This is a genomic window from Streptomyces sp. NPDC059373 (assembly GCF_042751495.1).
GTDB lineage: Bacteria > Actinomycetota > Actinomycetes > Streptomycetales > Streptomycetaceae > Actinacidiphila.
The window spans coordinates 1-57,671 of sequence record NZ_JBHYXC010000034.1; the positions used below are offsets into that span (position 1 = coordinate 1).

Annotated in this window: 37 protein-coding genes (1 of these 37 running past the window's edge); 8 read left to right on the forward strand and 29 right to left on the reverse strand. The window is 70.9% G+C overall.

The window, feature by feature from the left end:
* Positions 1 to 327: 327 nt before the first annotated feature.
* The 3 genes from ACFXJ5_RS31770 to thyX all read right to left on the reverse strand — a co-directional run bounded on the left by ACFXJ5_RS31770 (position 328) and on the right by thyX (position 3,937).
* A complete protein-coding gene (locus ACFXJ5_RS31770) occupies positions 328 to 2,013 on the reverse strand; it encodes a ribonuclease J (protein ID WP_384638728.1) in 1,686 nt (561 codons plus the stop codon).
* A 114-nt stretch (positions 2,014 to 2,127) separates the two neighbouring features.
* The gene (gene dapA / locus ACFXJ5_RS31775; RefSeq protein WP_384638731.1) at positions 2,128 to 3,027 is read right to left on the reverse strand and encodes a 4-hydroxy-tetrahydrodipicolinate synthase; all 900 of its coding nucleotides are present in this window, start codon (positions 3,025 to 3,027) and stop codon (positions 2,128 to 2,130) included.
* A 172-nt stretch (positions 3,028 to 3,199) separates the two neighbouring features.
* Positions 3,200 to 3,937 (reverse strand): FAD-dependent thymidylate synthase, encoded by a 738-nt coding sequence (gene thyX, locus ACFXJ5_RS31780; RefSeq protein ID WP_384638734.1) that lies wholly within the window; start codon positions 3,935 to 3,937, stop codon positions 3,200 to 3,202.
* 170 nt (positions 3,938 to 4,107) lie between these two features.
* On the opposite strand from thyX, the gene ACFXJ5_RS31785 reads away from it, so the two are divergent.
* Entirely contained in the window at positions 4,108 to 4,638 is a 531-nt protein-coding gene (locus ACFXJ5_RS31785; RefSeq protein WP_384638737.1) for a hypothetical protein, read from the forward strand.
* 71 nt (positions 4,639 to 4,709) lie between these two features.
* Here the strand turns inward: ACFXJ5_RS31785 and ACFXJ5_RS31790 are convergent, their stop codons facing one another.
* The 6 genes from ACFXJ5_RS31790 to eccD all read right to left on the reverse strand — a co-directional run bounded on the left by ACFXJ5_RS31790 (position 4,710) and on the right by eccD (position 11,964).
* Positions 4,710 to 5,162 carry a hypothetical protein gene (locus ACFXJ5_RS31790; protein WP_384638740.1) on the reverse strand — a complete coding sequence of 151 codons (453 nt, stop codon included), beginning with the start codon at positions 5,160 to 5,162 and terminating at the stop codon, positions 4,710 to 4,712.
* 4 nt (positions 5,163 to 5,166) lie between these two features.
* On the reverse strand, positions 5,167 to 5,919 hold the full coding sequence (gene dapB, locus ACFXJ5_RS31795; RefSeq protein WP_384638743.1) for a 4-hydroxy-tetrahydrodipicolinate reductase: 753 nt from the start codon (positions 5,917 to 5,919) through the stop codon (positions 5,167 to 5,169).
* 15 nt (positions 5,920 to 5,934) lie between these two features.
* Positions 5,935 to 7,314: a M16 family metallopeptidase gene (locus tag ACFXJ5_RS31800; RefSeq protein ID WP_384638746.1), complete on the reverse strand. Its 1,380-nt coding sequence runs from the start codon at positions 7,312 to 7,314 to the stop codon at positions 5,935 to 5,937.
* Positions 7,311 to 9,521, reverse strand: a complete 2,211-nt coding sequence (locus ACFXJ5_RS31805; RefSeq protein WP_384638749.1) for a polyribonucleotide nucleotidyltransferase — start codon at positions 9,519 to 9,521, stop codon at positions 7,311 to 7,313. The genes ACFXJ5_RS31800 and ACFXJ5_RS31805 overlap by 4 nt, the downstream gene beginning before the upstream one ends.
* Before the next feature lie 320 nt (positions 9,522 to 9,841).
* The gene (gene rpsO / locus ACFXJ5_RS31810; protein ID WP_384638752.1) at positions 9,842 to 10,129 is read right to left on the reverse strand and encodes a 30S ribosomal protein S15; all 288 of its coding nucleotides are present in this window, start codon (positions 10,127 to 10,129) and stop codon (positions 9,842 to 9,844) included.
* A gap of 365 nt (positions 10,130 to 10,494) precedes the next feature.
* Positions 10,495 to 11,964: a type VII secretion integral membrane protein EccD gene (gene eccD, locus ACFXJ5_RS31815; RefSeq protein ID WP_384638755.1), complete on the reverse strand. Its 1,470-nt coding sequence runs from the start codon at positions 11,962 to 11,964 to the stop codon at positions 10,495 to 10,497.
* A gap of 268 nt (positions 11,965 to 12,232) precedes the next feature.
* On the opposite strand from eccD, the gene eccCa reads away from it, so the two are divergent.
* Complete coding sequence (eccCa, locus tag ACFXJ5_RS31820) at positions 12,233 to 16,177, forward strand: type VII secretion protein EccCa (protein WP_384638757.1); 3,945 nt, start codon at positions 12,233 to 12,235, stop codon at positions 16,175 to 16,177.
* A gap of 167 nt (positions 16,178 to 16,344) precedes the next feature.
* Here the strand turns inward: eccCa and ACFXJ5_RS31825 are convergent, their stop codons facing one another.
* The 5 genes from ACFXJ5_RS31825 to ACFXJ5_RS31845 all read right to left on the reverse strand — a co-directional run bounded on the left by ACFXJ5_RS31825 (position 16,345) and on the right by ACFXJ5_RS31845 (position 25,274).
* Complete coding sequence (locus ACFXJ5_RS31825; RefSeq protein ID WP_384638760.1) at positions 16,345 to 17,640, reverse strand: TerD family protein; 1,296 nt, start codon at positions 17,638 to 17,640, stop codon at positions 16,345 to 16,347.
* Positions 17,641 to 17,797: 157 nt separating this feature from the next.
* Entirely contained in the window at positions 17,798 to 20,005 is a 2,208-nt protein-coding gene (locus tag ACFXJ5_RS31830; RefSeq protein WP_384638763.1) for an SUKH-4 family immunity protein, read from the reverse strand.
* 11 nt (positions 20,006 to 20,016) lie between these two features.
* Positions 20,017 to 24,303: a toxin glutamine deamidase domain-containing protein gene (locus ACFXJ5_RS31835; protein WP_384638873.1), complete on the reverse strand. Its 4,287-nt coding sequence runs from the start codon at positions 24,301 to 24,303 to the stop codon at positions 20,017 to 20,019.
* 59 nt (positions 24,304 to 24,362) lie between these two features.
* The gene (locus ACFXJ5_RS31840) at positions 24,363 to 24,749 is read right to left on the reverse strand and encodes a hypothetical protein (protein ID WP_384638766.1); all 387 of its coding nucleotides are present in this window, start codon (positions 24,747 to 24,749) and stop codon (positions 24,363 to 24,365) included.
* A 126-nt stretch (positions 24,750 to 24,875) separates the two neighbouring features.
* A complete protein-coding gene (locus ACFXJ5_RS31845) occupies positions 24,876 to 25,274 on the reverse strand; it encodes a hypothetical protein (protein ID WP_384638767.1) in 399 nt (132 codons plus the stop codon).
* Positions 25,275 to 25,402: 128 nt separating this feature from the next.
* Here ACFXJ5_RS31845 and ACFXJ5_RS31850 point away from each other — a divergent pair, with 128 nt between their 5' ends.
* The 3 genes from ACFXJ5_RS31850 to ACFXJ5_RS31860 are packed head-to-tail and all read left to right on the forward strand — an operon-like array spanning position 25,403 to position 29,093.
* Positions 25,403 to 27,313 carry an ATP-binding protein gene (locus tag ACFXJ5_RS31850; RefSeq protein ID WP_384638770.1) on the forward strand — a complete coding sequence of 637 codons (1,911 nt, stop codon included), beginning with the start codon at positions 25,403 to 25,405 and terminating at the stop codon, positions 27,311 to 27,313.
* Between the two features lie 59 nt (positions 27,314 to 27,372).
* Positions 27,373 to 28,683 carry an SUKH-4 family immunity protein gene (locus ACFXJ5_RS31855; RefSeq protein ID WP_384638773.1) on the forward strand — a complete coding sequence of 437 codons (1,311 nt, stop codon included), beginning with the start codon at positions 27,373 to 27,375 and terminating at the stop codon, positions 28,681 to 28,683.
* Positions 28,684 to 28,712: 29 nt separating this feature from the next.
* Entirely contained in the window at positions 28,713 to 29,093 is a 381-nt protein-coding gene (locus tag ACFXJ5_RS31860; protein WP_384638776.1) for a hypothetical protein, read from the forward strand.
* Positions 29,094 to 29,327: 234 nt separating this feature from the next.
* On the opposite strand, the gene mycP (ACFXJ5_RS31865) is transcribed toward ACFXJ5_RS31860, so the two are convergent.
* From mycP (ACFXJ5_RS31865) to eccB, 7 genes are all read right to left on the reverse strand, one after another.
* A complete protein-coding gene (gene mycP, locus ACFXJ5_RS31865) occupies positions 29,328 to 30,707 on the reverse strand; it encodes a type VII secretion-associated serine protease mycosin (protein ID WP_384638779.1) in 1,380 nt (459 codons plus the stop codon).
* Positions 30,708 to 30,800: 93 nt separating this feature from the next.
* Positions 30,801 to 32,393 (reverse strand): hypothetical protein, encoded by a 1,593-nt coding sequence (locus ACFXJ5_RS31870; protein WP_384638782.1) that lies wholly within the window; start codon positions 32,391 to 32,393, stop codon positions 30,801 to 30,803.
* Positions 32,394 to 32,458: 65 nt separating this feature from the next.
* A complete protein-coding gene (locus ACFXJ5_RS31875; RefSeq protein WP_384638785.1) occupies positions 32,459 to 32,779 on the reverse strand; it encodes a hypothetical protein in 321 nt (106 codons plus the stop codon).
* Positions 32,780 to 34,036, reverse strand: a complete 1,257-nt coding sequence (mycP, locus tag ACFXJ5_RS31880) for a type VII secretion-associated serine protease mycosin (protein ID WP_384638788.1) — start codon at positions 34,034 to 34,036, stop codon at positions 32,780 to 32,782.
* 103 nt (positions 34,037 to 34,139) lie between these two features.
* The gene (locus ACFXJ5_RS31885) at positions 34,140 to 34,433 is read right to left on the reverse strand and encodes a WXG100 family type VII secretion target (protein WP_384638791.1); all 294 of its coding nucleotides are present in this window, start codon (positions 34,431 to 34,433) and stop codon (positions 34,140 to 34,142) included.
* A 78-nt stretch (positions 34,434 to 34,511) separates the two neighbouring features.
* Positions 34,512 to 34,835: a WXG100 family type VII secretion target gene (locus ACFXJ5_RS31890; protein WP_384638793.1), complete on the reverse strand. Its 324-nt coding sequence runs from the start codon at positions 34,833 to 34,835 to the stop codon at positions 34,512 to 34,514.
* 162 nt (positions 34,836 to 34,997) lie between these two features.
* Positions 34,998 to 36,563: a type VII secretion protein EccB gene (eccB, locus tag ACFXJ5_RS31895; RefSeq protein ID WP_384638796.1), complete on the reverse strand. Its 1,566-nt coding sequence runs from the start codon at positions 36,561 to 36,563 to the stop codon at positions 34,998 to 35,000.
* Positions 36,564 to 36,799: 236 nt separating this feature from the next.
* Here eccB and eccE point away from each other — a divergent pair, with 236 nt between their 5' ends.
* The 3 genes from eccE (at position 36,800) to ACFXJ5_RS31910 (ending at position 41,719) form a co-directional block, all read left to right on the forward strand.
* Positions 36,800 to 38,128 carry a type VII secretion protein EccE gene (gene eccE / locus ACFXJ5_RS31900; RefSeq protein WP_384638799.1) on the forward strand — a complete coding sequence of 443 codons (1,329 nt, stop codon included), beginning with the start codon at positions 36,800 to 36,802 and terminating at the stop codon, positions 38,126 to 38,128.
* Positions 38,128 to 38,982 (forward strand): hypothetical protein, encoded by an 855-nt coding sequence (locus ACFXJ5_RS31905; protein WP_384638802.1) that lies wholly within the window; start codon positions 38,128 to 38,130, stop codon positions 38,980 to 38,982. The genes eccE and ACFXJ5_RS31905 overlap by 1 nt, the downstream gene beginning before the upstream one ends.
* Before the next feature lie 220 nt (positions 38,983 to 39,202).
* Positions 39,203 to 41,719: an SCO5717 family growth-regulating ATPase gene (locus ACFXJ5_RS31910; RefSeq protein ID WP_384638804.1), complete on the forward strand. Its 2,517-nt coding sequence runs from the start codon at positions 39,203 to 39,205 to the stop codon at positions 41,717 to 41,719.
* 67 nt (positions 41,720 to 41,786) lie between these two features.
* Here ACFXJ5_RS31910 and ACFXJ5_RS31915 read toward each other — a convergent pair whose 3' ends face one another.
* The 8 genes from ACFXJ5_RS31915 to infB form a co-directional block, all read right to left on the reverse strand.
* Positions 41,787 to 42,740, reverse strand: coding sequence for a bifunctional riboflavin kinase/FAD synthetase (locus ACFXJ5_RS31915; RefSeq protein WP_384638807.1), 954 nt, complete (start codon positions 42,738 to 42,740; stop codon positions 41,787 to 41,789).
* Positions 42,741 to 42,825: 85 nt separating this feature from the next.
* Positions 42,826 to 46,464, reverse strand: a complete 3,639-nt coding sequence (locus ACFXJ5_RS31920; RefSeq protein ID WP_384638810.1) for a trypsin-like peptidase domain-containing protein — start codon at positions 46,462 to 46,464, stop codon at positions 42,826 to 42,828.
* A 253-nt stretch (positions 46,465 to 46,717) separates the two neighbouring features.
* The gene (locus tag ACFXJ5_RS31925) at positions 46,718 to 47,410 is read right to left on the reverse strand and encodes an SMI1/KNR4 family protein (protein WP_384638813.1); all 693 of its coding nucleotides are present in this window, start codon (positions 47,408 to 47,410) and stop codon (positions 46,718 to 46,720) included.
* Positions 47,407 to 53,757 (reverse strand): RHS repeat-associated core domain-containing protein, encoded by a 6,351-nt coding sequence (locus ACFXJ5_RS31930; protein WP_384638816.1) that lies wholly within the window; start codon positions 53,755 to 53,757, stop codon positions 47,407 to 47,409. The genes ACFXJ5_RS31925 and ACFXJ5_RS31930 overlap by 4 nt, the downstream gene beginning before the upstream one ends.
* A 124-nt stretch (positions 53,758 to 53,881) precedes the next feature.
* Positions 53,882 to 54,751: a tRNA pseudouridine(55) synthase TruB gene (truB, locus tag ACFXJ5_RS31935; protein WP_384638819.1), complete on the reverse strand. Its 870-nt coding sequence runs from the start codon at positions 54,749 to 54,751 to the stop codon at positions 53,882 to 53,884.
* A complete protein-coding gene (gene rbfA, locus ACFXJ5_RS31940; protein ID WP_384638822.1) occupies positions 54,748 to 55,206 on the reverse strand; it encodes a 30S ribosome-binding factor RbfA in 459 nt (152 codons plus the stop codon). The genes truB and rbfA overlap by 4 nt, the downstream gene beginning before the upstream one ends.
* 25 nt (positions 55,207 to 55,231) lie before the next feature.
* Positions 55,232 to 55,525, reverse strand: a complete 294-nt coding sequence (locus ACFXJ5_RS31945) for a DUF503 domain-containing protein (RefSeq protein ID WP_127354767.1) — start codon at positions 55,523 to 55,525, stop codon at positions 55,232 to 55,234.
* 135 nt (positions 55,526 to 55,660) lie between these two features.
* Positions 55,661 to 57,671, reverse strand: partial view of a translation initiation factor IF-2 gene (gene infB / locus ACFXJ5_RS31950; RefSeq protein ID WP_384638825.1) — the 3' portion only. It continues 1,163 nt past the right edge of the window; the window shows 2,011 of its 3,174 coding nt (coding positions 1,164-3,174); its start codon lies beyond the right edge, outside the window — the gene reads right to left on this strand; its stop codon occupies positions 55,661 to 55,663.

Consider the following 57,671-nt stretch of genomic DNA (forward strand, 5'->3'; position numbering starts at 1 on the left):
ACTTTTGGCACGCTGTTGAGTTCTCAAGGAACGGAAGCTTCCTTTGTGGCCGTTTCACGGGCCCCTCCGGGCTTTCCCTTCGTGTCTCCAGCTTATCAGACCCTTTCGGTTCCGATTCCCGCCGGCGGGATTCTGCTTTAGCGTTTCTGCCTTTCGGCTTTCACGCTCTCCGACTTTAGCAGAAGCTTTCTGTCGGATTTTCCACCCGCTTCGCGAGGGCGCACGTCTGCGACGCCTTCGTTCCCGGGGGTTGTGCCAACGTACTGGAGCGGGGGACCCGGATGCAAATCCGGGTGCCCCGCTCCAGGTACGGCGTCAGACGGACCGTCAGACCTCGACGACCACAGGGAGGATCATCGGGCGCCGGCGGTAGGTGTCGGAGACCCACTTGCCGATGGCGCGGCGGATCAGCTGCTGGAGCTGACGCACTTCGGCCACGCCGTCCGAGGCCGCTCTGGCCAGGGATTCCTCGATCTTCGGGAGAACGGCGGCGAAGGCCTCGTCCTCGATGCCGGAGCCGCGGGCGTGGATGAAGGGGCCGCCGACGAGCTTGCCGGAACTGCTGTCGACGACGACGGTGACGGAGACGATGCCCTCTTCGCCGAGGATCCGGCGGTCCTTGAGGGAGGTCTCGGTGACGTCGCCGACCGAGAGGCCGTCCACGTAGACGTAACCGGCCTGGACCTTGCCCACGACCTTGGCGACGCCGTCGATGAGGTCGACGACAACGCCGTCCTCGGCGATGACGCAGCGGTTCTTCGGCACGCCGGTGGCCTGCCCCAGCTCGGCGTTGGCGCGCAGGTGGCGCCATTCACCGTGTACGGGCATCAGGTTCTTCGGCTTGCAGATGTTGTAGAAGTACAACAGCTCGCCGGCGGACGCGTGCCCGGAGACATGGACCTTGGCGTTGCCCTTGTGGACGACGGTGGCGCCCCACCTGGTCAGGCCGTTGATGACGCGGTAGACCGCGGTCTCGTTGCCCGGGATCAGCGAGGACGCCAGGACGACGGTGTCGCCCTCGACGATGCGGATCTGGTGGTCGCGGTTGGCCATCCGGGACAGGGCCGCCATGGGCTCGCCCTGGGAGCCGGTGCAGACGAGGACGACCTTTTCGTCGGGGAGGTCGTCAAGGACCTTGACGTCGACGATCAGGCCACCGGGCACCTTCAGGTAGCCGAGATCACGGGCGATGCCCATGTTCCTGACCATGGAACGGCCGACGAAGGCGACCTTGCGGCCGCGCTCGTGGGCTGCGTCCAGGACCTGCTGGATGCGGTGGATGTGGCTGGCGAAGCTGGCCAGGATGATGCGCTTCTCGGCCTTGGCGAAGACCTGCTTCAGGACACCGGAGATGTCCCGCTCGTGGCCGACGAAGCCGGGGACCTCGGCGTTGGTGGAGTCCGAGAGCAGCAGGTCGATGCCCTCCTCGCCGAGCCGCGCGAAGGCGGGCAGGTCGGTGAGGCGGCCGTCGAGCGGCAGCTGGTCCATCTTGAAGTCGCCGGTGTGGACGACCATACCGGCCGGGGTGCGGATGGCGACGGCCAGCGCGTCCGGGATGGAGTGGTTGACGGCCACGAACTCGCAGTCGAAGGGGCCGATGCGCTCGCGCATGCCCTCCGTGACCTCCAGCGTGTACGGCCGGATGCGGTGCTCCTGGAGCTTGGCCTCGATGAACGCGAGTGTGAGCTTGGAGCCGATCAGCGGGATGTCGGCCTTCTCGCGGAGCAGGAAGGGGACGGCGCCGATGTGGTCCTCGTGGCCGTGGGTCAGGACGATGCCGACGACGTCGTCGAGGCGGTCCCGGATGGAGGTGAAGTCGGGAAGGATGAGATCGACTCCGGGCTGTTCCTCCTCGGGGAAGAGCACCCCGCAGTCGACGATCAGTAGCTTCCCGCCGAATTCGAAGACGGTCATGTTGCGGCCGATTTCGCCGAGGCCGCCGAGCGGGGTGATGCGAAGACCACCCTCGGGAAGGCGCGGGGGCGGGCCGAGCTCAGGGTGCGGATGGCTCAAAAGTTTCTCCTCACCACGAGCGCCACATGCCCATCGTGGGACACATGGCGCGCGCGATATCGTGCGATTTTTCTGATTCTGGTTCGATTCTGTATTCAGTTGTGAAGTCTGTTGTTAGAGCTGTACCCCGCCAGCGGCGAGATCCTGCTTCAGCTGTGCCGTCTCGTCGTCGGTGAGCTCCACGAGGGGGAGCCGCAGCGGCCCGGCGGGCAGTCCCTGGAGGGCGAGGGCGGCCTTGGTGGTCATGACGCCCTGGGTGCGGAACATGCCGGTGAAGACGGGGAGGAGCTGCTGGTGGATCTCGGCGGCCTTGACCACGTCGCCCGCGAGGTAGGCCTCGAGCAGGGCGCGTAGCTCGGGCGACACCACGTGCCCGACGACCGAGACGAAGCCGACGGCGCCGACGGAGAGCAGCGGCAGGTTGAGCATGTCGTCGCCGGAGTACCAGGCGAGTCCGCTGCGGCTTATCGCCCAGCTCGCGGCGCCGAGGTCGCCCTTGGCGTCCTTGTTGGCAACGATGCGCGGGTGCTCGGCGAGCCGGACGAGGGTCTCGGTCTGGATGGGGACGCCACTGCGGCCGGGGATGTCGTAGAGCATGACCGGCAGCTGCGTGGCGTCCGCGATCGCGGTGAAGTGCCGGTACAGGCCCTCCTGCGGGGGCTTGCTGTAGTACGGCGTCACCGTGAGCAGTCCGTGGGCTCCGGCCCGCTCGGCCTGCTGCGCGAGTTCGATGCTGTGGTGGGTGTCGTTGGTTCCGACGCCGGCGATGACGAAGGCGCGGTCGCCGACGGCCTCCAGGACGGCCCGTACGAGCTGCTCTTTCTCCACGTCGCTGGTGGTCGGCGATTCGCCGGTGGTGCCGTTGACGACCAGGCCGTCATTGCCTGCGGCCACCAGGTGGGCGGCGAGCTGCTGCGCACCGTCGAGGTCAAGAGCACCGTCCGGGGTGAACGGCGTGACCATTGCGGTCAGGACCCGCCCGAAGGGGGTCTGCGAGGTGGAGGTCGGAGCCATGGGTCCAACGCTACTCGGTAGGAGCGGTGACATCTTCCCCCGGGACCTGCGAAGAGGACTCCGGTGCTGCCTGCTCGGGGGTTCAAGCAGCACCGGAATCCGTTTCTGCAGCTTAGATGAAGTTCACATAAGCACGCAATCCGAGTCTTTCGATTGCAATTCGGACACGCGGCTAGGGTGCGATCCGGCCATTGGCGTTGAACGCCGCGTGGGTGAGCGGCATCAGCCCGGCCCACAGGGCCTCCATCCGCTCTCCGACCATCTCGATCTCCCGCTGTGGGAAGGACGGCACGGCGGCGAGCTCGTGCTGGGTGCGCAGGCCCAGGAAATGCATCAGCGAGCGGGCGTTGCACGTGGCGTACATCGAGGAGAACAGACCGACCGGCAGCACCGCCCGGGCGACCTCGCGGGCAACGCCGGCGGCCAGCATCTCCTGGTAGGCCTCGTACGACTGCCGGTAGCAGGTCTCCATGGCGGTGGTGGTCGCCTTGTACTGCTCGGGGGTCCCGTCCACGAACTCGTACTTCCCGGGGCGGCCCTGCTGTACGAGCTTGCGGTCCTGGCCAGGGACGTAGAAGACCGGTTCCAGCCGGCGGTACCTGCCGCTCTCCTCGTTGTAGCTCCAGCCGACCCTGTGACGGAGAAATTCGCGGAAGACGAAGATCGGCGCGCTGACGAAGAAGGTCATCGAGTTGTGCTCGAAGGGACTGCCGTGACGGTCTCGCATCAGGTAGTTGATCAGCCCCTTGGAGCGCTCGGGATCCTTGCTCAGCTCCTCGAGGGACTGCTCCCCGGCAGTGGACACGCGCGCCGCCCAGAGCACGTCGGAGTCCGCAGCGCTGTGCTTCACGAGCTCGACGGTCACGTCGTCACGAAAATGCACAGCGGTTTTGGTGGGGATGTCGGTCACCGGGCGTCCTTCCTCTTGGTGCTTCGGGGCGGCGCCAAGCCTATGGCCTGGCACTGACAACGCCGCACACGGCGCAAATCACCACCGCGGGCATGTCCGAGGTAGCCCGGGCCACAGCTGCCAGATAGCCTCACGGGTCATAGCCAACCCTGCCCGATAGGACCTGAGCCGTGTCTCTGCCCTTCCTCGCCGCGGACGGCGGCCATGACGAAGCCCTGCCGTACGCCGCACGGGATACCTGGATGCGTACGTACCGGCCGGGACCGCTGCGGGTGGCCCTGGCCGCGATGATGCTGGTGTTCGTGGCGTATCTGCTGGTGGCGGCGGGGATCATGGGCATCGCCGGGAGCCTCAACGGGGCGGGGACCTGCCTGGGCGCCGCGGCGCTGGTGATCGTGAGCGCGCTGCGGATACTGCGGGTCGGCTTCTGGGTGAGCGGGCGCGGCCTGCGGCAGGTCGGGCTGTTCTACACGGTCACGCTGTCGTGGGACCGGGTCGGCTCGGTGCGTACGGCGCAGCAGCCGGTGAAGGTGCTGGGGCTGCCCAGGACGGTGATGGGGCAGGCGCTGGTGGTCACCCGGTCGAACGGTGAGCAGCTGCGGCCGTTGCTGACCGACCACAACGCGGATTTCTGGCACCGTACGGAGGCGTTCGACATGGCGGCCGACGCCATAGAGGCGTGGGCCGCCGAGCTGCGCTAGGGGCTCCGCGCGACGTGCGGTGAGCCATGTGTGGGTCGTGGTGGGCTGGTCGCGCGGTTCCCCGCGCCCTTTCAGGCGCGTACGGCCTTGCCGTCGTGCAGGGCGATCGCGCGCTGCATGGCCTTGCGGGCGCGGGGGGTGTCGCGGGCGTCGAAGTAGGCGACGGCGAGCCGGAACCAGGTGCGCCAGTCGTCGGGGGCGGCCTCGGTCTCGGCCTGGCGTTTGGCGAAGACGACGTCCGCCGAATCGCGGTCGATGCGGCCCGAGGGCTTACGGACCAGCTCGTCGACGGGGAGGCCGCCCTCGGCCTCCAGCTCCTTGGCGAGGCGGTTCGCGTTGCGCGCGAAGGCCGTGGTCTGCCAGAGGAACCACAGGCCGATGAGCGGCAGGACGAGGACGGCGATGCCGAGGACGACGGTGACCGGGCGGCCGTCCTGGATGAGCCAGACGCCGCGGGCGCCGACCAGGGCGAAGTAGACGACGAGGACCGCCGCCAGCAGGAAGTACGTCAGCTTGGCACGCATGGGGTCAGTCCAGGTCCATGAAGTGTTCGAGGCCGAAGGTCAGCCCCGGCGTCGAGATGACGCGGCGGACGCCGAGCAGGACGCCCGGCATGAAGGAGGAGCGGTTCATCGAGTCGTGCCGGAGGGTGAAGATCTCCCCGGCGTCACCGAAGAGCACTTCCTGGTGGGCGACCAGGCCGCGCAGCCGTACGGCGTGCACGGGGACGCCGTCCACGTCGGCCCCGCGGGCGCCGTCGAGGGCGGTGCTGGTAGCGTCCGGCTGGTCGCCGAGGCCTGCGCTGCGGCGGGCCTCGGCGATGAGCTGGGCGGTGCGGACGGCGGTGCCGCTGGGGGCGTCGGCCTTGTCCGGGTGATGGAGTTCGACGACCTCGACGGATTCGAAGAAGCGCGCCGCCTGCTGGGCGAAGCGCATCGTAAGGACGGCCCCGATACCGAAGTTGGGGGCGATGAGCACACCCGTGCCGGGTGAGTCGGCGAGCCAGCCCTTCAGCGTGGCCAGCCGCTCGTCGGTCCAGCCCGTGGTGCCGACGACGGCATGGATGCCGTGCCGGACGCAGAAGTCGAGGTTGCCCATGACGGCGCCCGGGTTGGTCAGTTCGACGGCGACCTGGGCGCCGGCGTCGGCCAGCGCCTCCAGCTTGTCGCCGCTGCCCAGGGCTGCCGCCAGCTCGAGGTCGGGGGCGGCCTCGATGGCCTTGACGGCCTCGGAGCCCATGCGCCCACGGGCGCCGATCACACCGACGCGGATTGTGCTCATCGTTCGGTCCTCAATTCAGGCGACAGCTTCGTTCAGACGTGCGGCCTGCTTGTCCTTGAGCGGGCCGATGACGGCCAGCGAGGGCCGCTGTCCCAGTACATCGCGGGCGACCGCGCGCACTTCCTCCGGGGTGACGGCGGCGATCCGCTCCAGGGTGGCGTCGACCGACATCTGCTCGCCCCAGCACAGTTCACTCTTGCCGATACGGTTCATGAGCGCACCGGTGTCCTCCAGGCTCAGCACCGTGGAACCGGAGAACTGGCCTATGGCGCGCTCGAGTTCCTCGTCACCGAGGCCGTGCTCGGCGACCTGGACGAGCTCGTCGCGGCAGATCTTGAGCACCTCGTGCACCTTCTTGGGCTGGCAGCCGGCGTAGACGCCGAAGAGCCCGCTGTCGGCGAAGGACGAGGTGTACGAGTACACGCTGTACGCCAGTCCGCGCTTCTCCCGGACCTCCTGGAAGAGCCGCGAGCTCATGCCGCCGCCGAGGGCCGTGTTGAGCACGCCGAGCGCCCAGCGGCGGTCGTCGTGCCGCGACAGGCCCGGCATGCCGAGAACGACATGGGCCTGTTCGGTGCGGCGGTCCAGCAGCTCGATGCGGCCGTTGCTGCGGATCGTACGAGCGCCGGAGCGCGGCGGCATGGGCTGAGCCTCGGGGTCGCGCAGGGCGCCGGCGCTCTCGAAGGCGCTGCGGACCTCTCGTACGACCGTGTCGTGGTCGATGTTGCCGGCGGCGGCGACGACCAGGTGCGTCGGGTCGTAGTGCTTCCGGTAGAAGCGGGCGACCTGGTCACGGCTGAGGGCGTTGATGGTGTCGACGGTGCCGAGGACGGGGCGGCCCAGTGGGGAGTCGCCGAGCAGGGCGGTGGCGAAGAGGTCGTGCACCTGGTCGCTGGGGTCGTCCTCGGTCATCGCGATCTCCTCGAGGACGACGCCGCGTTCGGCGTCGATGTCCTCCTGGCGGATCAGCGAACCGGTGAGCATGTCGCACACCACGTCGATGGCGAGCGGCAGGTCGCGGTCGAGGACACGTGCGTAGTAGCAGGTGTACTCCTTGGCGGTGAAGGCGTTCATCTCGCCGCCGACGGCGTCGATCACCGAGGAGATCTCCAGGGCGCTGCGCCGCTTGGTGCCCTTGAAGAGCAGGTGTTCCAGGTAGTGGGTGGCGCCGTTGAGCGAAGGGGTCTCGTCGCGGGAGCCGACGCCGGCCCAGATGCCGAAGGTCGCGGAGCGCACGGTGGGCAGGGTCTCGGTAACGATCCGCAGGCCGCCGGGCAGCACGCTGCGCCGTACGGTGCCGATGCCGTCGACGGTGCCGGGAAGCAGGGTCTGCGTGCGGACGGCCCGCCCCTTGGTGGAGGGGCGGGCCGTCACACGGGTTGAGCGTGAGGTCACGAGGTCTGCTCGTCCTTCTCGTCCTCTTCACCCTCGACGACCGGGATCAGGGAGAGCTTGCCTCGCGAGTCGATCTCGGCGATCTCGACCTGGACCTTGGCGCCCACGGCGAGGACGTCCTCGACGTTCTCGACGCGCTTGCCGCCGGCCAGCTTGCGGATCTGCGAGATGTGCAGCAGGCCGTCCTTGCCCGGGAGCAGGGAGACGAAGGCGCCGAACGTCGTCGTCTTCACGACCGTGCCCAGGTAGCGCTCGCCGACCTCGGGCATCGTCGGGTTGGCGATGCCGTTGATCGTGGCGCGCGCGGCCTCGGCGGCCGGGCCGTCGGCGGCACCGATGTAGATGGTGCCGTCGTCCTCGATGGTGATGTCGGCGCCGGTGTCCTCCTGGATCTGATTGATCATCTTGCCCTTGGGGCCGATGACCTCACCGATCTTGTCCACCGGGATCTTGATGGTGATGATCCGCGGCGCGTTCGGGGACATCTCGTCCGGGGAGTCGATGGCCTCCATCATCACGTCGAGGATGTGCAGACGGGCGTCGCGGGCCTGCTTGAGGGCCGCGGCCAGGACCGACGCGGGGATGCCGTCGAGCTTGGTGTCCAGCTGCAGGGCGGTGACGAAGCCCTTCGTACCGGCGACCTTGAAGTCCATGTCGCCGAACGCGTCCTCGGCGCCGAGGATGTCGGTCAGCGCCACGTAGTGCGTCTGGCCGTCGATCTCCTGGGAGATCAGGCCCATGGCGATACCGGCGACGGGGGCCTTGAGCGGCACACCGGCGTTCAGCAGCGACATGGTGGAGGCGCACACCGAGCCCATGGACGTCGAGCCGTTGGAGCCCAGCGCCTCGGAGACCTGGCGGATGGCGTACGGGAACTCCTCGCGGGTCGGCAGCACCGGCAGCAGGGCGCGCTCGGCGAGCGCGCCGTGGCCGATCTCGCGGCGCTTGGGCGAACCCACGCGGCCGGTCTCACCGACGGAGTACGGCGGGAAGTTGTAGTTGTGCATGTAGCGCTTGCGCGTCTCGGGCGCCAGCGTGTCCAGCTGCTGCTCCATGCGGAGCATGTTGAGGGTGGTGACGCCCAGGATCTGGGTCTCGCCACGCTCGAACAGCGCGGAACCGTGCACCCGCGGGATGGCCTCGACCTCGGCGGCCAGCGTACGGATGTCCGTGACGCCACGGCCGTCGATGCGGACCTTGTCCTTGATCACGCGCTCGCGGACCAGCTTCTTGGTCAGCGAACGGTACGCGGCGGAGATCTCCTTCTCGCGGCCCTCGAACTGCGGGAGGAGCTTCTCGGCGGCCAGGACCTTGACGCGGTCCAGCTCGGCCTCGCGGGCCTGCTTGCCGGGGATCGTCAGCGCCTGGGCCAGCTCGTCGGTGACCGAGTTCTGCAGCGCCTCGAAAACGTCCTCCTGGTAGTCCAGGAAGACCGGGAACTCGCCGGTGGGCTTGGCGGCCTTGGCGGCGAGGTCGGCCTGCGCGCGGCACAGGACCTTGATGAAGGGCTTGGAGGCATCGAGACCGGCGGCCACGACCTCCTCGGTCGGCGCCTCGGCACCGCCCTCGACGAGCTTGATCGTCTGGGTGGTGGCCTCGGCCTCGACCATCATGATCGCGACGTCGCCGTCCTCCAGGACACGGCCGGCGACGACCATGTCGAAGACCGCGTTCTCCAGCTCGGAGTGGGTCGGGAAGGCCACCCACTGGCCGTTGATCAGCGCGACGCGGACGCCGCCGATCGGGCCGGAGAACGGCAGACCCGCGAGCTGGGTCGAGGCGGACGCGGCGTTGATCGCTACCACGTCGTACAGGTGGTCCGGGTTGAGCGCCATGATCGTGGCGACGACCTGGATCTCGTTGCGCAGGCCCTTCTTGAAGGACGGGCGCAGCGGGCGGTCGATGAGCCGACAGGTGAGGATCGCGTCCTCGGAGGGGCGGCCCTCGCGGCGGAAGAAGGAACCGGGGATCCGGCCGGCCGCGTACATGCGCTCCTCGACGTCCACCGTGAGGGGGAAGAAGTCGAGGTTTTCCTTGGGGTTCTTGGAAGCGGTGGTGGCCGACAGCACCATGGTGTCGTCGTCCAGGTAGGCCACGGCGGAGCCGGCGGCCTGACGGGCCAGGCGGCCCGTCTCGAAACGGATGGTACGGGTGCCGAAGGTGCCGTTGTCGATCACGGCTTCGGCGTAGTGGGTCTCGTTCTCCACTATGGGGTTTCTCCTCGTTCGTGTCCCAGGGCGTCTTCCCTGGGACCGTCGGTCGGAGGGGCGTCCCCGCCGGGCCGGTCTTCGATCGAAGCCACCGGGGTGTCGTGGTGCTGTCTTACTGCCCGGGGGCCACTACCGAGGACCGGCGCTTGTGGCGATAGATGGAGGACGCTCCTCCTCATGCGTTGTGCGTGTGCGTTATTCGGTTATGGCACCAGACTACAAAGCTTCCGCCCATGTCACGCGTCGTGCGCGGTCCGGTGTCCGTACGTACGCGAAGGGAGCGGCTCCCGGAGGGGAACCGCTCCCGTCGTGGCGTCTTAGCGGGCGCCCGCCGCGCCACGGCGGATGCCGAGGCGGTCGACGAGAGCACGGAAGCGCTGGATGTCCTTCTTGGCCAGGTACTGCAGGAGGCGGCGACGCTGGCCGACCAGGATCAGCAGACCACGGCGGGAGTGGTGGTCGTGCTTGTGGGTCTTGAGGTGCTCGGTCAGGTCCGAGATACGACGGGAAAGCATGGCGACCTGGACCTCGGGGGAGCCGGTGTCGCCCTCCTTCTGACCGAACTCGGCGATGATCTGCTTCTTCGTCGCGATGTCGAGCGGCATTGCGGACTCCTCTGGTGTCCAGTTGCCTCCGAGCGCCCCTGGTCTAGGTCACAGGGAATCTTCGATGACTCGGGAGGCGGATTGATCAGCGTGTGCGCGAGCACACGCGACCGGTCACAGGTTACCACCTGTGACCGGCGTGCTTTACCGCGTGTAATGCCGTCCCGGCGCCGGGCTGCACCGGGACTCGGCGGCCGGCGGCCGACGCAGCGACTCGAAGCCAGCGAAGCGCCCGCGAGAGTCGCAGGAGGAAGGGGTCCACCTGTGACCGGGGTGCTTTACCGCGTGTAATGCCGTCCGCTCACGCGGCCCCGGGCCCCGCGTGGCACCCCCGCTCGGCGGCCGGAGGCCGACTCGGCGGCCCGCTAGCTCGTCATGCTGCGGGCCATGGCGTAGACGTTCAGGACGGCCAGGGCCAGCGGGATGAGCGAGAGCAGGACGGTGGCGTCGAAGACGTCGAGCATACGTCCCCAGAAGGGGGAGACGCCCTTGCGGGGGACGATGAGGCCGACGCCGACGAGGAGGGCGGCGCCGATGGCGATGCTGCCGGCGAACCAGACGATGCGGATGCTGAGCTGGGAGCCGTCGCCCTGGAGGAAGGCGACCAGCGCGGCGGTCGGCGGGTTGAGGGCCAGGCCCAGGATGAGGCCCATGACCGTGAGGATTCCGGCCACCAGCAGGCAGACGACCTGCGAGGTGTAGTGGAAGAGCCGGGCCCGCAGCATGGTGGCGATACCGGCGGCGAGGGCGAGGCCCTGCGCCCAGTGGTTGTCGGAGAAGCCGAGGACGACTCCGGCCGAGCCGACGACGACGGTGGCGCAGCCGGCGACGAGGCCGAGCAGCAGCTCGTGGCCGCGGCGGGCCTGGGCACCGATGCGGGCGAAGTCGACAGACTCCTCGTCGGGGGTCCCGCGGCCGCGCTCGCCGCCCCAGTCGCGGCCACTGGCGATCTGGTCGGGCGAGCGGAAGCCGATGGGCAGCCGGGCGAACCGCGCGGACAGTGCGGGCAGCCACGCGACGACCGCGATCGCGCCGACGGCGGTGACCGCGGCGACCTCGCTGACGGCGGCGTCGGTGAGGACGGCCGCGAAGGTGGCGAGGGTGCCGATCACGGCGAGGAAGGCGGCGGCTACGAAGGGCGAGTCTCCCTGCGGCAGCAGCCCGACCAGCAGGACGGAGGCGATCAGCACGACAACGCAGCCGACCAGGAAGTGCAGCCGGCCCGGGCCCTCGCCCCGGTCGACCGGGAAGATGCCGGAGCCGGCCAGCAGCAGGTGCGGCAGGGCGGCCAGGCCCAGGGCGATCGAGGACGCGCGGTCCTCGTAGACCCGGGCGCGTACGCCGGCCAGCGCGACCAGCAGGACGCCGGTGGCGCCCGCGATGATGCCCTGGAGGCTGTGCATGTCGCGCTTGACCGGGTCCGCGAACCACAGTGCGAACGCCATCATGACCAGCAGCAGCACGCCGGCGGTGAGGCCGGTGCCCTGCATGAGGTCGTCGCTCCAGCGGCGGCGGTCGCGGCTCACCGCCGAGGCGATGGCGTCGGACACGTCGTCGTACACCGCCGAGGGCAGTGACTGGGCGAACGGGCGCAGCAGAAGCAGGTCGCCGTCGAGGATGCGCTGCTCGGCGAGCGAGCGCCCGGCGTCGAGCACGGTGCCGTCGCGGCGTACCAAGTGGTAGCCGGTCGGGGCGCCTTCGGGCTGGGACTGGCCGGAGAGCCGCAGGATCTCCGGGTACAGGTCGACAAGTGCGACGTCCTCGGGCAGGGCGACGTCGATACGTGCTTCCGGCGCGGCGACTGTGACCCTGCAGAAGCCGGTCGCTGCGGTCATGCTCACCTGGCGTTTCCCCCGTCGTCCGGTGTGGGTGGTGGGTTGGGACCTGTCAGTGGTCCCGTGCCGCCCTCTCGGGCCCGTACGGCCGTGTGGCGGCGGTGCGTTAGCGTACCGCTGGTTTCTCACTTGCCCCACCCGGCCCTCGGGTTGACGCCTGTCAGTAGGATCGTCGCCAGCGCCAACGGCAAGTGAATTGGCCGGGGGGACCGTCAATAAACGGGGGCGGTCCTATTCTCTGCGATCTGCGTGAAGGACTGGTGCCTCGGTGAGCGTTGTCATCGTCAAGCGCCCGCCTCGGGCTCTGCCGCCCGATGTCAGCGGTGAGGAGGTACGCCTCGAACCGCCGCCGGAGTTGCCGCGCCAGGAGGATCAGGGCCTCCTGATGAACCTGCTGCCCATGCTGGGTATGGGCAGTTCAGCGGCGTTCTTCTTCATCGGCGGGCAGCCGTTCATGAAGATCATGGGCGGCCTGATGGTCGCTTCGACACTGGCGATGGCGATCGCCCAGATCATCAAGGCGCGGCAGGGGCCTTCCGGGCAGATGGCCCAGGAACGCACCGATTATCTCAAGTATTTGTCGCAGACCCGGCGTCAGGTGCGGCGCACCGCGCGAAAGCAGCGCGACGCGCAATTCTTCCTGCATCCCAGCCCCGATCAGCTGTGGTCGATCGTGGCCGAAGGCCGCCGCGTGTGGGAACGACGGGCGACCGATGGAGATTTCGCACAGGTTCGACTCGGGCTCGGCCCGCAGCAGTTGGCGACGCCTCTGGCGGCCCCGGAAACCGCGCCGCTCGAAGAGCTGGAGCCGCTGACCGCGCACGCGATGAAGCAGTTCCTCAGCTCGCACGGTTCGATCGAGAACCTGCCGCTCGCGGTGTCGCTGCGGGCCTTCTACCACCTGACGGTCTCCGGTGATCCGGAGACCGTGTACGGCGCTTCGCGCGCCATGATCGCCCAACTGGTCAGCCTGCACTCCCCCGAGGACCTGATGGTCGCCGTGGTCGCCGCCCCGGGCGCGCTGCCGGAGTGGGAGTGGGTCAAGTGGCTGCCGCACGCGCAGGACACCACGCATGACGGGGCCGGTACGCGACGCCTGATCGTCGGCGACCTCGTCGAGGTCGAGGAGCTGCTGGCGGACATCCTGGACGGGCGCGGCCGCTTCAACACACAGGCCCCGCCGGTGCTGGACGCACCGCATCTGGTGATCGTGCTCGACGGTGGCGGGGTGCCCGAGGACTCGGTCATCGCCGGTGCGGAGGGACTGCAGGGCGTCACGATCCTGGAGGTCGTCCCCGGCGACCTGGACGAGATGCGCAGCAGCCTCGCGGTCGAGGTCTACCCGGGCCGGCTGCGGCTGGAGTCGGCGGGCGGCGCGGTCTACACCGGCGTGCCCGACGTGCTGTCGGTCGCCGAGGCCGAGGCGCTGTCCCGCCAGCTCGCGCCGCTGCGGATGGGTTCGGCCGACGGCGACGACCCGCTGCTGGGCAACCTGGACTTCACCGACCTGATGGGCATCGGCGACGCCGGCGCGGTGGACGTCTCCCGCACCTGGCGGCCCCGTTCGCTGCCCGAGCGGCTGCGGGTGCCGATCGGTGTCGACAAGGACGGCCAGCCCGTCATGCTCGACATCAAGGAGGCCTCGCAGTCCGGTATGGGCCCGCACGGCCTGTGTGTCGGCGCCACCGGTTCCGGTAAGTCCGAGGTGCTTCGTACGCTGGTGCTCGCGCTGGCGGTGACGCACTCCTCGGAGACGCTCAACTTCATCCTCGCGGACTTCAAGGGCGGCGCGACCTTCGCGGGCATGTCCGAGATGCCGCACGTCGCCGCCGTCATCACCAACCTCGCGGACGACCTCACCATGGTCGACCGTATGCGCGACTCGATCACCGGTGAGCTGCAGCGCCGCCAGGAGCTGCTGCGTACGGCGGGCAACTACGCCAACATCACCGACTACGAGAAGGCGCGTGCGGCGGGTGCGGCGCTGGAGCCGCTGCCCTCGCTGGTGATGGTCCTGGACGAGTTCAGCGAACTGCTCACCGCACGGCCCGACTTCATCGACATGTTCATCCAGATCGGCCGCATCGGCCGGTCCATGGGTGTGCACATGCTGCTCGCCTCGCAGCGCCTGGAGGAGGGCAAGCTCCGCGGCCTGGACACCTTCCTGTCCTACCGGCTGGGTCTGCGCACCTTCTCGGCCGCCGAGTCGCGGACGGCGATCGGCGTCCCGGACGCGTACCACCTGCCGAACGTCCCGGGTTCCGGCATCCTCAAGTACGACACCGAGACGATGGTCCAGTTCAAGGCCGCGTACGTCTCCGGCGCGTACCGCCCCGGCGGTGGCGGGTCGCGCAGTGGCGGCGGACGGCTCGACCGGCTGCCGGTGCCCTTCACGGCGGCGCCGGTCGAGATGCGGATGATCGAGGAGCCGGCGGACTACGAGCCGGAGGCTCCGCAGACCGACGACGCGCTCGCGGACACCGTGCTCGACGTCATCGTGCAGCGCATGCAGGGCCAGGGCCCGCCGGCCCACCAGGTGTGGCTGCCGCCGCTGGACGAGTCGCCGACCGTCAACCAGCTGCTCCCGGCGCTGGCCGCCACCCCGGAGCGCGGCGCGCACGCGCCCGAGTACCCGCTGCTGGGCAAGCTGGTGGTGCCGGTCGCGATCGTCGACAAGCCCTTCGAGCAGCGCCGCGACGTCATGTACCTGGACTTCTCCGGTTCGGCCGGTCACGGCCTGGTGGTCGGCGGTCCGCAGTCCGGCAAGTCGACGCTGCTGCGTACGATGATCGCGGGCTTCGCCCTCACCCACACCCCGGTCGAAGTGCAGTTCTACTGCCTCGACTTCGGCGGCGGCGGCATGCTGGCCTTCGAGGGCCTGCCGCACGTCGGCGGGGTCGCGTCCCGGCTGGACGCGGAGAAGATCCGCCGTACGGTCGCCGAGGTCACCGGAATCCTCAACGCCCGCGAGGAGTTCTTCCGGGCGAACAACATCGACTCCATCAACACCTACCGCCAGCGCCGGGCGGCCGGGGCCTATCCCGACCAGGCCTGGGGCGATGTCTTTCTGGTCATCGACGGCTGGGGAACCTTCAAGACCGACTACGAGATGCTCGACCCGGTGATCCTCGACATCGCCGCGCGCGGTCTCGGCTTCGGCATCCACCTGGTGCTCGGCGCCTCCCGCTACACCGAGGTCCGGCCCGCCCTGCGCGACCAGCTCCTCAACCGCGTCGAGCTGCGCCTGGGCGACTCCATGGAGTCCGAGTTCGACCGCAAGAAGGCGGAGGCCGTCCCGGCCGGCGTACCCGGTCGCGGTCTGTCCCCGGACAAGCTCAACTTCCTGGGCGGCCTGCCGCGCCTGGACGGCGTCAGCGACTCCGACTCCCTCGGCGACGGCATGGCGCACCTCGTCTCGACCGTCGCCGAGCACTGGCAGGGCCCCCCGGCCCCGCCGGTGCGGATGCTGCCGACCCGGCTGCTCGTCAGCGAGCTGCCCAAGGGCAACGACTACCCGGAGCGCGGTGTCGCCTTCGGCGTCGACGAGACCACGCTGCAGCCCGCGTTCATCGACTTCGAGACCGACCCGCTGTTCATCATCTACGGCGAGAGCGAGTCCGGTAAGTCGTCGGCGCTGCGGCTGCTGTCCAAGCAGATTGCGGAGCGATACCCGAGCGACAAGGCGCTGTTCGTCGTCTCCGACTACCGGCGCGCGCTGCTCGGCGAGATCCCCGACAGCCACCTGTACAAGTACTGCGCGGCCGCTCCCTCGCTGCAGGAGGTCGTCACCGGCCTCGCCGGGTCCATGGCCCGCCGTATGCCGGGCCCGGACGTCACGCCGGACCAGCTGCGCAACCGCTCCTGGTACGACCTTCCGGACGCCTTCGTCATCGTCGACGACTACGACCTGGTCGCCACCAGCAGCGGCAACCCGCTGCAGTCACTGCTGGAGTACCTGCCGTTCGCCCGCGACCTGGGCCTGCGCGTCATCCTGGCGCGCAGCTCGCAGGGCGCGTCGCGGGCCTCCTTCGAGCCCTTCATGCAGCGGATGAAGGAACTCGGCGCGCAGGCGCTCGTCATGTCCGGCGACCCGCAGGAAGGACCGCTGGTCGGCAGTACGAAGGCGGCCCGACTGCCGCAGGGCCGTGGGCAGTTCGTGACCCGCAAGAAGGGCGCGCAGCTGGTGCAGACCGGCTGGCTGCCGACGAACTGACGGTTCGTTCGCGTCGTACGCCTCGTACGAAAGCGGCGGTGCTTCCCCGGTCCCGGGGCGGCACCGCCGCTTTGTGCGTAGCCGTGAGCCGGCGGAGTGGGAGGGGGAGGGATTCCTGCCGCTGGACATGATGCGGACCGGCTTCGCGGCCACCGCCAAGAAGATGCCTACTTCCGTGCCGGGTGCCACTCCAGGCCCCAGCCGTACGCGAAGTCCGCGGCCTGCTGCATGCTGACGCCGGCCTGCGGCGGCAGGTAGCGGGACTCGCGCTGGACGACCAGTTCGCCGTTCTGGTTGGTGATGAGCGCAAGGGCGCAGACCCGCGAGGGCGCGTTGTGCTCGTCCAGCGAGAAGTCGACGGGCGCACCGAACTGGGGCTGGAGGGTGACGGTGGCGTGCAGGCCCGCGAAGCTGCCGGTGCCCTGGTAGATGATGACGAAGATCAGGATCCGGCGGAATTCGGCGGCGTGGTCGAGATTGATGGTGAGGTTCTCGCCGGTCGCCAGCGCGCCGGTGCGGTCGTCGCCGTCGAGGTGGATGTACGGGACCTGGTGCAGGTTGCCGAAGTTGCCGCCCACGGCCTGGACGATGCCCTTCCTGCCGTTGTTCAGCTCCCACAGGGCGCACAGGTCGAGGTCGGTCTGCGGGGGCGCCCCTGCGGAGCCCGCCTTGGCGAGCTTGCGCCTCCAGCCGCCTGCGCCGCCGCCTGCGGAAGGCGCCTGGGCGAGCTGCCAGTTGAGGTTGACCCGCATGGCGCCCGAGGTGCCGCCCTGCTTGGTGAGGGAGACGGCGGGGGATTGTTTGGTCAGCGTGATCTTGCTGAGGCTGATGGGCGGGGGCGGAGCCGCAGGCGGGGCGGCGGGCATGGGCGGTACGGGCGGCGGAGCCATGGGCATCGGCGGTGCGGCGGCCGGGGCGGTCTGGGGCTCGTCGTCCACGGAGATGCCGAAGTCCGCCGCCAGGCCGGCCAGCCCGCTCTCGTACCCCTGGCCCACAGCACGGAACTTCCACGCGCCCTGCCGGCGGTACAGCTCCCCGAGCACGAACGCCGTCTCCACCGTCGCGTCCGCGCTCTCGAACCGGGCGATCTCCGCGCCGCTGCCCGCGTCCACGACCCGCACGTGCAGCCCCGGCACCTGCCCGAAGCCTCCGCCGTCCGCCGACGCCGCCAGCACCACCGTCTCCACGGCGGGCTCCACGCGCCCGAGATCGACGGTCAGCACGTCCGTGACCCCGCCCGTGACCCCGCCGGCCGCCGGGGTCTTGCCCTCGTGCCGTACGGCCCCTGAGGCGTCCACCGGCTGGTTGTAGAACACGAAGTCCGCGTCCGACCGCACCTTCCCGCCCACCAGCAACAGCGCCGACGCATCGGCGTCCGGCACCCCAGGGCCCGTGCCCCAGCCCAGCTCCACCCGCACCACCGGCGCGGGCACCGGCACATTCATGCCCTTCTGAATCAGCATCAGCGCATCCCCTGTAGGCGTCGTCCCTGCCCGCCTATCCTCCCCGCCGTCCCCTCCGCGCGCAGCAGCGGGTCACACGGAACCGTGAGCGGCCGCCGTGATCCCGGCGTCCGCCGCCGGGCCTCCGCGATCCGGGTCCCGGACCGCTGCCTCGGATTCAGTCGTTGTACAGGGCGTAGGTCCATGCCTTCGAGGCGCTTCCCACATGGTCGATGAGCCACAGGCGCCCTTCGATCTCCTGGCGTATCAGACGCGGCTCTTCCCGCCCTCCGATGCGGGCCAGGGTGCGATGGCCGACGATCCATTCGGCGGTCATGGTCAGGAAGCGCTCCAGGTCCGCCGCGACCAGGCTGCCCTCGAGGCCCGGTTCGTCGAGGCCGGCGGGGATGCGCAGCACCGCGCCGGTGGGTCCGTCGAGGACGAGGAGGCCCCCCATCCACTGGCCGATGCGGAAGAACGGTCCGGCGGTGTCCGGGGCCGGCAGGTCGGCGGGCCAGGGGACTTCGTGCAGGAACTCCTGGTGCCGGGGCTGGAGGCCGAGCCCCTGCTCGTCCAGTTCTGGCAGCCCGGGGCCGGTGAGGACGCGGCGGGCGCTGTCGTCGGTCAGGGCGGGCGGCAGGGCTTCGGAGGCGGTGCGGTGGACGGTCTCCGGGCCGAGGAGGCCGGCCAGGTCCGCTGGGGACGGGGGCGGGGTGGTCGCGTACGGCGCTGCGGCCGGGGCGGAGAGGGCGGGGGCCAGCAGGGTTCGGTGGCAGGGCTCAATGCCGGCGAAGCCGTCGGGGTCCTTCGGGTCGTCGGGTTCGAGGGCGATCAGGCCGCCCTCGCCCGCCAGGAGGACGACACCGTCGACCTGGAGCCGTACGTCCAGCCAGTAGTCGTACGCGGCCGAGGGACCGTCCGCCGAGTCGGCGGCGTCCTCCAGGTCCTCGGTGGAGACCGGGCCCGGCTCGTCGTGTTCCTCAGGCTCCGGCCAGTTCAGGGCAGCGCGGTCGGCGGCGGGAATGTCGCCCTCGTACCAGGGCCCGGCGAGTCGCTGTGCGGTGTGCGGGTCGTGGATACGTACGGCACCGTCCTGGTCGCCGATGACCGCGACGGCGGGACGGCCCTGCCATCGCACCTCGACCAGATCATTGACCGCTCCGTACCGCAGATACGCGGGGTCGTAGCCGCCCGGCGGACGCCAGAGGGTCCATTTCACGGTCCAGGGCAGCGCGATGCCGCTGCCGGTGATGGCCGAGGCGAGGGCGGTGTCGCCGCGCGCGGTGGCCATCAGGTGCAGCCAGGCGGCCCATTCGGGCTGGGATGCCGGTGCGACCCCGTACAGGGCGAGGTAGTTCGCGTCGGCGGCCGCGTTCCCGCCCGGCAGGCCCTCAGCGCCGAAGGCGCAGCGGGCGGCGTCCAGCAGCCCGGTGCGGGGGATGTTGGCGATGGCCTCCCCGTCGCCGAGCAGGTCGGCCTCGAACCGGCCGGCCTGGGCCGTGTGCATGGCCAGCCCGGCCGCCGCGTACGCCCCGACGGGGCCGGACGCGGCCCAGCCGGCAGGATGCCGGAAATCGGGGGCGGCCTCGCGAAGTCGGCGCGTCAGGTGCGCGCCGGTGCGCCGCAGGATGTCGGGATCCGTGCGCTCGGCGTCCCGGCGGAGGCTTTCGGCCACCTCCTCGTCGCGGAAGGCGACCACGGGGTCACCGCTTCCGTCCGGATCTTCGACCGCCAGCACTTCGGGGTGGCGTTCGGTCAGGGCGAGCAGTTCGGCCGTCTCCGGCCGCTCCAGTCCGGCGCCCTCGGCGAGGAAGCGCCAGACCGGAAGCGGTACGCGGCGCGGCTCGGACAGGGCGAGTACTCGCAGGAGCGCGGGCAGGGCACCCGTGTCCTCGGGGCTTCCGAGCAGGCGGATGCCGATCGCGCGCCCCCGCTCGATGTCGGGGTCGGGGACGGCCTCGGTGACCACTCCGATCCCCGAGAGGGTGAGGCTTGTGACCAGATCACCGAGCACGCGGGACGGGGCCGCACTGCGCCGGGTGAGCCCTGCCCGTTGGATGCCTGTGAGAAGGACGAGCCGGTCCTTGCCCTGGCGCTCCAGAGCACGCCGCCACTGCGGGTACCTTCGCTGCTTGTCCGGAATCCCGAGGTGATCCATCACGTCGGCCAGCAGTTCCTCCTGGGACCGGCCGGCCGCCGCGTCAAGCAGCAGGCTCCCGGGCACCTGGCGGTGGACCTCCCGCAGCACCCGTACGCGTTCCGGTTCGGTGCCGCCGACGACTGCGACCCGCTTGCCGTCGCGCCGTCCTCCGCGCCACCACTCCAGTACGCGGTCGATGGCCTCGTCGGCGGGCAGGACTTCCACCGGCTCCGGGGTCTCCGGCATCGGGTCCGGCATCAGCGGCTGTTCGCCGAAATCAGGTGCATCTGAACCTTCGCCCAGGTCTCGGCGACCGTCTCCACGTGCGCGTCCATCTCGCCCTCGATTGCATCCTCCGCAGGCGTCCCGAACTTGCCGACCTTGGTCTTGATCTGTGCGTCGGACAGCTTCGCCGCCTGCAGCCTGTTCTTCTGCTGCTCCTCGGACAGGGCGTTGAAACCGGGTTCGTTCCTGATCGCCGCCTGCTGCGCCTTCAGCCGCTTCCGCTCGGCGTCCCGCAAGTCCACACCTTCGGAATCCTCACGGTACGTGGCACTGTATTGCACCGGCACATTCTGCATGGACTCCGCCTTCCGGATGCGGCTTGAGCAGTCGGCGTGCCCCTCGCCTTCGCCGCAGGGCTCGCGCTCCGTGTACAGCGCCACGATTCGCTGAGGTTGACCGTTCGGCGGCGTCTTGTTGACCGTATCCATCCAGTCGAGCAGATGTTTCTCCGAATGCCGTGGGGAAACTCCGGTGGTGTCGGCGGGGACGGAGGAGTCCACCACGTACGTGTGATTCCCGGCGGCGTCGACGACTTCCACCACCGCGTAGTTCTTGGCCGAGAAATCGGGGCGATGCAGCCCCGCGTCGGTTATGAGAGCGTTGATGTCGTTCGCGCTGAGCTTCTTCTTGGACTTGCCCGTGACGTGCTCGTGGAGATCGGACAGCGCCTTTTGCGCGTCGGAGCCCGGCCGGCGGTACTTGGGCGGTACCTCCTTCTTGGTGGCGTTGTCCCTCGACGCGGCAGCAACCGACCGCGGGGACTTCTTCGCGGGGTCGTCATTGCCCTTGCGCTGTGGCGGGGAGTCCTTGTACGGCTTGCCCTCGGGGTCGTGGTGGGGACTGCCGCCGACGCCCTGGCCCTCGTGGAAACCTACGCTCAGCCGGGCCAGAGTGGCGACAACGGCACAGCGCTCACCGGAATTCATGTTCCGGAAGTCGTCGCCGAGGGCGTTCGCGATTTCGTCATGGGTGAGGTGGGTGGGCGGCTCCGGTTGGCCATTCTCGCGGGCCTCACGGGCCGCTTCGACGCGGGCGCCTGAGGTCCGCAGTACGTCCGCGAGCTGTCCGTTCTCCGCCCAGTGCTGCACCCTGTCGTGCACATGGTCGTCCAGATCGATCCGGTGGACCGGGTTCCTGCCTGATTCCGGTGTGTTGTCCGGGCCAGGAGTGCGGAGATTGTCCTGGGCGTTGTCCGGCGTCAAACCCTGATGCTCGGAGCCCTGATGCTCGGCGGCGGGCAGTGGGCGGGCGTCAGGATTCTGCGGGGTGTTGTCACCATGGCTGTCGACGTCCATACGGTCGCCGTCACCGTGGGAGCTGTCCCGGTCCGGGGCCGGTCCGGACTGCGGATCGTCGGTCCGGGGGCGCTTCGTGCTGGGCCCTTCGTCCCTGTCGCTCTGGCTTTCCCCGTCGAGGGACATGTCGTCCGGATGCTTCCGCTTGTTGTCCGAGCCGGCCGGCGCGGCGTCGGGGCGGCGGTCGGTGGTGGCGGGGCGGGAGTCGGTGGGGCGGTTGGTGCCGGGGGTGGGGTCGGCGGGGGTGACGGGGCGGCGGTTGGGGTCGAGGGGGACGGCGAAGACGCCGTTGTCGCCGTTGTGGAGGGGGGTGTTGGAGCGCTGGCCGGTCTGGGCGTCGACGTAGGTGATGTCGCCGTTGTGGTTGACGGCGTTCCAGGCGTGGGCGCGGCCGTTGGAGTCGGAGGTGATGATGACGGCCTGGGAGCCGTGGCCGGAGTCGTGGAGGGTGGATTCCAGGCGGGTGAAGGCGTCGTGGCCGTTGCCGAGGTCGGAGAACTTGGCGCCGAGGGTGTTCTCGATACGGTCGCGGCCGCCGGTTTCGCCCCGGTCGGAGGGGTTGCCGTCCGCGTCGGTGTCGGGGGTGCGGGAGGCGGCGGCGGTGGGGTTGCCGGAGTAGGTGTCGACGGTGGAGAGGGCGGTGTCGACGCAGTTGTTGTTGCGGCCGGGCTCGGTGGGGTCGGTGCCGTTGATGTGCTCGGTCCAGGACCCGTCGTTGGGGTCGGGGTGGCGGACCGGGTCGCCGTTGTCGTCCCGGGGGATGTGGTTTTCCAGGTTGTTCTGGTCGTCGGGACGTGGACCTTCGACGCCGCCGGGCTGGTCGTAGGGGCGGGAGTCGGCGGTGGGGCGGGCCGGTGGCTGCTGGCCGTTGGTGGGCTGGTGCTGCTGGGGGTGGGCGGTGGTCTGCGCCGGGATGGTGGCGTGGACGTGGACCGGGGGCGGGGGTGTGGTCGTGCTCGGCTGCTGCGTCTGCGGGGTCTGCTGGCCCTGCGGCGGCTGCTGCGGGCGGGGGCCGGGCGCCTCGGCGGCCGGACGGTCGGGCGACTGCGGCGTCGGGGACGGCTGCGCGGGCGCCTGACGGGGCGGGGCGGTGGGGCTGGTGTTCCCGGGAGCGTTCTGGCCCGGGGTGGTGTTCGGGGTGGTGCTCGACGGCGTGCTGCTCGGCGGCGTGCTGCTGCTCGGCGGCGTGCTCGTACTCGACGGCGTGCTCGTGTTGGGACTCGTACTCGAACCCGTACTCGACGGCGTGCCGCCGGTCGTGGGGCTGGGGCCGGTCACCGGAGTGCTGCTCGGGGTGGTGGTCCGCGAGGGCGTCGAGGACGAGGAGGAGGTCGAGGACGGCGTGCCGGCAGCGGCCGTGTTGGGGCTGCTGATCTGGGTGTTGCTGCCGCCGGTTGTCGTGGGCGTGCTGGTGCCGCCGGTGGTGCCGGGCCGGCTGGAGGTGCCGGAGCCGGCGCTGTCCAGGTTGGGGCTGGAGGGCATGCCCGAGTTGGACGACTGCGACTGGTGGGCGGTCGGTCCTGTGTCCCCCGACTGGTGGGTGGGGGTGTAGTGCTGGCTCAGGTCGGGCGAGGCGATGCTGTCGGACTGCGTACGGACGTTGTGGGCGGTCGTGTCCGTGGCGTGCGTCGGCGTGTACGAGGTCGGGTTCGGCGAGCTGGGTGCTGAGTCCGAGGACGTGGCGTGCGGCGACGAATCGGCGGACGGTGTCGAGTCGTGCGCCGGCGTCGACGTCGGTGAGTCGCCGGGCGTTGCGGCCGGAGTCGAGTCCGGGTTGCTCGTGGGGGTCGAGTCCGTGGCGGAAGGCGTGTCCGCCGAGGGCGGCGGGTCGAAGGGGGACGGCGTGTAGTTGTCGGCCGCGTGCGTCACCGAGGAGGCGGCCGACGCCGGGACGGGTGTCGAGTCCGGCGTTGTGCCCGGTGCCGAGTCCGGCGTGGAGTCAGGCGTCGAGGTCGACAACAGAGTCGGTGGCGTGCCGCCGGAGCTCGTGGGGCCGTTGCCGTCGCCGTTGCCGTTGCTGAGCGGGCCGGTCGGTGAGGTCGTCGTCGGACCTGAGTTGCCGTCGCCGCTCGTGGTGGTCGTCGTGCTCGTGCTGTTCGAGTTGCTCGTGCTGTTCGAGGTGTCCGACGAGGAGTCGCCGTTGGACGAGTTCGTACTGTCCGTCGAGGTCGAGGACGACGTGGACGACGATCCGTCACCGTCGGAGGAACTGCTGTCCCCGTGCCCGTTCCGGCTGTCGATCGCGTGGTGGGCGCTGTGGCCGGCCTTGCCGCCCAGGTTGTCCCGGACGCCCTCGGCGATGGTCTGCGGGGTGTTCTTGAGCTGGTCGACGGCGGCGTCGGAGCCGGCCTTGAGGGTCTGGCCGACGTCGATGCCCTTCTGGGCGCCGAAGTTGACGTTCAGGGACTGGGAGATCAGGTCGGTGATGATGGCTTCGAGGGCGGAGATCGCGGGCTCCTTCATCGCCTCGACGATCGCCTCGATCAGCGCGTCCTTGAGCTCCTTGAGCAGACGGCGCACGATCATCCGCGTCGCCTGGGTGGCCCCGGCCACCCCGACCTCGGACAGACCGAAGGTGAAGGGCGCCGCTGCTTGGGCGGCGATGATCTCCGCTGCGAGGATGGCCAGTTGGACGATCACCGCCGCCTTGGCCGCGATCACGATGGCGCCGGCCGCGTCGAGGACGCCTGCGACGACCAGGGCCACGGTCTGGGCGTCGTCCAGGTAGCCGGAGCCGTTGCCGGAGAACTTGTCCCAGGTGCCCTTGAAGCCGTCGATCGAGTCGCCGTGGTTCTCGGAGATGACATTGCCGGCCGCGGTCACGCCCGTGTACTGGATCCCCTGCACGTCGGTCGCGAAGTCCCGCCACAGGTTGGCGGCTTCGAAGAGCTTGTCCTCGTCCGCCGTCGGCCAGTCCATCCCGAGGACCTCGTTGAGGACCCATTCGAGCCAGTTCGGCAGCATGATGGACACGCGGTGTTCCCCCGTTGAGAGTCAGTTGCGGATTGCGGGCGGCCGGTACTTCAGACAGTCGTCGGCGGCTTCAGCTGTTTGAGCAACTGGCCCTGTGCGTCGGCGTGCGACTGCTCCTGCTGGATGAGCGCGTTGTTGAACGTCTCGTTGGAGTCATGGTTCTTGCCCATGTCCTGCAGCGCCTTGCCGATGTCGTCCAGCCGGGTGGTGAGGAAGTCCATCGACTGGTACATGCCGTCGCGTACTCCCTCGTAGACGACACCGAACTTCTCGCCGATGTCGTCGTCGCCCCACGGAGGCGTGTCGCCCTGCTCCAGGGTGGTCAGCCCGTTCCTGAGGCGGTCCACGGCATTGCCAAAGGACTCGCTCATCTTCTTGAAGCTGTTGCCCTCGGTGTCGAGAACGTCAGTTGCGGCTTTGAGGCCGTCCTGTCCCATCAACTTCCCCCGTCCATGCGGCGATCACGTTCCGGCACGGCAGTCAGTCATCTCAAAAGCTTACTGAGGACAACCCGTGCTTCTTCAAGGCCCTTACGTCACAGCTCTGTTCTGGATCGGCCAGAGCTAGATGCGGCCACGGCGTCCGCGCGGGCGCGGCGTTGTGGGCTGCTGCGCGGGCGCGTCACGCTCGGCCTGCTCGCGGGCCTCGGCTTCCTCCTGCTCGCGGCGGTAGCGCTCGGCGGCCTCGCGGTTGCGCTCCTCCTCCTCGGGGGTGAGGCTCTCGGCGGCCCGGCGGATCTTGGTCATGCCGTCGCCCAGGGCGTCGAGGTACGGTCCTCCCTTGGCGACGTCGGTCATGGTGAGCCGGCCGGTGAGGACTTCGCGAGCCATCTGCTTGAGCTGGGGAGGCACGTTGGGGTTGTCGCGGAGGGTGCGCAGGGCCTTGTGGAGGCGGGCGGCCTGGGCCGGGTCCCTGGCGTCCTCCAGGAGGTCGTCGTCGGTGACTTCGCGCTCGGTACTCATGGAATCGCCCCCGTCTCAGGATGTGCGTGCGCATGCCATAGTGCCAGGCGCCCGGGGGTTGAAACCATGGCCATAGGATCGGCGTCCGTAGGTATCGCACGCACGACGAGCGAAGGGCGGCAGAGGCCATGAGCGGCCAGTACGCACCGCATCCCCACATCGGCGGCCGGACGGCGGCGCTGCGCGCGCTGGCGGCCTGGCGGATGGAGTGGCCGGGGACGCCCAGATGCGTTGTGCTGACCGGGAGTTCGGGGAGCGGTGTGTCACGGCTGCTGACCGGCTTTCTGATGCTGTGCGATCCGGAGTTCAGGAAGCAGCTGCCGCTGGCCGAGCTGGATCCGACCATCGTGCCGCCGGAGCTGCCCGCACCGGCCGTGCCCGGTCCGGACGGGCTGACGGCGGCGCAGCTGCTGTGGGTGCTGGCCGACCACTTCGGGCTGAAGGCCTCACGGGTGGAGGACGTGTACGCGGAACTGGCCGCCCTGGACGCGCCGGTGACCGTGGTCGTACCGGACGTGGACCTGGCCGGGGCGATCCGGGGGCTGGACGAGCCGGCCCGGCTCGTACGGGAGGTGCTGCGGCCGCTGGCGGCCACGGAGACCGTACGGCTGCTCGCGGACGTGCCGCGCCCGCTGGCCGCCGAACTGGCCGCCGGGCTCCCGCCGGGGACGGTGCAGGTCATCGACCTGGACGAGCCGGAGTGGGACGACCCGGAGGGCCTGCTGCTCCAGGCGGACGCCTTGCTGAGCCCGCAGTTCGGGGCGCCGGAGCTGCCGTTCACCCCTGATCCGGCGGCGCGCGGGCGGCTGGCCGGGGCGATCGCCGGGCGGGCGGCGGCGAACGGGCCGGGCGGGAGCCGGCTGACGGTACAACTGGCGGTGAACGGAATCCTGATGGCGCCGGCGGGCTTCGATCCGGCGGACCACGAACTGCTACCGCGCGGTATCGGCGAGGCCCTCGATCTGCACGCCCGCCGTCTGGGCGCCGAGCCGGAGCTGCTGCGGCAGATTCTGCTGCCGCTCGCGCTCGCGGAGGGCCAGGGGCTGCCGTTGCAGCTGTGGGCGCCGCTGGCGAGTGCGGTCGCGGGGCGGGACATGGGCGAGGCCATCGCGGGGGCGATGACGCTGGCCGGGCCGTTCGTCACGCCGGTGGAATCCGCGGACGACGGCCGTACTCTGCTCGAACTGCTGCACCCCGGGCTGGCCGAGGAACTGCGGTCCGGCCTCCCCGACGGCGGGCGAGCGGCCCAGACGCAGATCGCGGTGGCGCTGCTGGAGCAGGTTCCCGCCCAGAACTGGGCCGAGGCCGATCCGTACGTACGCGACTACATCGCGGGCCACGCCCTGGCGGCCGGGCTGCTGCCGCAACTCCTCACCGACCCGGGCCTGTTCACCTACGCCGACCCCGTCACGCTGCGCGCCGCCGTGGAAGCCGTGCCGCTGGAGGCGCTGGGCGCCCCGGCCCGTACGTACCGAAGGGTCGCGCCGCTGCTGACCCGCACCGAGGCGCCCGAGGTGCTGCGGGCGGCGCTGCTGGAGACGGCGTTCGTGGAGGACGGGCTGCGGGACTACGCGGACGCCGTGCACGCGCTGGGCCTGGCCCTGCCGTGGCGGACGCTGTGGAGCCTGCCGGTGCCCGGGGTGAGCGCGGTGACGGCAGCGGCCCTGCCGGCACCGTCCCCGGAAGCGGAGCCGTCACGCGTCGCCGTCCTGGTCGTCCCCGAGGGCACCCCCGGCGCGCTGCCCCTCGGCGGCGCCGCCGTCATGGTGCACGGGCTCACCGAACCGGCGCCCGCTTCGCAGGACGCCCTCGACCCGGCGGCCATCCTGCGCCCCGGCGAGGACGAGCGCGCCGCCGCCCCGCTGGCGCTGAGCCGTGGCGCGGACTACGTACGGGTCTGGGACCGCGCCTCCGAGGAGGTCGTCGCGGCCGTGATCTCCGACGTACCGTTCACCGGCGCCGACCTCTCCCCCGACGGCGTACTGCTGCTGGCCACCGAGCGCGGAGCCAAGGCCCTGCGGATCACCACCCCCGCTTAACCGCCCCGCGCAACCGATAACCTCGTACGTACGACACCCGTCTGAAGGAGCTCTTCCTCGTGATCAGCCAGGCGCAAGCGCTCGCGACCGCCGACCGTTGGCTCAACGGCCACGCTCCGCAGGAGCAGCACCGCCGGGTCGGCATTCAGGAGTTCGACCTCGGGTGGGTGGTGTGGGCGGTGCCGCCGCCCGTCGAGGTGGACCCGGTGACCGGGCAGCGCCGACCGCCCGCCGACTTCGGCAACGCGTGCGGGGTCGTCGACCGGCGCACTGGCGAGCTGACCGTCTGGCCCTCGGTGCCGGTGGACGAGGTCATCGGCATGTATCAGGCCAAGCACGGCGCCTCCGCGTCCGCCGATGCGGCCCCGCCGGTCACGGGCCCGGGCAACACGGCCGTCTTCTCGTACGTCGACCCCGCGAACGGCGAGGAGACCACGCTCTTCCGCACCTCCGCCCCCGGGCAGCCCCCCGCCGAATACCAGGCCTGGGCCGACCTGCAGGGCATCGGCGTACCGGCCGGCAACGTCGTCGCCGTCCACACCGACCTGCGGCCCAGCCTGCTGCCCGGCGGCTACACCGGCGACCTGATCCTCAACGCCTTCCCGAACGCCTCCTTCTCCTGCTCCCAGGACTACGGCATGCGGCCCGAGGAGCGCGCCGAGGGCATCGCCGCTCTCATCCAGAACGTCGAGTCCATGCACCGCATGGCCGGCCAGCAGCCCCCGCCCCGCCCCCACCGCGTCCCCGTCCCGGACAACGTCACCCCGGCGGAGCCCGTGGACGACGCCGCCCTCGGCCAGGAGCTGGTGGAGGTCCTCGGCGCGGACGGCGTCCGCCGCTACGACGCCGCCGACCTCGCCGCCACCGAGCTCCCCGAGTCCGCCGCCGCCACCCTCACCACGGCCGGCCTCCCCGCCGACATCCCCTTCTTCTTCGCCGCCGACCGCCCCGACGTGCCCCCGCCCGGCGGCCTGTTCACCGACGCGGCCACGCATCTGCGGGAGCGCGGGACCGAGGCCTCCGAGCAGGCCCTGGAGACCCTCGCCGGCCACGTACGCATCGGCACGGACGGCCTCTACGTCGTCACCGTCCAGTGCCGGGGCGCCGAGCGCTGGATCGGCTCCGTCTGGGCCGTCCACCCGGTCTCCGGCACCGGCCGCTTCATCAACCGGTCCGTCGCCGCCTTCGACCGCTCACTGGCGCTGCTGGTGCAGACCCGGGAGGAGATGGACGGCATGGACCCGGTCGAGGCGGGCGCGGCCGTCGCCGCCTTCCAGGAACAGTTGGCCGCGCTGGACCCGACGGCGCTTGGCGACGTCGAGAATTGGTGGACGGTCGTGGTCGAGCAGATGTGGCACGGCCTGTTCTGAGTCCCACCCATGGCGGCTACGATCACCTTGTGAGCGGCACCGACAACACCCCGTCCCTCGTCGAGCCAGAGCTCGAGCCCGAGCTTGAATCGGAGCCCGAGCTCGAGCCTGGCTCCGAGCTCGAATCCGAGCCCGAATCCGACGAGGAGCCCCGGACCGGCCTGACGCCCCGCCAGGCGCGACGCGTCCGCGTCATCCTGGCCTCCGTCCTCATGGCCGTGATGGCTGTGCTCCTCGTGGTGCGGCTGGCGAGCAGCACCTCGGTCCTGGTCGTCGGCGACTACGGGCTCGCCCTGATCCTCTGCGGCATCGTCATCGAGCTGAGCCGCAACGGCCGTACCCGCCTGGCCACCTGGCTGCTCTGCGTCGGCCTCGTCACGGCGCTCGCCGTGGACTGGTTGCTGCTCTGACCCAGGCCGCCCTCACGGGGCCTTCGATTCAGCTGCGGCTCCCGATGCGAGGTTCCGCTTGACGACCGCGACGTCGTCGGTCGCAGCCCCGCCGCAGATGTCGCCTGTCGAAACGGGGTCGAGGGCGTTCGGCGCAAGCACCGTGCGGTCCGACAGCGGCTGTTCCGGCAAGTGAAATGCAGGCTTGTGAGACGCCCGGAAAAGCGTCCCACAAGCCTCAACAGATGCTGATGACTACTGGTTGGGCCACTGGTTCGGTGGCTGCTGCTGCGAGGCGTACGGATTCTGCTGCGGCTGCTGCGGCGGGTAACCGCCACCCGGCGGCTGCTGCCCCCAGCCGTTCGGCGGCTGCGGGGGCTGCTGCGGCTGCTGCCAGCCGCCCTGCGGCGGCATCGGAGCGCCGCCACCCGGGCCGTTGCGGCGACCGCCGCGCCTGGAGAGGACGACGATCAGCACGATCACGACGACAAGCACGGCCAGGCCGATGGCGACGATGACGCCGATCCCGATGCCCGACGAGTCGGACGACGCCGAGGAGTTGCTCGCGTCCGAGCCGCCCGAGGAGGCACCGGTCGACGGCGAGGCGTCGGAGGACGACGAAGTCGCAGCCGTGGGCGTCTTCAGCGGGCCCTGCTTCGAGCCGGCCGGAATGTTCTCGGTGAGCGCCCGGTAGGGGCGGATGAAGCCGTAGCCGTAGTGCTTGTCCGGAAGGCTGAGGTTCTCCGCGGAGGTGGGCAGGCCTGCCGTCTTCACGAGGCGGTTGGCGATCTGGCCGGCGGTCAGGTCCGGGAACTTGGAGCGGAGCAGGGCGGCGGCTGCGGAGACGTAGGCGGTGGCGTCCGAAGTGCCGTTGGCGAGGTGGTACTTGCCGTTGGGGGACGCGGACCGGATGTAGACGCCGGGAGCGGTCAGGAGGAGTTCCGATCCGTAGTTGGAATTCTTCCAGATCGTCCCGGTATTGTCGATTGCGCCTACGGAAAGGACTCCCGGTGCACCGCTTGGGTACGATGCATATTGATCGTTATCCGTGTGCTCATTTCCACTCGCTGCCACCATGAGGACATCATGTTCGGCTGCATAGGCAATGGCCTTTTTTTCATCCCCGCTGAGGGCATACTTGGCGAACGACATGTTGACGACAGAGGCACCCTGATCCACTGCATAGCGGAGACCCTCCGCCCAGTCGGCTTTACTGTTGAACTGATTGCCGTCACCGGCGAGATACCTGATGGGAAGGATCTTGGCATCCGGGGCCAGTCCCTTCACTCCCTCAGAATCTCCGCTGCCGTGCCCGTGTCCTGCGATGATTGACGCCATCGCCGTACCGTGGGTGCTGCTGGTCTCGTGATCAGCTGACCCAGAGCTGAGAAGGTCCTTGCCGGGCAGCACATTTCCCGTCAAGTCAGGATGCGACCCATCGACACCGCTATCAATGACGGCAACCGTGACGCCCTTCCCGGTGGACACGGTCCAAACCTTTTTGGCATCGAACGCGGTGAGTGCCCACTGGTCATTTCTGATGCTGTCTGCCGACGCGACCGGCGCAGTTCCGAAGAGCAGCGCTCCCGCCACTACCGCGCCGCCCACTGCACGCAGCGTCCGCGTGAAGCTCATGCTGTTTACACCTCTCCTTACGTGAATGAGGGCCCGCAGCCCGAGGACTGCGGGCTCCTTCGCGTTTCCGCCGATCACTCGTCCGACAGACGCCTACTCGATGACCCGGGGTGCCACATTACGCTCAGGTGTCCAAGTCTCCTCGTCCTCGATGAGGTAGTCCGGACGCTCTCCCTCGCGCCCCTCACCGTCGCCCTTACCGCGGCCGTGGGCACCAGGTGCGCCTGCCATGCCCCGACCGCTTTTGCCGCTCGCTCCGGCTTGCGTACCACCGCGGCTGCGATGGAGGCCGGATCCGCCTTGGGCTCCGGTGCCGGACTTGCCCTTGGCCGCGCCGACGACGCCACCCTTCTGGCGGGCCAGAGCACCACGGCCGGTCGAGCCGCCGGCTCCGGCCTTACCCGCGCCGGCCCCACCGCCCGCGCCGGGCATGCCGGTGCGGCCGGCGCCCGTACCGGTACGGCCGGCGGCACTGCTGCCGCCGAGCCCCGAAGCTGAGACACCGCCGACACCGGAGACCCCAGAGGTTCCGCTCCCCGAGCCTCCAAGACTGCTTGTGCTCCCAAGACCGCCGGAGCCCGACGACCCACCAGAACCGACTCCGCCGTAACTCCCGCTCGAACCGCCAAGGCCGCTGGTTCCGCCAGAACCGGAGCCAGAACCGCTGCCAGTGCCAAAGCTGTCAAGGCTGGTGCCGATCGCAGGGGAACTGCTGCCAGTATCGATCTTCTTCGGGCTGATGGTCATGGGGGAGCTGTCGTCGATGGAGGGCATGGTGGTCGTGAGGGGGGTGATACCCGAACCACCCCCCGTGCTGGGACTCTGGTAGTTGCCGGTCGAGGTGTGGGGATTGGTGACTCCCGTGTTCAGACCGCCGGTTCCGCCCCCGGTTTGACCGCTGCCGGAGTTCTTGGATTTGCCGCCCGGTTCGGGAATTGTCTCCTCGCTGCCAGTATTGGGATCCCCCATGGTCGCGGCGGCCCGCTTGTACGTCGTCCCCAGCGTCTCCATCTGGATGGCTGCCTGGAGCGCGACTTCCCTACCCGCGGACAGCTGACCGGCGTTCCGCTTGAGCGCGGTCGCGGTGTCCATGTTGGGGTTGGCCAGGTCCGCGTTGAGCTGGGCGTCGCTGCGGCCGCTGTTGCCGCCGATCCCGAGGAGGCTTGCGCCACCGCTGATGAGCCCGGACACGGGGTTGACGACAGCTGCCACGGCGGTGACCTTGCCTCCGTCAGAACCGAGGAAGTCCTTGCCGCGGTCCATGGCCCGGTCCATCAGGCTGGGCTCTTGCATCTGCGACAGCGCCTGGTACACGTCGTGCAGTGTTTGGGCTACCTGGGCCATCTGGTTCGAGACGGCCGCCGGGTACTGGGCACCGCTGCTGATGTTGGAGCTGATCTGGTTCGCGGCTTTGAGGAACTGCTCAGCGGAGGTACCCGTCCAGTGCTGAAGGACCTTGGTCACCGCTTTGTTGAACTTCGACAGGATGGAGTCGTCGCCCGTGACGAGGTTGTCGTGGACGTCCATCCAGTTCTGGGCGACGTCCCGCACGGCTTGGATGTTGCTGCCTTCAACCATCCCTTTGAGGTCTTCGAGCCCCTTCTGGTTGAACGGCGTGTCAAACCCCTTGCCGCTCGCACCTCGGGTGTCCGCGCTGCCGCCGCCACCGCCTTCTGCTGCCACCATCAGTCAGCCCCCAATTCCCGTTGTCTTGCACCATCGATCTGCTGCGCTGCGCGAGTGTGACGGCATCACATCTGCATCGAAGCCTTGGTGCTGGCCTCGGCGTCCTCGTACGCTTCTTTGGTCTTCTTCGACTTCTTGCCGAAGTCATCGATGAGACCTTCGATCTTCGAGATGATCTGGGTCTCGATGTAGGTCTTCATCTCGTCGTGCTTCGCAAGCAACTCGTCCGCCTCCGAGAAGCCCTTGCCGAGCTGCCCGGGCGCGAGGTACGTGCCGTGCTGGGCCTTGCTCTTCGGGCCGCCCATGTCGCTGAGGATCTGGTTGAGCTCCTTGACGACCTGGTCGAGGGCGCTGAGATCGACTCCGTACTGGTCGTTGCTACCCATTTACAGGGCCTCCCCGTGAGTGTTGATCGGATGCTTGCGGCGCCAGTCGCGCATCGCGATCCCGGCGCCCACGACGACGGCGATGATGAGGACGCCGCCGCCCACGACATAGATCCCGTAGCGGGCGTTCCGCTCTTCCGGTGTCTCTCCGATGGTCAGCTTGCCGGGGACGATGGAGCTGCCGGCGTTCTGGAGTTGGAGGGAGGCCGGGTCGGGGGTGGGCTTGTCGGTGGGGGGGTCGTCGCTGGTGAGGGCGGCTACTGGGTCGACGACGCCCCAGCCGATGAGGTGGTTGGGGCCGCGGTCGGTGCGCTGGGCGGTCTGCTCGATGCGGGCGACGACCTGGGCCTGGGTCCACTTGGGGTACTTGGAGCGGATGAGGGCGGCGACGCCGGCGACGTAGGGGGCGGCGAAGGAGGTGCCGTTGTCGATGCACTGGCCGCCCTTCGGGACGGTGGACACCATGTCGACGCCGGGGGCGGCCACGCCGATGAAGTCGCCGGGCTGGGAGAAGGAGGCGCGCTCGTTGTTGCGGTCGGAGGCGGCGACGGCGAGGACGCCGGGGAAGGAGGCGGGGTAGGTCTTCTTCTCCTTGCCGGAGGCACCGTCGTTACCGGCGGCGGCTACGACGACGACGTTCTTGTTGAGGGCGTAGTCGACAGCCTTCTCAAGGTCCGAGCCGGGGCTGAGGGCGGAGGAGGTGTCCTGGGAGATGTTGATGACACCGGCGCCGGCCTGGACGGCGTAGCGGATGGCCTCGGCCATGGTGCCGGCGGTGCCGCCGCCCTCGTTGTCGTTCTGGCGGATGGGGATGATGGTGGCTCTGGGGGCGATGCCGATGAAGCCGGTGCCGTCCTTCTGGCGGGCGGCGATGATGCCGGCGACCTTGGTGCCGTGGCCGACGGGGTCGGTGGTGCCGTCGCCGCCGGGAGCGATGTAGTCCTTGCCGCGCGACTTCGGGTCCGGGTCGATGGCCTGCTGGAGCTGCTTGTTGTCGCGGTCGACGCCGGTGTCTATGACGGCGACTTTGACGTTCTCTCCACGGGAGTTGGCCCACATCTCGTCGAGAAGGATGCGCTGGAGGGACCAGGGTGTGCCCGCGATGTCGTCGCCGCCGAACTGGCAGGAGTTGCTGGCGATCGGGATGTTCGGGTTGTCGTCCGCCGCGGCGGGTGTGGCGACGACGGTGCCGGACAGGCCGACGAGGCTCAGGACGCAGAGCGCTGCAGCGGTGGAGTGTGCGGCGCGGGATCGCACGGGTCTTCTTCCCCCTGTTTTGTGACGGACGCGAAGAGTGGGCGCACTGTGAAGCAGCGCGCCCACCCTCAGTGTTGTGCGAGAGCCGGTGAGGCGGCTCGTATCAGCCGTTCCAGATGCTGGCGTTCTGACGCTCTGTGCTCTGGTAGTTCTGGGCCGCGGTGTCGAGGGCCTTGGCGATGGCCTCGAGGGTGGCGTGCAGGGAGGCCGCGCGCTTGTCCCACTCGGCCTGCTTGGCCTGGTAGCCCTCCTGGGCCGAACCCTGCCAGCTCTGGGCGATCTTCTTGACGCCGCTCTCGAGGTCGTCGAGCTGGGTACGGATGTTGCCGGCCGTCTGCCGAACGTCGGAAGAGGCCTGCGAGATCGTCGTGAAATTAACGAGGATCTGGCCGGACATGGTGTCTCCTCGGGGAGTTGGTGTGGACTGGTCGTGTGTGCTGCTTCGCCGCGCGTACGGAGTGCGTACGCGGTCCGGTCATCCGAAGGGCGAAGCGGACGACGAGACCTGGCTGATCGACGCCGCCTGGTCCTCTTCCGAGGCCGAGTAGTTCTTGGTGGTGGTGTCGATCGCGTCCTTGATCTCACCCAGAATCTGGTTGAGCTTGCTCGCGTCCTCGTTCACCTGCGTCTGCAGGTTGTTGTACGCGGTCGCGGCAGAGCCCTTCCACCCGGAGGTGATCGTGTCGATCACCGTCTGCAGGCGGCTGATCTCACCCTGGATGGATCCGTTGACCGTGGAGATCTTGTTGCTGAACGCAACCATCTCCTCCTCAGTCGTCGTGTACTGCTGTCCAGCCATAAGCCAGCGTCCCCCATGAGACTCGTAACCCGTGTCCGTATTCGATACGGCAGCATCTACGTCTGATGCCTCAAACCACTCTAGCGATCCGCTGTGACAACGCCCAAGTGGGAGAGCCACTTGTGACAGAGCCACAACAAGTCTTCACAGAATTCGCCAACGTCACTGATTCTGGGGCTGCTTGGCGCTCGCCGTGTCCAGCGTCGGGCCCGCCGCCAACAGGTCGGCCCAGGCGTTCGGGACCGGGACGGCGGTGACGCCGTCGTAACCGAGCCGCTTCTGCGGGGCGTTGTCCTGAGCCGGGTCGGCCGAGGTGGACGTGGAGCCTGAGGCGGACATGGTGTTGGCGGCGGCGGTGTCGCTGTCGCCGTTGGACGGCACCGAGTAGCGCAGGCCGGTGTCGGTGACGAGGAAGACCGAGCCGATGTTGGTGTTCAGCGACGAGACGCGGCGCAGGAGGATGCCGCTGCCGGGGGTCACGTACGCGCTCGTACCGCCGTCGGAGACCTGCTCGGGGTAGTCCGTGCCGGCCCAGGTGCTCAGGACGGGGTGGCCGGAGGAGTCGCCGGAGCCGGAGAAGACGTTGCAGGAGACCTTGCGGCCGTCGGCGTTGTTGACCTGGGTCGGGTCCTCCTTGGGCCACATCGAGTCCTGGAAGGCGGCGCCGGGGGCCAGGTCACCGGTGTTGACCCCGATCGCCCCGGCCTTGACGTTCCCGTAGGCCAGGTGGGCGTTGGGGCCCTGCAGGAGCAGCCGGGCGGTGAAGTTCGAGATCGGGGCGAGGCGGTCCTTCAGGACGACGTACTGCTGCTTGCCGGCCGCGTCGTCGGCCACCAGAACGGTGCCGATCGTCTTGTGCCCCGCGGGCAGGCCGGAGGCGGACGACGTGCCGCCCGCCCCGTCGATCGTCGGGAACAGAATGGGAGACCCCACGTTCAGGGTGTCCATGAACTCCTGGGTGACCGACTGCGGCTGCGAGGAGTTGCCGAACAGCGCGCGGCGGAGGGTGTCCTTCTCCGCGGCCGTCATGTCGTACGTGGAGCTCTTGCCGATCGGGTAGGCGGTGCCCCTGTTGTCGACGAGGTACCAGCCGCCGCCGGGCGCCTGGATGAACAGCGCCTGGTTGGCCTTGAGTTTGTTGCTGTTCTCGACGTCCTTCTTGTCGTTGCCGCCGAGTACGAAGACGGCCTTCTGGGCCTTGTTGTCGCTGCCGGCGCCGGGCCGCTCGCACAGCGCCCAGACCTTGCTCTTGGCCGCCTCGTCCTTCTCCGGCAGGCGGTCGGGGGCGTACGGGATGCCGATGGTGGGGCCGTGCTGGATCTTGGGGTCGTCGAGAACGGACTCGTCGACCTTGAGCACCTCGTACTTGGCGGGGTCGAGGAGGAGGCGGGCGGAAGCGAGGTTGAGGACCGGGTGCAGCAGGTCGATCTCGTTGCCGTTCTTGTCCTTCTTGCCGGAGTCGAGGTAGACGTAGCGCGTGGTGGACTTGCTGCCCACCAGGACTTTCTCGCCGGGGGAGTTCCACCCGGTGGGCGCGCTGGGCTTGATCATGCCGTAGCCGCCGAAGGCGACCAGTATCAGCGCGCCGACGACGATGCCGGGCAGGAGCGCCTTCATGGGGCGGGGCGCGTCGTCGGCCGAACCGTTCGGCAGGGGCTTCAGAAACGCGGCGATCGTGCGCTTGCGCGCGAACGTGTACGCGTTGAGCTCATCCCGTCGTGATGTCATTGGTGCCTTGTCTCCCCGTGTCCCGTATGCCCGTTTGTCGGTGCCCGTACGTCGGATGCACCCCGGCCAACCAGGGGCCCGCCCCCGGCCGTTAGGCCGACGGGCCCTCTACTATGCCGTGTGGTGATCGACCCGTACGGTACGGGTACCGCGAACGCGTTCGCCAGCCGAGACGGCTGACCGACAGCACACCAGCAGCACATCGGCAGCACACCAGCAGAGGAGCAAACCGGGGGATGTCCAGCGCTACCAGGACCCGACATGGCGGCAGGCAGGCCGCACAACAGGGCCAGCAGGACCAACGTCGTGGGCCTGCGACACAGCAGGCGCCTGCGACCCGTACCGGCCCGGTGGCGCCCAGACTGCGTACGCGGTCGGGGAGCGTCGGCCCGGTGCGGGTGCAGCAGCTGGTCTTCATCGAACTCGCCGCGGCGCTGCTGCTGGTGGGCTGGGTGATCCACCCGATCGCGCTCGGCATCACCGCCGTCGCCGCGATCGCGCTGCTGTTCTTCGGCCTCGGCCGTCGCCGCAAGCGCCCGATGCCGGATTGGATGGCCACGGTGCAGGCCATGAAGCGGCGCAAGAAGGAGTGCTCGGACCCGGCGCCGCACGGCACCGACCCGGCCTTCGTGCCGGCGGTGGAGTGCGATCCGGCGCTTCGTACGTACGCCTACGCCGACCGCGACGAGCGGACCGTGGGCTTCGTCGGCGACGGCACCTTCCTGACCGCGATCGTGCAGGTGGAGGCGCCGGACGAGCCGCTGCGCCCGCAGCGCGGGACGCGGCCGCTGCCGCTGGACCTGCTGCACGCCGCACTCGACGTGGAGGACATCCACCTGGAGTCGGTGCAGCTGGTGCAGTACACCCAGCCCGCCCCGGCGCCGCACGTGCCCGAGCAGGCGGTCTCGGTACGTTCCTACGCGCCGCTGCAGGCGCAGTCGCAGACCCCGGCGGTTCGGCTGACCTGGGTCGCGCTCAAGCTCGACCCCGAGCTGTGCGCCGAGGCCGTCCAGGCGCGCGGCGGCGGCATCGGCGGTGCCCAGCGGGCGCTGCTGCGGGCCACCGACCAGCTGGCGAGCCGGCTGACCGGGCTGGGCTTCCGGGCGAGCGTGCTCGACGAGCGGGAGATCGTCACGGCGGTCGGCATCGCCTCGTGCATCAACCCCCGGGCCAACAACGCGGCCTCGCAGAACGGCCGGGCCGCCCGGCGCACCCAGGAGTCCGTGCGGGCCTGGCGCTGCGACGACCGCTGGCACACCACGTACTGGGTCGGAAGCTGGCCCCAGCTCGGCCCCGGCGCCGTGCAGTTGGCCGATCTGGCGGCGCTGCTGACCGCGACGCCGGTGATGGCGACGACCTTCGCGCTGACCGCCTCGCGCGGCGCGCTCAACTCCCCCGCAATGTCCGGCTACGTACGCCTCGCCGCGCGCAGCGAGAACGAACTCGTCGCCGCCCGCCGCGATTTGGAGCGCCGTTCCGGTGCCGCGCGGGCCGGCCTCGTACGGCTGGACCGCGAGCAGCTGCCCGGTCTGCTGGCCACGCTTCCCCTCGGAGGTACGCGCTGATGTCCGTGCCCACGTACGCCCCCGCCGGCGGCGGCTGGAACCAGGACCCCGCGCAGGGGCGGTTCCCCGGCCAGGTGCCGGGGCAGGCCGCCGGGCGGCCCACGCACCTGCCGACCCAAGGCCCGGAGGAGGCGCCGCTCGCCCCGGTGCGACGGCTGCGCCCGGGCTTCGGGCTGCGCGGCCCGCGCCGCGACCAGCACGTGCTGCCGGAGCAGTCGCTGGGCGGGCTGACCGTGCCGGTGGGTGACGACGGCGTCGTGATCGGCGTCGACCCGCAGAACCAGCCCGCGGTGCTCGGCATCGCCCGGCCGGCCCCGCTGGACATCGTCGTGGTCGGCAGCATGTGGATCGCCCAACTGCTCGCCCTGCGTACGGTCGCCGTGGGCGCCCGGGTCGCGGTGGAGACCGCGCGGCCGCCGGCCTGGGGCCCGATGGCGCAGGCCGCGGGCGGCGGCCAGCAGTCGGTGACGGTCCATGAGGTGCGGCAGATCGCGCCGCAGGGCCCGTCGGTGACCAGTCCGGTGCTGGTCGTTCGCGACTGCGGTGCCCGGCCGCCGCGCAGCCTGCTGGCGCCGAGCCCGTGGCAGTCGCTGCTGACGCTGCTGCCCTTCCTCGGACCCGACGCGCCCCGGCTGCTGGGCCGGGCGGACCTGGTCGGCCTGCAGCGGCTGTCGCCGGAGGAGACCGAGGTCGTCACGCGGGTGCTGCGGCTGCCGCGTCAGGTGTCCGCCGCACTTCCCACACTGGGCGACAACGTGATGCTGTGGTGCACGCGGGAACGGCAGCAGTTCGTGATGACGCAGCCCACGGACGCGGAGACGGGTCTGCTTGGCGCTCCGCGCCGTATGGACTGACACGGCCGGGCCGGAAGGTGCCGGTGCGGGCCGGTGGGCGCTGCCCACCGGCCTGCCGTATTGGTGCTCCGCATGATTAGGCTGTCCTACGAGCGGCAGGAGCACTTCTCCGGTGCGGTATTGGATGGTTCGGCCCTGCGGGCGTAATGACCGAATGATCCCCCCTCCATCCGGCTGTGCCGCTCGCGACGGGGAATGCAGTAGTTGACCAGGAGGCACAGTGAGCAGCGACCGGGACGGGAACGTGCCCGACGACGAGCGGGGCGAAGAGCCGCTTACGAGCGAATTCAGCATCGATTTCACGCCTCCGGCTTGGTACACGCAGCAAAGTGGTGCCGGTGGCGATACGGGATCGTCCTCGCCGCCGGCATCGTCCGCGCCGGCTCCCCCGCCACCGCTGGGCCAGCCGGTGCCGTTGGGCGGCGTGCAGCCGCTGTCGACTGGGGGCACCCCGGCTCCGGCGGCGCCGACGCCCGCGTCCGAACCCGCCCCTCCGGCTCCTCCCGTTGCGCAGGCCGCGCCCGCCGCGCCGCCGGCCGGTGCGCCCGGGTTCCCGATGCTCCGGCCCAACGTGTCGGAGGAGCCGCCCGCTCCGGCGCCGGCAGCCCAGGCACCGGCTCCGGCTCCGGTTTCCCGCCCTGAGCAGGCCGCGCCCACCGTGGCTGCGCCGGATCCCGCCGCGTCGGTCTGGGGTGCGTCGGACGACCCGGAGCCCGCGGCGGCCGAGGAGGCCCCGCAACCCCAGGCCGAACCGGAGCCCGAGCCTGCCGCGGAGCCGGTCGCCGAGCCCGTCGCCGAGCCCGTCGCCGAGGTCGCGGCGGAGCCTGCCCCCGAGCCGCAGCCCGCCGCCCCGATGCCGCCCGTCGCGCCCACCACCCCGGCCCCGCCGCCCGGTTACGGCTACCCCCAGCCCGGCAGCCCCGCCCAGGGCGCGCCGTGGGGTCCGCCTCCGCAGGGTCAGCCGCAGCCGCCCGCCCCGGACCAGGGCGCGGTGCCGCCGCTGCCGCCGGGCTACCCGCCCGCCGAGCCGTACCCCCAGCAGCAGCCGCCGGGCGGTTACGGCTACCCCCAGCCCGGCCCCGGCCAGCCCGCCCCCGGCGCAGCCTGGCCGCCGCCCCAGCAGCAACAGGCGCAGCAGCCCTACCCCGCCCCCGGCCCCAACGTCCCGCCCCCGCCGCCCGGTTACGGCTACCCGCAGCCCGGCGCACCCGTCCCGCCGCAGGCCCAGCCGCAGCCGTACCCGCCGCAGCAGTACGCCGGCCAGCCGCAGCCCCCGCAGCAGCAGTACCCGCCGCAGCCCCAGCCGGGCTACGGCTACCCCCAGCCCGGCGCGCCCATCCCGCCCCAGGCCCAGCCGCCGCAGCCCCAGCCCCAGCCCCAGCCCCAGCAGGCCCAGGCCCAGCCCGGCCCCCAGGCACCGCCCCAGCAGCAACAGCCGCAGCCGCAAGCTCCGCAGCCCGTCGCCGGCCCCCAACAGCCGGTCGACCCGCGCAGTGGCGGCTGGCCCACCGTGCCCGAGCAGGGCCAGCACCGTGGCGTCGCCGGCGCACCGCTCGGCTACACGGCGGCCGTCGAGCTGTCCTCGGACCGTCTGCTGCGCAATCAGCCCAAGGCCCGTAAGCCCGGGGCGAATGCCCAGCCCAGCAGGTTCAAGCTCGGCGCGAAGAAGGAGCAGGAGGAGCGGGAGCGCAAGCTGGCGCTGATCCGTACTCCGGTCCTGTCCTGCTACCGGATCGCGGTGATCAGCCTCAAGGGCGGTGTCGGCAAGACCACCACGACCACCGCCCTCGGCTCGACCCTCGCGTCCGAGCGCCAGGACAAGATCCTCGCGATCGACGCCAACCCCGACGCCGGCACCCTCGGCCGCCGCGTCCGCCGCGAGACCGGCGCGACCATCCGCGACCTTGTGCAGAATCTCCCCAATCTGCACAGCTACATGGACATCCGCCGCTTCACCTCGCAGGCGTCCTCCGGTCTGGAGATCATCGCCAACGACGTCGACCCGGCGGTCTCCACCACCTTCAACGACGAGGACTACCGCCGCGCCATCGACCTGCTCGGCCGTCAGTACCCGATCATCCTCACCGACTCGGGCACCGGTCTGCTCTACAGCGCCATGCGCGGCGTCCTGGACCTCGCCGACCAGCTCATCATCATCTCCACCCCGTCCGTCGACGGCGCGAGCAGTGCCAGCACCACGCTCGACTGGCTGAGCGCGCACGGCTACGCCGACCTGGTCCAGCGCAGCCTCACCGTCATCTCCGGTGTCCGCGAGACCGGCAAGATGATCAAGGTCGACGACATCGTCGCCCACTTCGAGACCCGCTGCCGCGGCGTCATCGTCGTCCCCTTCGACGAACACCTCGCCGCCGGCGCCGAGGTCGACCTCGACATGATGCGCCCCAAGACCCGCGAGGCCTACTTCAACCTCTCCGCCCTCGTCGCCGAGGACATGGTCCGGGCCCAGCAGGCCCAGGGCCTCTACGGCCAGCAGCAGTACGACCCGTACGCTCAGCAGCCTCCCCAGCAGGGTTATCCGCCCCAGCAGCCCCAGCAGCCGTACGAGCAGCAGCAGGGCTGGGCCCAGCAACCCCCGCCACCCCCGGAGGCCCAGCCCCAACCGCAACCTCCCCAGCAGCCCGGCTACGGCCAGCAACCCCCGCCCGGCTGGCAGCAACAACCCCCCGCCGACCCCCAACCCGGCTACGGCTACCCGCCGTCACCCCCGCCGGTCTAGCCCGTACACAAACCAAAAGGGCCCGGCACCGCGCATCGCGGTGCCGGGCCCTTTTGGCGCGTGGCGCTTACGCTCCGTCGTGCGCGTCGACCAGCTCGCGGGCGCGCTTCACGTCGTCCGCCATGCGCTCCAGCAGGGCGTCGATCGTGTCGAACTTCTCCATGCCGCGCAGGTAGGCGAGGAAGTCGACGGCGACGTGGAGCCCGTACAGGTCGAGGCCGACGCGGTCGATGGCGTAGGCCTCGACCGTGCGGGCCGTGCCGTCGAAGGTCGGGTTGGTGCCGACGGAGATGGCGGCGGGCATGGCCTCGCCGTTGACGTGGAGCCAGCCGGCGTAGACGCCGTCGGCGGGGATGGCGGTGTGGGGGAGGGTCTCGACGTTGGCGGTGGGGTAGCCGAGGTCGCGGCCGCGCTGGGCGCCGCGGACGACGACGCCCTCCACACGATGCGGGCGGCCGAGGATTTCCATGGCGCCCTCGACGTCGCCCTCGGCGACGAGGCGGCGGGCGAGGGTGGAGGAGAAGGGCAGGCCGGCACCGGCGGCGCCGGTGACGTAGAGGTCGACGACGTCGACGTCGTAGTCGTACTTGAGGCCCATGGCGGTGAGGAACTCGACGTCGCCGGCGGCCTTGTGGCCGAAGCGGAAGTTGGGGCCCTCGACGACGATCTTGGCGTGCAGGGCATCGACCAGGACGGTACGGATGAAGTCACCCGGGGAGAGCTTGGAGAACTCGGAGGTGAAGGGAAGGATCAGCAGGGCGTCGACGCCGAGCCCCTCCATCAGTTCCGCGCGGCGGTGGTGCGCGGCCAGCAGCGGGGGGTGGGAGCCGGGGCGTACGACCTCGCTGGGGTGGGGGTCGAAGGTGACGACGACCGACTTGAGGCCCAGCTCACGGGCCCGCTCGACCGCGCGGCCAATGATCAGCTGGTGGCCGCGGTGGACCCCGTCGTACGAGCCGATGGTGACGACGCTACGCCCCCAGTCCCTGGGAACGTCCTCCAAGCCCCGCCAGCGCTGCACTGTGACCGCTCCTCGCCATTCCATTCGGCAATCTGCAGGTCCAAGACTGCCATGCCGCCGGGTCCCCCCGGGAACCGGCCGTGTTTCATCGGGCTAACGCGGCAGGCGGTCCGGGGTCGGGCTCGAGCCGCTCGAACATCCGGCGGGCGCTCGGCCCGATCACCGCGTCCCATCCGCCGCCGCCCGTGGCCAGCCAGCCGCGCACCTGGCGGGCGAAGCCCGGCGAGCCGACGGCCAGCTGCACCAGGCGCCGGTCGAAGGACGCCGCGCCCTCCGGCGTACGGCAGAGCAGCAGTCCGACGCGGTGGACGAGGTCGCGGGTCATGGGGGCGGGGCGGCGGGCGCAGCCGTCGGCGGCGGCGCGCAGCAGGGCGTCGAGGACGGCGGGGTCGCGTTCGTGGTCCAGGAGGGCGTCGAGGAGCTCCTGGCGCAGCGGGCGCGAGGTGTGGGTGCCGGGCCCGGCCAGTACGGGGGCGAGGGTTCGCCGCACCTCAGGGGGCTGGTCCCGGAGCAGGCCGACGGCCAGCGGGAAGATCACGGAACGGGCGCTGGGCCCGTGCTCCAGGCGCCGGTCGAGGTAGGCGGCCACATGGACGGCGCCTTCGGGACGGTGGTCGAGGTGATCGCGTACGAGGACGGCGACCCGGCGCGCGAGGGCGGGCGTCGTCACCTCGGCCAGCGCGCGCAGCACCTCGGCGGCGCCGTCCCCGGGCTCGCGGAGCCGGGCCTGGAAGGCGGCCAGCACCGGTTCGGGGTGCGTGGTGAGGGCGGCGGCGAGCGCGCTGGCCGGCAGCGGGGTATCGCCGGCGGCGAAGTGGGCGAGGGCGGCCGGCAGGTGACGGGAGCGGGTGGCGGGGTCGCGTACGAGGAGGGCCAGGGCACCGCCGTGCAGGGTGCAGTCGGCGGGACGGCCCAGGATGGCGAGGGCGGCGTAGCGGAGCAACTCGCGGTCGGCGCCCGAGGTGACGTGCGGGGCGGCACGCAGGCCGTACGAGGTCGCGGCGACGTGGCGCTCGGGCCGCTCCTCGTGCGCCCACCGGTCCACGGCGCGGCACACCGCCGACGGCTCGTCCTCGGCCAGGGCCGCCAGCAGTTCGTCGGCGCGCGGATGGCCCGCGGCCACCAGAGCCTCCGTGAGGTCGTCCACGGCCCGCTGCCGGTGGGTGTGCAGCAACGCCTGGGCGGCCGCCGCCACGGTGGGGCGCGGCCCCCCGCCCCCCGGTGCCGCCTGCAAGGGCCGCTCGTCGTCGAACCACCCGCACAGCACGGGCATCGCCGCCCGTGGCTCGGCGGCCAGCAGCTCCCCGGCGGCGGTCAGGAACCGCTCCCCCGCCGGCCCCGGGGACGGCGGGGCGTCGGCCGGCAGCAGCAGCCGGAGCACCTCCAGCCGGTCGGCGAGCGGAAGCCGGAGCCGGCGCCAGAACCAGGGCCCGAACTCGGCGAGGCCGCCATCCGCCTCCCCCGGGAGGCCGCCAGGGAGGCCGCCCGAGAAGCCGCCCGGGAAGCCGCCCCGTTCGACCGAGCGGGCGGTGACGCGCTCCGCCAGCAGCCGCAGCACGCCCCGGTACGCGGTGGCGTCCGGTAGCCGGAGCAGCACCTCGCCCAGCAGGTGGGCCGCCCACCACACGGCGTCGGCCCGGCGGGGATCGGCGGGCGTGGCCGGCGCCGTCGGCTCGGCGGCGGCACGGTCGAGGACCCGGACCAGCTCGCGCAGGCGGCGGCCGAGTGCGGCGGGACCGGAGTCCCGCGCGGCCAGCAGGAGGGACTCGACGACCGGCCCGATCCGGTGCCGGGGCACCGGGAGTGCGCGCGGCGCGGCGGGCGGCGCCAGTGGCGGGGCGGGCGGCACCGGGGGGCCGGCGGCGTGGCGGGCGGGCGAGCCGGGGCGCGAGGGAAGCCGTACGGGGGCCTCCGCGGAATCGGCGAAACCCGGGGCGCCCGGGGCCGGCGCGGCGAACCAGCGGCTGACCAGGGCGTACAGGGCGGCGTCCAGGTCGAGGTGGCGGCCCTGGAGCCAGTCCGCGAACTCCTCGTGCGCGAAGCGGTATCCGGCCCCCGCCGGTACCACCAGCCCCTCCGTGAGCACCGCCGACGCCCAGCCCTCGCGCCACGGGAACAGCTCCTCGAAGGACTCCCGGTCCAACTCCCCCTGCCCCGGCCCCAGGCACCGCCGGGCCGCCTCGTGCGCCTGCCCGGCGACCCGCGCCGCCAGCCGCCGCACCGCCGTGCCACTCCCCCGGGCCTGACCGGCCGCCGCCAGCCGCACCGCGATCCGCAGGCACACCAGGTCCAGGTACGCCGAGAAGACCTCGGCCCGGTTCGGCGTCCCGATGGCGGAGGCCTCCGGCAGCGCGGCCCGCACCTCCGACAGCAGCCGCAGGGCCAGCGGGTGCGCGGCGTCCTCGTCGGCCAAGGCCCCGGCGGGGATGCCGTAGCGATCCCGGGCGTGCCCGGCCTCCTCGGGTGGCAGGTCGCCGAGGCGTACGCAGGGCGGCAGGGCGCGGGCACCCGACGGATCCTCGGCGACGTACGGCATACCGGCGGGGAAGAGGGTGCCCGCCTGCTCCCAGTATTCGGCGCGGCAGGCCACGACCAGGCGTACGCCGGCCGCCCGCAGCCAACTCGCGGTGCCGGCGGTCCAGTCGGGCAGGGCGTGCGCCAGCACCGGCGGCATCTCCTCGGGTCCGTCGAGGAGGACGAGCAGCGGCCGCCCCGACACCCGGGCGAGGTGGGCGACGGCGTCCGGCGAGGCGTCGGGCGGCTCACCGGTGCCGCCCGCCGCGGCGTGCACGATGCGGGCTGCGGTACGCAGTGACCGTTCCACCGCGTCCTTCACCCCGCCGTCCCCCGGGCGGAGTTCGGCGCCGCGCAGCCAGATGGTGGGCTCGGGCTGGGCCCCGACGGCGCGGCGGGCGGCGAGTGCGGCGAGCTCGGTCGTACGGCCGCAGCCGGGATCGCCGACGAGGCCGAGCACGAGCGCGCTGTTGGCCCCGCCCGACGTGAATCGTCCCAGCTCCTCCGCCGTCCCGGGCCGGTCCACCGGCTCCCGCCACGCGCGCGGCCCCGCCGCCGAGCCGACCGAGGTCGCCGTGAGTTGGAGCGCCCCCGCGAGGTTGAGGTGCCTCCCGTACGCCGGGACGGTGGCCGCGTTCCGGGCCAGCAGTTCGCCCAGCGGCCCTTCCCGCCGCCGCAGCGGCACCGCGAAGCCGCTCGCGCGGTGCCCCGCCTGCATCGCCGTGACGACCACCGCCAGCACCGCGCCCGTCTCGGCGTCCAGCACCGGCGTCCCGGAGGCCTGCGGGTGCAGGGGGTCCACCGCGAGTTCGTACACCTCGTCCAGGAGGTGGAAGCGGTCGGTCGCGGTGTACGTGACCGGGGTGCTGCCCACGATCGCCGCGTCCATCCACGTACGCCCCCGCAGCCGCACCCGGCCGTCCGGGTGCGCGGGTCCGGACCCGGCCACCGGCAGCGGACGCACGGCCAGTCCCTCGGTCGCGACGAGGGCCAGGCCGAGTTCGGGCAGCGCGGTGACCGCGTGCGCCTCGGCCAGCACGGTCTGGTCGCCATGGGCGTGCAGCACGAGCCGGGCGAGGCCGTCGACGGCCTCATGACTTGTCAGAAGAGTGCCGGCGCCGTCGGCGAGAAACCCCGTTCCCCGCGGCCGTCCGGCCAGATCACAGATGCGTACCAGCGCATCGTCGACATCGGCGGCCCGCCCCGGCATCCGCGCACCTCCCCGCCACAGTGCACCGGTTCGACTGTATTTCGACGGTATGCGCCCGTTGATCGTTCCAACAGATGTCCTGGCGAACGCGCCCCCGTGCACCCCTCGGTTCACTCCGAGCGCCCGTCCGATGGGGTGAATTGACCTTCGGAGTTGGATAGAGAGCAGCGCAGGAGGGGAATCGTGCAGCGCGGGCCGACCGGGGGAGGGCAGGCCCGCGCTGGACGGTCAGGCCGAAATCACGGCCTGGGACCTACGACAGTCCGACCGACAGCACGCGCAACCGTGGCCGCCCCTGCTCGTCCGTCCAGGGGGCGACCCCGGTGAGCAGGTCGTCGGGCGCTGCGGCTCCGACGGCCGTGGCGATGTCGCCCGCGTAGGTCATGGCGGTCACCGCCGGCAGTCGCGTCACCTGTCCGATGTCCTCCGTGCCGTCCAGGGCGAGCGACGGCACGAAGGCCCAGTGCTGGTCGGCGGCGATGGGGCCGTAGCGTTCCACGGCCTCCACCGTCAGCTCGTCGTACGGCTTCTTGGCGTTGCGCAGGAGCTCGTCCGCGAGGAACTCCTCGAAGGAGCCCGCGATCACCTCGGACCGCAGGAAGTTGCCCTCCAGGAAGTGGACTTCCGGGGCGAGGCCGCCGCCGGGCTCCCTGCGGTAGGCGTACTGGTCGCCCCAGGCGGTCTCGCCGAAGAAGACGAAGGGTTCCGCCCGCTCGTCCCAGGCGAAGCGCCAGGTCTGCGGGGCGTTCCAGGCCGCGAGGTCGAGGTGGGCCGGCCGGTCGGTGCCGAAGAGCCGGAAGGCACCGTGGTAGACGGTGAAGCCGTTCAGCTCCCGCAGCAACTCCCGGTGGCCCTCCGGGAGTTCGTACCCGGCGTCGGCCCCGGAGGGGGCGCCGAGGTCGCCGGCGAGCGGCCTCAACGCCCGTACCGTGTCGTGCACCGTCACAGTGGCGGTCCTCCGTCGATGGTGAATCCCCTGAGCAGTACGCCGATCCTGGATCCCAGGACGCCTCCGGCCACCGAGTTGGACTTGCCCGGCATGTCCAGCCAGCCGGCGGGCGGCTGGGCGGTCCCCGAGATGGCCGAGTCGGGGACGTGCCCGGCCTGGCCAGTGTACGGAGTGCCCGAGCGACGGGCGCGCAGCCGCTCGGCGCGGGCGGCCGCGCTGCTCTCCCTGGACAGCTGGCCCTGGGTGGACTGGATGACCTTGGGCCCGTTGGCGGCCAGCCAGGCGTTGGTGCGCGACACGTACTCGTTCAGCGCGTCCTTCTCGGCCTGGGTGACCAGCTTGGTCGTGGGTATGTCGACGACCTCCCCCTTGGGTGCCCGTCCGGCCACCCGTTTCCCGAGGTCGGCGATTCCCTTGCCCATGCCCCGGGCGGCCTGGGCGACCTTGGCCCCGGAGGCGCGGGCGCCGTTGGCCAGGGCCCGGCCGGTCTTGGCCGCCGCGCCGGTGAGGGCGGAGGCGGCCCGGCCGGCGGTGCTCCTGACCGCCTGCCCGGCGGTGGAGTTCAGGGCCGCCCGGCCGACCGCGCCCAGCCCGGCCATGGCCCCGGCGGTCGCCGCACCGGTGAGGGCGCCCACGCCCACCGTGGTCGCGAGGCCGCCCCAGGAGAACTGCTCCTTGCCCTCGGCGACATCGACCCCGTACCCGGCCGCCGCACCGGCCGCACCGGCCGCCGCGCCCGCCAGGATCAGGCAGCCCACGCCGGTCGCGCACACCGCGCCGACCGCGATGCCGACCCCGATGCCGACCGCCACGTCCGCGATCAGGCCCTTGTGCTGGTCGGCCCAGTCCCAGGCCGACGACACACCCGACTTGACCGAGTTCCAGGCCCCGGACAGCGACCACAGCCCGGTCGGGTCGGTGTACGAGACCGGGTTGTTGGCCCCGTAGGAGTACGGGTTGGCGGTCTGCGCCGACAGCGAGTCGTACGCCGGGTCCGTGGACAGGAAGCGGCCCAGCTCGGGGTTGTAGTAGCGGGCCCCGAGCGCCACCAGGCCGGTGCTGGGGTCCTTGGTCTTGCCGAGCCAGCCCCGGTCGGTGACCGGCGACGCGGATCCGGTGCGCACCTCCCCGTACGGGTCGTAGTAGGTGCGCTCGAACAGTCCGGTGCCTTCGAGCACGGCGATCTGCGCCGAGCCCTGGGTGTCGCTGAGCTGCCACTTCAGCAGCCCGGTCGGCAGCCGTTCGGCGACCGTGGTGCCGGCGATGGCGTAGTAGCGGGTGCCCTTGCAGATGCCGAGGGCGACGGTGATCTCCTGGCCGTCGATGTAGAGGGTGGCGACGCCGGCGGGGTCCGTTCTGGCCAGCCGGGTCCCGTCGGGCGCGTAGACGAAGCTGGTCTTCTTCAGCAGCGCCGTGGTGGCCGACACCAGCTGGTGCCGGTCGTCCCACTCGTAGGTGGTGGGGATCAGGAGCTCGGTCTGCTTGGCGGTCTGGCCGTTGGCGTCGTAGCTGTACGAGTCGTGGCCTGCGCTGGTGACCGCGTGCGGGTGGGCGCTGTCCTGGTACGCGTACGTCACGGTGCCGCCCAGCAGGGAGCGGCGGGAGGCGAGGTTGCCGTCGTCGGTGTAGGTCCAGGAGGAGTTGAAGCCGGCCGGCCCTTCGTGGGTGGTCGTGGAGCCGGCATCGGAGCAGTCGGCCTGCTGGGTGGTCCAGGCGTGGGTGAGCCGGTCGAGGCCGTCGTAGGTGTAGCAGGTCGCGACGGGCTTGGGCAGCGTGGTGTCGGTGACCGAGGTGAGGTTGCCGGAGGGGTCCCAGGCGTAGGTGTCGTCCTGTTCGGTCTTCGTGCCGTCGGTGAGCGGGTTGCCCATCAGCGTCTGGATGCGCGACAGCCGCTGGGTGCCGTCCTCGTACGCGTAGGCGCGGCGCAGCGGGAAGTGCTCGTCGGCGTAGTCGCGGCCGGCGAGCTTGCCGTCGGCGGCGTAGTCGGTGCCGGAGACGTAGTCGCGGGTCTTGCCGTCGGTGGTGCCGGACAGGGTGACCGGGTTGCCGAGGGCGTCGTAGGTGGTGGTGAGTTTCTCGGCGGGGGTGCCGATGACGGCGTCGGGGTATTCGGTGCCGACGACGTGGTCGGCGGCGTCGTAGGTGTAGTTGACGGTGTACGACAGCGCGTGGAGGGAGCCTCCGGTACCGGCCGGGAAGGTCCACTTCTTGCCGTCGACCCGGCCCCGGGGGTCGTAGCCGGTGACGGCGACCGTGTACTGCTTGCCGCCCGCGTAGCTGGTCTGCGCCGCGAGCCGGCCGGTGCCGTTGCTGATGTCGGCGGAGTCGTAGGTCCACGACGCCGTCCTGGTGCCGCTGCCGGAGGGGCCGGTCCAGCGGGCGACGGGCCGGTCGAGGGCGTCGAAGTCCGTGGTCACGGCGAGCTTGCCGGTGCCTTCGGCGAGGGCCTTGGCGTCCCAGGACTTCACGGGGTTGCCGTTGGCGTCGTACTCGGTCTTCGAGGCCCCGGAGTCCGGGTCGTCGGCGGTGAGGGACTGGCCCAGCAGGTCGTAGGTGTAGGTGGCCCTGTGGCCCTCCGGGTCGGTGGCCGAGGCGAGTTTGTCGGCGGTGGTGTAGGCGTAGGCGGTGGTGACGAGGTCGTCGCCGCTGCCTTCCTGCTTGCGTATCTCGCGGGTCCGGGTGTCGGTCCAGGAGGTGGTGGGGACGCCTCCGGCGGGCGGCGTGGTGCGGACGTGGTCGCCCCAGTAGGCGATGGTGCTCGCCCACAGCTCCTTGCCGCTGCCGTACTCGGCCTTGCGGACGGCCCGGCCGAGGGAGTCGTAGGTGTAGCGCGTCTCGTCGACCTGGTCCGCCGGGACCGACAGCAGCGCGGAGCCGGCCTCACCGGTGGCGACCAGGGGCAGGGACTCGGCGGCGACGTCGCCGTAGTCGTCGTAGCGGGTGTCGGTGACGACGGTCTTCGGGGCGTCGCCGGTGGAGGCCGGCGAGACCTCCTGGGTCTGCCGGTCGCGGCCGAGGGAGTCCAGGAAGGCCCAGGTGGTGACGTAGCTGTCGCCGGACTGGAGCTGGCGGGTGGTCACCAGTGGCGGCTTGGTGTGGTCCGGGTCCAGGTAGTACGTGAAGGTCTGGGCCGGCGGGTCGTCGGCCGCCTGCTCGGCCTCCCGTACGGAGGTGAGCCGGCCGAGCTGGTCGTAGGTGTTGGCGGTGGTGCGGTTGTTGGCGTCCTTGACGGCGGTGGGCTGCTGGCGGTCGGGGTCGAGGGTGGTGACCTCGGCCTGGCCGAGTGCGTTGGTCTCGGTGACGGTCGCCGGGCGGCCGGTGGCCGGGGCGTAGGCGGTGGTCGAGACGTTGCCGTTGCCGTCGGTCTCGCTGACGGTCCGGCCGTAGGCGTCGAAGGCGGCCGCAGTGCTGACGGACCGGGTGACCGTGTCGGGCCCGGACGCCTGGACGGCGGATACCGTACGGGTCACGTCGCCCTTGGTGACCGGTCCGCCGACGGTGGCGGAGCCGTCGTAGTACTGGTCCTTGCCGGTGATCAGCGCACCGGGGTCGTCGCAGGAGCCCTCGTAGGTGCGGACGCGGTAGGGGAAGGCGACCATCATGGCTTCCGTGGTGGCGCTGTCCCGGGCGTAACTCGACTTGGTGCAGCGGGTGTCCGTGCCTTCGGCGGTGTCGGTGACGGCGGTGGTCTGGCCGTAGCTGTCGTATGTGGTCCGCAGCCGGGTCGTACGGGCCGAACGGGCGCCGCTCGCCTCGTCGATGACGGTCTCGCGGGTCACGGCGTCGTTCTCGACGACGAGGTGGGCGTCGTCCTCGGCGCCGTTGTCGGTGCCCGCGTCGGTGGTGCGGGCGGAGGTGTAGCCGTGGACGGTGCCGCCGAGCTCGTAGTCGGCCTCCCCCGCGCCGGTGACGTGGAACTGGCGGCTCTCGCGCTCCTTGCCGCGCAGGTAGGGCTGGTCGGTGAGCGCGGTGCCCTCGGAGTCGGTGACCTGGACGGACTTGGTGCCGCCGTCGGCGGTGCGGTCGCCGTCCATGCCGCGGAAGTAGAGGGTGCGGGAGAGGGAGAGGGTGCGGGCGGCGCTCTCGTCGCGGTAGGCCGGGTCGGAGAGCTTGGCGACGTCGACGCTGCCGTAACCGCGCCAGTCGCTCCAGGACTTGCGCTCGGTGGGGGTGAGCGGATCGTCGTCGTAGTGCCAGGCGGGTGTGCCCCGGTAGCGGTACTCGGTGGCCTGGGCGGGGCCGCCGCCCGCCGTGTCGTTGACGGTGACCTTGGTGGTCAGGTACTTGTGCCAGACGCCGAATCCGGAGCTGTCGCCGTTGGTGCGCCAGCCGGGGAAGCAGTCCTGGGTGTTGCTGTCGTAATGGCCCTCGGGCAGGTTGTCGATCGGGCACGGGTCGGGCTGGCCGTACACCACGTCGACGCGCCGGCCCAGCTCGTCGGTGACCGAGGAGATGCGGAGCTTGCGCATCTCGGGGGCTCCGGAGGCGGGGTCGGCGTCGGCCCGGTTGGCGTACTCCTTGCCGGTGAACTCCACGGCGGGCAGGGACTCCTCGCCGTCCCCGGCGAGGCCGGTCTGCTGGACCTTCTCCAGCCACAGCGCGGCGCTGGTGCCGTCCGACGGCTCGGGGAAGGAGTACGTGAAGCCGAGCCGGTCGACGTCCGTCCAGCCGCCGTCGGCGTTGGAGCGCTGCGCGGTGACCGAACGCAGCAGCTCCCCGGTGAAGAAGGTCGGCGCCTTCTGGTCGTCCCCGGTGCAGTCGCCGCTGGTGCACAGCGAGTCCATCGGCACGTCGGGGTACGAGGAGGCGTGGTCGGCGTCGAAGGCCGGGCAGTCGCCGCTTCCCCCAGCGGCCTCGGTGCAGCGCGGGGCGGTGGTGAAGTGCAGCCGGGCCGGGGCCTGGGTGTCCTCGGCGCCGGAGCGCTGGGAGTAGACGATGTCGCGCAGCGAGCCGCCGCGTACGTACTCGGTGGAGCGGGAGGCGATGCCGTTGCGGGCGTAGCGGTTGGTTTCCTGGGTGTAGAAGAAGGTGCTGGAGTTGCCGTGGGCGTCCACGACGCCGTCGAGGTTCCAGCGCCAGGCCTGCTGGCACCAGGAGTCCTCCAGCGACGCTGCGTGGCAGGGCTCGCCGGAGTCGTCGCCGAAGACGGGGACGGTGAAGACCGAGTCGGTGGCGCTGCCCGTGGTGGCCTGCTTGCCGCGCCCGAAGGTGTACTCGGTGCCCTGAGGGGTGGTCACCACCCAGTACTCGCCGTTGTTGTCGCCGTTGTCGGCGCCGGTGAAGCGCTGCACGCGCCAGCCGGGGTCCTCCTTGGCGCGCCAGATGTCGTCGCCGGCTGCCTTGTCCTTCACCAGCGCGGACGACGTGCCCTGCAGGGACAGCCGCAGCTCGTCGCCGGCCCAGCACAGGTCGCCGGTGTCGCCGCCGTCGTCGGCGCAGCCCTTGTAGCGGCGCTCCAGGAAGGGCAGCGCCAGGTCCCAGCCCTGACCGACCCAGGACGGCTGGTTGTTCTCGGCGGCGACCATGCCGTCCACGGCCTGCGAGGAGTAGCCGAGGTTGATGTCGGGCGCGTCCCCGGCGAGCGCGGGCACCTGCGGCAGGGGCAGGGACCAGTTGAAGTCGCCGGACTGCAGGCCGACCGACCACTTGCTGGACGACGACAGCTTGGTCGCGGTCGCGGAGCCGGTCTCGCCGGACACTGCGGCGATGACGACGAAGACGGTGCCCGGATCCGAGGCGGGAACGTCGGCGACGAGGGTGTGGGTGGTCAGGTCCACATGGCTGGGCACCGGCGTGCCGGTGGCGCAGTCCGGGTTCTCCGGTGCGGTCAGTACGCAGGCGGGCTTGGCCGCCAGACGTAACCGGGACTCGAAGTCCCCGCCGTACGCGTCCGCGAACCCGGAGACGTCGATCCGGACGCCGACCTTGCCGCCGCCCTCGGCCTTCGAGACCCGGAACGCCGTGCCGTGGCCGCCCGAACGGCGGGCGGTGTCATTGCCGTACGCGGTGACCGAGACCTGGTCCGGTGCCTTGGCCCGGGCCCTGGGCGCGGTGACGGACACCGCGCTGGCGCCCACCTCGGCCGGTGCGGCGCCCGAGCGTACGGCGACGGTCCCCGAACCGCCCTTGGGCCACCGCACCTTGGCGGGCGTTGCCTGCGCGGGTGTCGTGTCGGCCGCCTTGGGCCTGGCCTTGACCGCCGTCCCCGTCACGTTCACCACGGCGGCGTCGGCGTTCGCGATGTCCGTCACGACGGCTGCGGCTGCCTGCGCCACCGGTTGGAGCCCCGTGAGCACCAGGGCCGCTAACGCCACACCGGTGACCTTGGACCGTCCTCTGCGCATGTGCCGCCCCCATAACAGCCGACTCACAGAAATCAGGGCTGCGACGATCTCAAGGCATACATGTACGCGTCAATCGAACGGCTTTCGCTCCCCCGGTTCCGGAACTGGCCGTGTCCTACACCGGTCAGGCGAAGTTGGCGAGGATCTTCGACTCGCCGTCCTTGGCCTCGACCAGGGCCAGGAAACGGTCGTCCGGGCCGAAAACGGCCGTGGGCACATCCCCGACACCTGAGGGGAGGGGCAGCCGGATGCCGTGCGAGAGCCGCTTGGCCTGCTCGGCGTCGACCTCCCAACGGGGAAAGGCAGCGCCCGCCGCCTCACCGATGGGCATGATGTCGAGGGATTCCTCGAGCTGCTCCAGGGTGCGGGCCACCCCGATCCCGTACGGACCGACCCGGGTGCGCCGCAGGGCGGTGAGGTGGCCGCCGACGCCGAGGTCGGCGCCCAGGTCGCGGGCGAGGGCGCGGATGTAGGTGCCGGAGGAGCACTCGACGGTGACGTCGAGGTCGACGAGGTCGCCCTCACGGCGCAGGTCGTCCAGGGTGAAGGAGGAGACGGTGACCGGCCGGGCGGCCAGCTCGAAGTCCTCGCCGCCGCGCACCCGCGCGTAGGACCGTACGCCGTTGACCTTGATGGCGCTGACCTTGGAGGGGACCTGAAGGATGTCGCCGGTGAGCTTGGCGATGCCCGCGTCCACGGCCTCGCGGGTGACGCCGGCCGCCGGGGCGGACGCGGTCACCTCGCCCTCCGCGTCGTCCGTCACCGTGGTCCGGCCGAGCCGGATCGTGGCGACGTACTCCTTACGGGTGAGGGCGAGGTGGCCGAGGAGGCGGGTGGCCTTCTCGACGCCGAGGACCAGGACGCCCGTCGCCATCGGGTCCAGGGTGCCGGCGTGGCCGACGCGCCGGGTGCCGGCGAGGCGCCGCATACGCGACACCACGCCGTGGGAGGTCAGACCGGCCGGCTTGTCGACAATGACGAGCCCGTCCTTCATGCCTTGTCGCCCTGCTCGTCCTCGAGCTCGTCGTCCTCGGAGGGCTTGCGGTACGGGTCCGCCTCGCCCGCGTACGCCGCGTCCGTGGCCGTCTTGCGGACGTCCTCGTCGATGGCGCGGGCCTTGGCGAGGAGGTCCTCGATGGTGCGGGCGTTCTCCGGGATCGCGTCGGCGACGAAGGTCAGGCTCGGAGTGAAGCGCACTCCGGTCTGCCGTCCGACCTCGGAGCGGAGGACGCCCTTGGCGCTCTCCAGAGCGGCGGCCGAGGCCGTGCGCTCCTCCTCGGAGCCGAAGACCGTGTAGAAGACGGTCGCCTCCCGGAGGTCACCGGTGACCCGGGTGTCGGTGATCGTGACGTACCCCAGGCGCGGATCCTTGATCCGGCGCTGAAGGGTCTCGGCGACCACGACCCGGATGCGGTCCGCCAGCTTGCGCGCCCGCGCGGTGTCGGTCATGCGTGCTCTTCTCTCTCTTCGGTCTTCAGTCGTCGTCGCCGTGCAGCCGCTGCCGTACCGACAGCAGGTCCACCTCGGGCCGGGCGGCCATCCAGCGCTCGCACCGGTCCAGTACGTCATTGAGGTGTCCGAGGTCCCCGGACACCACCGCCAGGCCGATCTCGGCCCTGCGGTAAAGATCATGGCCGTCGACCTCGGCCACGCTGACCGCGAACTTGCGGTGCAGCTCGGCGACGATGGGCCGGACGACGGACCGCTTCTCCTTCAGTGACCGTACGTCACCGAGAAGCAGATCGAAGGACAGCGTGCCTACATACATGGGCGTCAGGGCAAGCCGCCCTGTGAGGCCTCGTTGTGAACAGCATGAACAGTCATCACAACAGTACGGGCAACGGCCGGGGCCGATCGACGGAATTTACTCCGCCGACCGGCCCCGGTCGCGTCTACCGCTGGATCAGCCTCGCGGCTTCTCGCGCATCTCGTACGTCGCGATGACGTCGTCGATCTTGATGTCGTTGAAGTTGCCGAGGTTGATACCGCCCTCGTAACCCTCACGAATCTCGGTGACGTCGTCCTTGAAGCGACGCAGACCCTCGATGTTGAGGTTCTCGGCGACGACCTTGCCGTCACGGACGAGGCGCGCCTTGGTGTTGCGCTTGACCTCGCCGGAACGGATGAGGACACCGGCGATGTTGCCGAGCTTGCTGGACCGGAAGATCTCGCGGATCTCCGCGGTACCGAGCTCGACCTCCTCGTACTCCGGCTTGAGCATGCCCTTCAGGGCCGCCTCGATCTCCTCGATGGCCTGGTAGATCACCGAGTAGTAGCGGACGTCGACACCCTCGCGCTCGGCCATCTGTGTGGCGCGGCCTTCGGCCCGCACGTTGAAGCCCATCACGATGGCGTCGGAACCCGCCGCCAGGTTGATGTCGGACTCGGTGACCGCACCCACACCGCGGTGCAGGACCCGGATGTCCACCTCTTCGCCGACGTCGAGCTGGAGCAGCGAGGACTCGAGAGCCTCGACCGAACCGGACGCGTCGCCCTTGATGATGAGGTTGAGCTGCTGCATCTCGCCGGCCTTGAGGGCCTTGTCCAGGTCCTCCAGGGAGATGCGGACACCCTTGCGGGCGAACGCGGCGTTCCGCTCGCGGGCGGCCCGCTTCTCGGCGATCTGCCGGGCCGTACGGTCCTCGTCGACGACCAGGAAGTTGTCGCCGGCGCCGGGGACGTTGGTGAGTCCCAGGACCATGACGGGGGTCGACGGACCCGCTTCTTCCAGGTTGTTGCCGTTGTCGTCGAGCATCGCGCGGACACGGCCGTACGCGTCGCCGACGACCATGGTGTCGCCGACCCGCAGGGTGCCGCGCTGGACGAGCACGGTGGCCACGGCGCCACGGCCGCGGTCGAGGTGGGCCTCGATCGCGATGCCCTGCGCGTCCTGGTGCGGGTTGGCACGCAGGTCGAGCGAGGCGTCCGCGGTGAGGACCACGGCCTCCAGCAGGCTGTCGATGTGCAGTCCCTGCTTGGCGGAGATGTCGACGAACATGGTGTCGCCGCCGTACTCCTCGGCCACCAGACCGAACTCGGTCAGCTGACCGCGCACCTTCGTCGGGTCCGCGCCCTCGACGTCGATCTTGTTGACCGCGACCACGATCGGCACACCGGCCGCCTTGGCGTGGTTCAGCGCCTCGATCGTCTGGGGCATGACGCCGTCGTTCGCCGCCACCACGAGGATCGCGATGTCGGTGGACTTGGCACCACGGGCACGCATGGCGGTGAACGCCTCGTGACCGGGGGTGTCGATGAAGGTGATGCGACGCTCTTCGTCGTTGACCGTCGCGGCCACCTGGTACGCACCGATGTGCTGGGTGATGCCACCGGCCTCGCCCGCGACCACGTTGGTCTTGCGGATCGCGTCGAGGAGGCGGGTCTTACCGTGGTCGACGTGACCCATGACGGTCACGACCGGCGGACGCGCGGTGAGCTCTTCCTCGCCGCCCTCGTCCTCGCCGAACTCGATGTCGAAGGACTCGAGAAGCTCGCGGTCCTCCTCCTCCGGGCTGACGATCTGCAGGACGTAGTTCATCTCGTCGGCCAGCAGCTGCAGCGTCTCGTCGGAGACGGACTGCGTCGCGGTGACCATCTCACCGAGGTTGAGCATCACCTGGACGAGCGACGCCGGGTTGGCGCCGATCTTCTCGGCGAAGTCGGTGAGCGAGGCACCACGGGAGAGGCGCACGGCCTCGCCATTGCCACGGGGCAGCAGCACGCCGCCCACGGACGGGGCCTGCATGGCCTCGTACTCCTGGCGCCGCTGACGCTTGCTCTTACGGCCACGGGCCGGACGACCGCCCGGGCCACGACCGAACGCACCCTGCGTGCCACCACGGGCACCCGGGCCGCCGGGACGGCCGCCGAAGCCACCGGGACGAGGACCGAAGCCGCCGCCACCACCGGGGGCG

Bases quoted from the DNA above. Each gene is read 5' to 3' on its own strand.
- ACFXJ5_RS31885 (WP_384638791.1), bottom strand. From the start codon at position 34,433: ATGTCCGGCCAGATCCTCGTTAATTTCACGACGATCTCGCAGGCCTCT.
- eccB (WP_384638796.1), bottom strand. From the start codon at position 36,563: ATGACATCACGACGGGATGAGCTCAACGCGTACACGTTCGCGCGCAAG.
- ACFXJ5_RS31905 (WP_384638802.1), top strand. From the start codon at position 38,128: ATGTCCGTGCCCACGTACGCCCCCGCCGGCGGCGGCTGGAACCAGGAC.
- ACFXJ5_RS31830 (WP_384638763.1), bottom strand. From the start codon at position 20,005: ATGCCGGAGACCCCGGAGCCGGTGGAAGTCCTGCCCGCCGACGAGGCC.
- truB (WP_384638819.1), bottom strand. From the start codon at position 54,751: ATGAAGGACGGGCTCGTCATTGTCGACAAGCCGGCCGGTCTGACCTCC.
- ACFXJ5_RS31840 (WP_384638766.1), bottom strand. From the start codon at position 24,749: ATGGGACAGGACGGCCTCAAAGCCGCAACTGACGTTCTCGACACCGAG.
- ACFXJ5_RS31850 (WP_384638770.1), top strand. From the start codon at position 25,403: ATGAGCGGCCAGTACGCACCGCATCCCCACATCGGCGGCCGGACGGCG.
- rbfA (WP_384638822.1), bottom strand. From the start codon at position 55,206: ATGACCGACACCGCGCGGGCGCGCAAGCTGGCGGACCGCATCCGGGTC.
- ACFXJ5_RS31835 (WP_384638873.1), bottom strand. From the start codon at position 24,303: ATGCTGCCGAACTGGCTCGAATGGGTCCTCAACGAGGTCCTCGGGATG.
- ACFXJ5_RS31845 (WP_384638767.1), bottom strand. From the start codon at position 25,274: ATGAGTACCGAGCGCGAAGTCACCGACGACGACCTCCTGGAGGACGCC.
- dapA (WP_384638731.1), bottom strand. From the start codon at position 3,027: ATGGCTCCGACCTCCACCTCGCAGACCCCCTTCGGGCGGGTCCTGACC.
- ACFXJ5_RS31790 (WP_384638740.1), bottom strand. From the start codon at position 5,162: ATGCGTGCCAAGCTGACGTACTTCCTGCTGGCGGCGGTCCTCGTCGTC.
- dapB (WP_384638743.1), bottom strand. From the start codon at position 5,919: ATGAGCACAATCCGCGTCGGTGTGATCGGCGCCCGTGGGCGCATGGGC.
- ACFXJ5_RS31930 (WP_384638816.1), bottom strand. From the start codon at position 53,757: ATGCGCAGAGGACGGTCCAAGGTCACCGGTGTGGCGTTAGCGGCCCTG.
- mycP (WP_384638779.1), bottom strand. From the start codon at position 30,707: ATGAGCTTCACGCGGACGCTGCGTGCAGTGGGCGGCGCGGTAGTGGCG.
- eccE (WP_384638799.1), top strand. From the start codon at position 36,800: ATGTCCAGCGCTACCAGGACCCGACATGGCGGCAGGCAGGCCGCACAA.
- ACFXJ5_RS31920 (WP_384638810.1), bottom strand. From the start codon at position 46,464: ATGCCGGGGCGGGCCGCCGATGTCGACGATGCGCTGGTACGCATCTGT.
- ACFXJ5_RS31875 (WP_384638785.1), bottom strand. From the start codon at position 32,779: ATGGGTAGCAACGACCAGTACGGAGTCGATCTCAGCGCCCTCGACCAG.
- ACFXJ5_RS31825 (WP_384638760.1), bottom strand. From the start codon at position 17,640: ATGCTGATTCAGAAGGGCATGAATGTGCCGGTGCCCGCGCCGGTGGTG.
- ACFXJ5_RS31870 (WP_384638782.1), bottom strand. From the start codon at position 32,393: ATGGTGGCAGCAGAAGGCGGTGGCGGCGGCAGCGCGGACACCCGAGGT.
- ACFXJ5_RS31945 (WP_127354767.1), bottom strand. From the start codon at position 55,525: ATGTATGTAGGCACGCTGTCCTTCGATCTGCTTCTCGGTGACGTACGG.
- rpsO (WP_384638752.1), bottom strand. From the start codon at position 10,129: ATGCCGCTCGACATCGCGACGAAGAAGCAGATCATCGCCGAGTTCGGT.
- eccD (WP_384638755.1), bottom strand. From the start codon at position 11,964: ATGACCGCAGCGACCGGCTTCTGCAGGGTCACAGTCGCCGCGCCGGAA.
- ACFXJ5_RS31890 (WP_384638793.1), bottom strand. From the start codon at position 34,835: ATGGCTGGACAGCAGTACACGACGACTGAGGAGGAGATGGTTGCGTTC.